67 protein-coding genes, 1 riboswitch and 2 other annotated features (1 of these 70 running past the window's edge) are annotated in these 57671 nt (G+C 40.2%); of the genes, 64 read left to right on the top strand and 3 right to left on the bottom strand.

All coding sequences use genetic code 11. From position 1 onward, the window contains the following. The 28 genes from clpC to tuf all read left to right on the top strand — a co-directional run. On the top strand, positions 1–1645 hold the 3' portion of the coding sequence (clpC, locus tag CWS20_RS12300; protein WP_066192132.1) for an ATP-dependent protease ATP-binding subunit ClpC. The gene continues 803 nt to the left of window position 1, outside the view; the window shows 1645 of its 2448 coding nt (coding positions 804–2448); its start codon lies beyond the left edge, outside the window; its stop codon occupies positions 1643–1645. Positions 1646–1873: 228 nt separating this feature from the next. Beyond that, the gene (radA, locus tag CWS20_RS12295; RefSeq protein WP_066192133.1) at positions 1874–3256 is read left to right on the top strand and encodes a DNA repair protein RadA; all 1383 of its coding nucleotides are present in this window, start codon (positions 1874–1876) and stop codon (positions 3254–3256) included. 3 nt (positions 3257–3259) lie between these two features. Further along, positions 3260–4333: a DNA integrity scanning diadenylate cyclase DisA gene (disA, locus tag CWS20_RS12290; RefSeq protein ID WP_066192134.1), complete on the top strand. Its 1074-nt coding sequence runs from the start codon at positions 3260–3262 to the stop codon at positions 4331–4333. Between the two features lie 215 nt (positions 4334–4548). Further along, on the top strand, positions 4549–5628 hold the full coding sequence (locus CWS20_RS12285; RefSeq protein WP_066192136.1) for a PIN/TRAM domain-containing protein: 1080 nt from the start codon (positions 4549–4551) through the stop codon (positions 5626–5628). A 92-nt stretch (positions 5629–5720) separates the two neighbouring features. Further along, positions 5721–6410: a 2-C-methyl-D-erythritol 4-phosphate cytidylyltransferase gene (gene ispD / locus CWS20_RS12280; RefSeq protein WP_066192137.1), complete on the top strand. Its 690-nt coding sequence runs from the start codon at positions 5721–5723 to the stop codon at positions 6408–6410. 51 nt (positions 6411–6461) lie between these two features. Then, entirely contained in the window at positions 6462–6944 is a 483-nt protein-coding gene (gene ispF, locus CWS20_RS12275) for a 2-C-methyl-D-erythritol 2,4-cyclodiphosphate synthase (protein WP_066192139.1), read from the top strand. A 192-nt stretch (positions 6945–7136) separates the two neighbouring features. Next, positions 7137–8594 (top strand): glutamate--tRNA ligase, encoded by a 1458-nt coding sequence (gene gltX / locus CWS20_RS12270; protein WP_066192141.1) that lies wholly within the window; start codon positions 7137–7139, stop codon positions 8592–8594. Positions 8595–8931: 337 nt separating this feature from the next. Further along, positions 8932–9180, top strand: a binding site (T-box leader). A 330-nt stretch (positions 9181–9510) separates the two neighbouring features. Then, positions 9511–10161, top strand: a complete 651-nt coding sequence (cysE, locus tag CWS20_RS12265; protein WP_066194145.1) for a serine O-acetyltransferase — start codon at positions 9511–9513, stop codon at positions 10159–10161. Next, entirely contained in the window at positions 10161–11564 is a 1404-nt protein-coding gene (cysS, locus tag CWS20_RS12260) for a cysteine--tRNA ligase (protein WP_101226315.1), read from the top strand. The genes cysE and cysS overlap by 1 nt, the downstream gene beginning before the upstream one ends. Positions 11565–11569: 5 nt before the next feature. Beyond that, a complete protein-coding gene (locus tag CWS20_RS12255) occupies positions 11570–11998 on the top strand; it encodes a Mini-ribonuclease 3 (RefSeq protein ID WP_066192145.1) in 429 nt (142 codons plus the stop codon). After that, positions 11991–12734 (top strand): 23S rRNA (guanosine(2251)-2'-O)-methyltransferase RlmB, encoded by a 744-nt coding sequence (rlmB, locus tag CWS20_RS12250; protein WP_066192147.1) that lies wholly within the window; start codon positions 11991–11993, stop codon positions 12732–12734. The genes CWS20_RS12255 and rlmB overlap by 8 nt, the downstream gene beginning before the upstream one ends. 2 nt (positions 12735–12736) lie before the next feature. Beyond that, positions 12737–13243 (top strand): NYN domain-containing protein, encoded by a 507-nt coding sequence (locus tag CWS20_RS12245; protein ID WP_066192148.1) that lies wholly within the window; start codon positions 12737–12739, stop codon positions 13241–13243. A gap of 8 nt (positions 13244–13251) precedes the next feature. Continuing rightward, positions 13252–13974 carry an RNA polymerase sporulation sigma factor SigH gene (sigH, locus tag CWS20_RS12240; RefSeq protein ID WP_172940052.1) on the top strand — a complete coding sequence of 241 codons (723 nt, stop codon included), beginning with the start codon at positions 13252–13254 and terminating at the stop codon, positions 13972–13974. Between the two features lie 152 nt (positions 13975–14126). Then, positions 14127–14270: a 50S ribosomal protein L33 gene (rpmG, locus tag CWS20_RS12235; protein WP_066192152.1), complete on the top strand. Its 144-nt coding sequence runs from the start codon at positions 14127–14129 to the stop codon at positions 14268–14270. A 129-nt stretch (positions 14271–14399) separates the two neighbouring features. Continuing rightward, entirely contained in the window at positions 14400–14582 is a 183-nt protein-coding gene (secE, locus tag CWS20_RS12230) for a preprotein translocase subunit SecE (RefSeq protein ID WP_066192154.1), read from the top strand. A gap of 214 nt (positions 14583–14796) precedes the next feature. Beyond that, positions 14797–15330, top strand: a complete 534-nt coding sequence (nusG, locus tag CWS20_RS12225) for a transcription termination/antitermination protein NusG (protein WP_066192156.1) — start codon at positions 14797–14799, stop codon at positions 15328–15330. A 238-nt stretch (positions 15331–15568) separates the two neighbouring features. After that, positions 15569–15994, top strand: a complete 426-nt coding sequence (gene rplK, locus CWS20_RS12220; RefSeq protein WP_009336545.1) for a 50S ribosomal protein L11 — start codon at positions 15569–15571, stop codon at positions 15992–15994. A gap of 235 nt (positions 15995–16229) precedes the next feature. Next, entirely contained in the window at positions 16230–16973 is a 744-nt protein-coding gene (gene rplA / locus CWS20_RS12215; protein ID WP_276328309.1) for a 50S ribosomal protein L1, read from the top strand. 90 nt (positions 16974–17063) lie between these two features. After that, positions 17064–17203: a sequence feature (ribosomal protein L10 leader region), on the top strand. Between the two features lie 62 nt (positions 17204–17265). Continuing rightward, positions 17266–17766 carry a 50S ribosomal protein L10 gene (gene rplJ, locus CWS20_RS12210; protein WP_066192160.1) on the top strand — a complete coding sequence of 167 codons (501 nt, stop codon included), beginning with the start codon at positions 17266–17268 and terminating at the stop codon, positions 17764–17766. 57 nt (positions 17767–17823) lie between these two features. After that, positions 17824–18189 (top strand): 50S ribosomal protein L7/L12, encoded by a 366-nt coding sequence (rplL, locus tag CWS20_RS12205; RefSeq protein WP_066192162.1) that lies wholly within the window; start codon positions 17824–17826, stop codon positions 18187–18189. A 227-nt stretch (positions 18190–18416) separates the two neighbouring features. Next, complete coding sequence (locus tag CWS20_RS12200) at positions 18417–19019, top strand: class I SAM-dependent methyltransferase (protein ID WP_066192164.1); 603 nt, start codon at positions 18417–18419, stop codon at positions 19017–19019. A 438-nt stretch (positions 19020–19457) separates the two neighbouring features. Continuing rightward, a complete protein-coding gene (gene rpoB / locus CWS20_RS12195; RefSeq protein WP_066192166.1) occupies positions 19458–23021 on the top strand; it encodes a DNA-directed RNA polymerase subunit beta in 3564 nt (1187 codons plus the stop codon). A gap of 133 nt (positions 23022–23154) precedes the next feature. After that, positions 23155–26754, top strand: coding sequence for a DNA-directed RNA polymerase subunit beta' (rpoC, locus tag CWS20_RS12190; protein WP_066192170.1), 3600 nt, complete (start codon positions 23155–23157; stop codon positions 26752–26754). A 152-nt stretch (positions 26755–26906) separates the two neighbouring features. Then, positions 26907–27155, top strand: a complete 249-nt coding sequence (locus CWS20_RS12185) for a 50S ribosomal protein L7ae-like protein (protein ID WP_066192172.1) — start codon at positions 26907–26909, stop codon at positions 27153–27155. 104 nt (positions 27156–27259) lie between these two features. Then, positions 27260–27682 (top strand): 30S ribosomal protein S12, encoded by a 423-nt coding sequence (gene rpsL, locus CWS20_RS12180; protein WP_066192174.1) that lies wholly within the window; start codon positions 27260–27262, stop codon positions 27680–27682. Positions 27683–27726: 44 nt separating this feature from the next. Then, positions 27727–28197 carry a 30S ribosomal protein S7 gene (gene rpsG / locus CWS20_RS12175; RefSeq protein WP_066192176.1) on the top strand — a complete coding sequence of 157 codons (471 nt, stop codon included), beginning with the start codon at positions 27727–27729 and terminating at the stop codon, positions 28195–28197. A gap of 54 nt (positions 28198–28251) precedes the next feature. Then, a complete protein-coding gene (gene fusA / locus CWS20_RS12170) occupies positions 28252–30330 on the top strand; it encodes an elongation factor G (protein ID WP_066192178.1) in 2079 nt (692 codons plus the stop codon). A 120-nt stretch (positions 30331–30450) separates the two neighbouring features. Continuing rightward, on the top strand, positions 30451–31638 hold the full coding sequence (gene tuf / locus CWS20_RS12165; RefSeq protein WP_066192180.1) for an elongation factor Tu: 1188 nt from the start codon (positions 30451–30453) through the stop codon (positions 31636–31638). 109 nt (positions 31639–31747) lie between these two features. Here tuf and CWS20_RS28010 read toward each other — a convergent pair whose 3' ends face one another. The 3 genes from CWS20_RS28010 to CWS20_RS12155 are packed head-to-tail and all read right to left on the bottom strand — an operon-like array spanning position 31748 to position 37235. Next, complete coding sequence (locus CWS20_RS28010; RefSeq protein ID WP_157090492.1) at positions 31748–31924, bottom strand: hypothetical protein; 177 nt, start codon at positions 31922–31924, stop codon at positions 31748–31750. A 57-nt stretch (positions 31925–31981) separates the two neighbouring features. Next, a complete protein-coding gene (metH, locus tag CWS20_RS12160; protein WP_066192181.1) occupies positions 31982–35398 on the bottom strand; it encodes a methionine synthase in 3417 nt (1138 codons plus the stop codon). Continuing rightward, complete coding sequence (locus tag CWS20_RS12155) at positions 35376–37235, bottom strand: bifunctional homocysteine S-methyltransferase/methylenetetrahydrofolate reductase (RefSeq protein WP_066192183.1); 1860 nt, start codon at positions 37233–37235, stop codon at positions 35376–35378. The genes metH and CWS20_RS12155 overlap by 23 nt, the downstream gene beginning before the upstream one ends. A gap of 211 nt (positions 37236–37446) precedes the next feature. Further along, positions 37447–37565, bottom strand: a riboswitch (SAM riboswitch). Between the two features lie 377 nt (positions 37566–37942). On the opposite strand from CWS20_RS12155, the gene rpsJ reads away from it, so the two are divergent. The 36 genes from rpsJ to rpsI all read left to right on the top strand — a co-directional run. Next, positions 37943–38251, top strand: a complete 309-nt coding sequence (gene rpsJ / locus CWS20_RS12150) for a 30S ribosomal protein S10 (RefSeq protein WP_003348621.1) — start codon at positions 37943–37945, stop codon at positions 38249–38251. A gap of 36 nt (positions 38252–38287) precedes the next feature. Then, positions 38288–38917: a 50S ribosomal protein L3 gene (gene rplC, locus CWS20_RS12145; RefSeq protein WP_066192185.1), complete on the top strand. Its 630-nt coding sequence runs from the start codon at positions 38288–38290 to the stop codon at positions 38915–38917. 25 nt (positions 38918–38942) lie between these two features. Further along, on the top strand, positions 38943–39566 hold the full coding sequence (gene rplD / locus CWS20_RS12140) for a 50S ribosomal protein L4 (protein WP_066192188.1): 624 nt from the start codon (positions 38943–38945) through the stop codon (positions 39564–39566). After that, positions 39566–39850, top strand: coding sequence for a 50S ribosomal protein L23 (gene rplW, locus CWS20_RS12135; protein WP_066192190.1), 285 nt, complete (start codon positions 39566–39568; stop codon positions 39848–39850). Before rplD ends, rplW begins: the two co-directional genes overlap by 1 nt. 29 nt (positions 39851–39879) lie before the next feature. Next, the gene (rplB, locus tag CWS20_RS12130; RefSeq protein ID WP_066192192.1) at positions 39880–40710 is read left to right on the top strand and encodes a 50S ribosomal protein L2; all 831 of its coding nucleotides are present in this window, start codon (positions 39880–39882) and stop codon (positions 40708–40710) included. A 60-nt stretch (positions 40711–40770) separates the two neighbouring features. Then, positions 40771–41049, top strand: coding sequence for a 30S ribosomal protein S19 (rpsS, locus tag CWS20_RS12125; RefSeq protein ID WP_049635903.1), 279 nt, complete (start codon positions 40771–40773; stop codon positions 41047–41049). An 18-nt stretch (positions 41050–41067) separates the two neighbouring features. Continuing rightward, on the top strand, positions 41068–41409 hold the full coding sequence (gene rplV, locus CWS20_RS12120) for a 50S ribosomal protein L22 (RefSeq protein ID WP_066192195.1): 342 nt from the start codon (positions 41068–41070) through the stop codon (positions 41407–41409). A 3-nt stretch (positions 41410–41412) separates the two neighbouring features. After that, positions 41413–42069 (top strand): 30S ribosomal protein S3, encoded by a 657-nt coding sequence (gene rpsC / locus CWS20_RS12115; protein ID WP_066192197.1) that lies wholly within the window; start codon positions 41413–41415, stop codon positions 42067–42069. A gap of 1 nt (position 42070) precedes the next feature. After that, positions 42071–42505, top strand: coding sequence for a 50S ribosomal protein L16 (rplP, locus tag CWS20_RS12110; RefSeq protein WP_066192198.1), 435 nt, complete (start codon positions 42071–42073; stop codon positions 42503–42505). Beyond that, positions 42495–42695 carry a 50S ribosomal protein L29 gene (gene rpmC, locus CWS20_RS12105; protein ID WP_009336588.1) on the top strand — a complete coding sequence of 67 codons (201 nt, stop codon included), beginning with the start codon at positions 42495–42497 and terminating at the stop codon, positions 42693–42695. Before rplP ends, rpmC begins: the two co-directional genes overlap by 11 nt. 21 nt (positions 42696–42716) lie before the next feature. Continuing rightward, complete coding sequence (gene rpsQ / locus CWS20_RS12100; RefSeq protein ID WP_066192199.1) at positions 42717–42980, top strand: 30S ribosomal protein S17; 264 nt, start codon at positions 42717–42719, stop codon at positions 42978–42980. A 40-nt stretch (positions 42981–43020) separates the two neighbouring features. Further along, on the top strand, positions 43021–43389 hold the full coding sequence (rplN, locus tag CWS20_RS12095) for a 50S ribosomal protein L14 (RefSeq protein ID WP_066192201.1): 369 nt from the start codon (positions 43021–43023) through the stop codon (positions 43387–43389). A 36-nt stretch (positions 43390–43425) separates the two neighbouring features. After that, a complete protein-coding gene (rplX, locus tag CWS20_RS12090; protein WP_066192203.1) occupies positions 43426–43737 on the top strand; it encodes a 50S ribosomal protein L24 in 312 nt (103 codons plus the stop codon). A 26-nt stretch (positions 43738–43763) separates the two neighbouring features. Then, positions 43764–44303 (top strand): 50S ribosomal protein L5, encoded by a 540-nt coding sequence (rplE, locus tag CWS20_RS12085; RefSeq protein ID WP_066192204.1) that lies wholly within the window; start codon positions 43764–43766, stop codon positions 44301–44303. Between the two features lie 25 nt (positions 44304–44328). Further along, a complete protein-coding gene (gene rpsN / locus CWS20_RS12080) occupies positions 44329–44514 on the top strand; it encodes a 30S ribosomal protein S14 (protein ID WP_009499044.1) in 186 nt (61 codons plus the stop codon). Positions 44515–44544: 30 nt separating this feature from the next. Beyond that, complete coding sequence (gene rpsH, locus CWS20_RS12075) at positions 44545–44943, top strand: 30S ribosomal protein S8 (RefSeq protein ID WP_053478253.1); 399 nt, start codon at positions 44545–44547, stop codon at positions 44941–44943. 31 nt (positions 44944–44974) lie between these two features. Further along, positions 44975–45511, top strand: a complete 537-nt coding sequence (rplF, locus tag CWS20_RS12070; protein WP_066192206.1) for a 50S ribosomal protein L6 — start codon at positions 44975–44977, stop codon at positions 45509–45511. 32 nt (positions 45512–45543) lie between these two features. Next, positions 45544–45906, top strand: coding sequence for a 50S ribosomal protein L18 (gene rplR, locus CWS20_RS12065; protein ID WP_066192208.1), 363 nt, complete (start codon positions 45544–45546; stop codon positions 45904–45906). A 24-nt stretch (positions 45907–45930) separates the two neighbouring features. Further along, positions 45931–46431: a 30S ribosomal protein S5 gene (gene rpsE / locus CWS20_RS12060; protein WP_066192211.1), complete on the top strand. Its 501-nt coding sequence runs from the start codon at positions 45931–45933 to the stop codon at positions 46429–46431. A gap of 13 nt (positions 46432–46444) precedes the next feature. After that, positions 46445–46627 (top strand): 50S ribosomal protein L30, encoded by a 183-nt coding sequence (gene rpmD / locus CWS20_RS12055; protein ID WP_066192212.1) that lies wholly within the window; start codon positions 46445–46447, stop codon positions 46625–46627. 34 nt (positions 46628–46661) lie between these two features. Continuing rightward, positions 46662–47102, top strand: a complete 441-nt coding sequence (rplO, locus tag CWS20_RS12050; protein WP_066192215.1) for a 50S ribosomal protein L15 — start codon at positions 46662–46664, stop codon at positions 47100–47102. Further along, entirely contained in the window at positions 47102–48397 is a 1296-nt protein-coding gene (gene secY / locus CWS20_RS12045) for a preprotein translocase subunit SecY (RefSeq protein WP_066192217.1), read from the top strand. Before rplO ends, secY begins: the two co-directional genes overlap by 1 nt. A gap of 60 nt (positions 48398–48457) precedes the next feature. Continuing rightward, entirely contained in the window at positions 48458–49108 is a 651-nt protein-coding gene (locus CWS20_RS12040) for an adenylate kinase (protein WP_066192218.1), read from the top strand. Then, the gene (gene map / locus CWS20_RS12035; RefSeq protein ID WP_066192220.1) at positions 49108–49854 is read left to right on the top strand and encodes a type I methionyl aminopeptidase; all 747 of its coding nucleotides are present in this window, start codon (positions 49108–49110) and stop codon (positions 49852–49854) included. Before CWS20_RS12040 ends, map begins: the two co-directional genes overlap by 1 nt. A gap of 307 nt (positions 49855–50161) precedes the next feature. Beyond that, positions 50162–50380, top strand: coding sequence for a translation initiation factor IF-1 (infA, locus tag CWS20_RS12030; protein ID WP_066192222.1), 219 nt, complete (start codon positions 50162–50164; stop codon positions 50378–50380). Between the two features lie 35 nt (positions 50381–50415). Then, positions 50416–50529, top strand: coding sequence for a 50S ribosomal protein L36 (gene rpmJ, locus CWS20_RS12025; RefSeq protein ID WP_000868344.1), 114 nt, complete (start codon positions 50416–50418; stop codon positions 50527–50529). A 21-nt stretch (positions 50530–50550) separates the two neighbouring features. After that, positions 50551–50916, top strand: a complete 366-nt coding sequence (gene rpsM / locus CWS20_RS12020; protein WP_066192225.1) for a 30S ribosomal protein S13 — start codon at positions 50551–50553, stop codon at positions 50914–50916. 22 nt (positions 50917–50938) lie between these two features. Next, positions 50939–51328: a 30S ribosomal protein S11 gene (rpsK, locus tag CWS20_RS12015; RefSeq protein WP_066192228.1), complete on the top strand. Its 390-nt coding sequence runs from the start codon at positions 50939–50941 to the stop codon at positions 51326–51328. 172 nt (positions 51329–51500) lie between these two features. After that, positions 51501–52445 carry a DNA-directed RNA polymerase subunit alpha gene (locus tag CWS20_RS12010; RefSeq protein ID WP_066192230.1) on the top strand — a complete coding sequence of 315 codons (945 nt, stop codon included), beginning with the start codon at positions 51501–51503 and terminating at the stop codon, positions 52443–52445. A gap of 54 nt (positions 52446–52499) precedes the next feature. Further along, on the top strand, positions 52500–52862 hold the full coding sequence (rplQ, locus tag CWS20_RS12005; RefSeq protein ID WP_066192232.1) for a 50S ribosomal protein L17: 363 nt from the start codon (positions 52500–52502) through the stop codon (positions 52860–52862). A 524-nt stretch (positions 52863–53386) separates the two neighbouring features. Next, positions 53387–54226: an energy-coupling factor ABC transporter ATP-binding protein gene (locus CWS20_RS12000; protein WP_066192235.1), complete on the top strand. Its 840-nt coding sequence runs from the start codon at positions 53387–53389 to the stop codon at positions 54224–54226. Continuing rightward, positions 54202–55071 carry an energy-coupling factor ABC transporter ATP-binding protein gene (locus CWS20_RS11995; RefSeq protein WP_066192236.1) on the top strand — a complete coding sequence of 290 codons (870 nt, stop codon included), beginning with the start codon at positions 54202–54204 and terminating at the stop codon, positions 55069–55071. The genes CWS20_RS12000 and CWS20_RS11995 overlap by 25 nt, the downstream gene beginning before the upstream one ends. Continuing rightward, entirely contained in the window at positions 55068–55865 is a 798-nt protein-coding gene (locus CWS20_RS11990) for an energy-coupling factor transporter transmembrane component T family protein (protein WP_066192238.1), read from the top strand. Before CWS20_RS11995 ends, CWS20_RS11990 begins: the two co-directional genes overlap by 4 nt. Before the next feature lie 12 nt (positions 55866–55877). Further along, complete coding sequence (gene truA / locus CWS20_RS11985; protein ID WP_066192239.1) at positions 55878–56615, top strand: tRNA pseudouridine(38-40) synthase TruA; 738 nt, start codon at positions 55878–55880, stop codon at positions 56613–56615. Positions 56616–56865: 250 nt separating this feature from the next. Continuing rightward, positions 56866–57303 carry a 50S ribosomal protein L13 gene (gene rplM, locus CWS20_RS11980; protein ID WP_066192242.1) on the top strand — a complete coding sequence of 146 codons (438 nt, stop codon included), beginning with the start codon at positions 56866–56868 and terminating at the stop codon, positions 57301–57303. A gap of 22 nt (positions 57304–57325) precedes the next feature. Next, the coding region (rpsI, locus tag CWS20_RS11975; RefSeq protein ID WP_101226314.1) for a 30S ribosomal protein S9 at positions 57326–57671 on the top strand (346 nt) is incomplete at its 3' end.

Below are 57671 nucleotides of genomic sequence, written 5' to 3'. Positions count from 1 at the left end.
TCGCCAAGCGGGCAATATTATTTTATTTATTGATGAACTTCATACATTAATCGGTGCAGGTGGCGCTGAAGGAGCAATTGATGCTTCGAATATATTAAAGCCATCGCTGGCACGTGGGGAACTTCAATGTATCGGTGCTACAACTTTAGATGAATACCGTAAATATATTGAAAAAGATGCAGCATTGGAAAGACGTTTCCAACCAATTACGGTTGATGAGCCAACATCCGAAGAATCGGTTCAAATTCTTAAAGGGTTAAGAGATCGTTATGAAGCTCACCATCGTGTAACGATTACTGATGCAGCAATTGAAGCAGCTGTAAAATTATCAGACCGCTATATTTCCGATCGTTTTCTTCCTGATAAAGCCATTGACTTGATTGATGAGGCAGGTTCTAAAGTAAGGCTGCGCTCTTACACAACCCCTCCCAACTTGAAGGAGCTTGAAGTAAAGCTTGAGGATGTACGCAAGGAAAAAGATGCGGCCGTTCAAAGCCAAGAATTTGAAAAAGCTGCTTCCTTAAGAGATTCAGAGCAGCGTTTAAGGGAACAGCTGGAGGAAACGAAAAAGTCATGGAAAGAAAAACAAGGGAAGGAAAACAGCGAAGTAACTGTTGATGATATTGCGAATGTTGTATCAAGCTGGACAGGAATTCCAGTGACCAAACTAGCGCAAACAGAAACGGATAAGCTGTTAAATCTTGAAGACATCCTTCACTCTCGTGTAATTGGTCAAGAAGAAGCGGTGAAAGCAATTTCTAAAGCTGTCCGCAGAGCCCGTGCAGGATTGAAAGATCCTAAGCGTCCTATTGGTTCATTTGTATTCCTTGGACCAACAGGTGTCGGTAAAACGGAGCTTGCTCGAGCGTTAGCAGAAGCGATGTTCGGTGACGAGGATGCGATGATTCGAATTGATATGTCAGAATACATGGAGAAGCATTCAACTTCACGTCTTGTTGGATCGCCTCCAGGTTATGTAGGGTATGACGAAGGCGGCCAATTGACTGAAAAGGTACGCAGAAAACCATATTCAGTCGTTTTGCTTGATGAAATTGAAAAAGCGCATCCTGATGTATTCAATATCCTGCTTCAAGTGCTGGAAGATGGCCGTTTAACTGATTCTAAAGGCAGAACAGTGGATTTCCGCAATACGGTGTTAATTATGACATCCAATGTTGGTGCAGAGGCTTTAAAACGTAATAAATACGTTGGCTTTAACATTCAAGATGAGGGACATGATTATAAAGATATGAAAGGGAAAGTAATGGAGGAATTGAAGAAAGCGTTCCGTCCGGAATTCCTTAACCGTATCGACGAAATCATCGTATTCCATGCACTTGAAAGAAAGCATCTGCAAGAGATTGTCACATTGATGTCTGACTCGTTAACAACTCGTTTGAAGGAGCAAGACATTACTCTGGAACTTACGGAATCAGCGAAATTAAAAATATCTGAAGAAGGGTATGATCCAGAGTATGGAGCAAGACCATTGCGCAGAGCCATTCAGAAGCATATTGAGGATCGACTTTCAGAAGAACTGTTAAGAGGAACAGTATTAACAGGGCAAAGCGTAGTGATTGACATTCAAGATGGTGAGTTTGTCGTAAAAACAGCTGAACCAACTGCAGCTTCTGGACAAAAATAAATAGCAAAATTTATTACACCAAAGGTACACGCTTGAAGACAGGCGTGTACTTTTTTTAGCTAAAATGAAATTCGTTTATTGTTCAGTAAAAAATAAGATGACAACGTTTGTTGGAGCGTGCATCATTTGTAACTAATTTTTCCATTAATTAGTTAATCTTTGAATAGTGTACAATCACTTGATATATTAGAATTAAATAGATAACATGCACTGCTAAAGGAGAAAGTAATGGCAAAAAGAAAAACTAAATTTATATGTCAAGAATGTGGTTATGAATCCGCAAAATGGATGGGGAAATGTCCAGGGTGTGGTGTGTGGAATAAAATGACAGAAGAAACGGAAAAGCCTGTGAATACAAGAAGGGGCGCATTTGCTCATTCTCAAGGGGCTGCGCTTGCTTCTAAAGCAACGCCGATTACTAGCATTGAAACAGTAAGCGAACCTAGAATATATACAGAAATGAAAGAGCTGAATCGTGTGCTTGGTGGAGGGGTAGTGAAAGGATCCCTCGTATTAATAGGGGGAGATCCGGGTATCGGTAAATCTACCTTGCTTTTGCAAGTATCTTCACAATTAGCTAATCAAAATCATTCAGTGCTTTATATCTCCGGAGAGGAGTCGGTAAGACAAACGAAGCTACGTGCGGATAGGCTGGGCGTTTCTTCTGATCAGCTGCTCGTATATGCTGAGACTAGCCTTGAAGAGATTAGTCGCACAATCGATAGCACTGACCCGAGCTTTGTTATAGTAGACTCGATTCAAACGATATATCACCCGGATATTACCTCAGCTCCGGGAAGTGTATCTCAAGTGAGAGAGTGTACAGCCGAGCTAATGCGAATTGGGAAAACAAAAGGGATTGCCATTTTTATTGTCGGCCATGTAACAAAGGAAGGTTCTATCGCTGGGCCTCGTTTGCTAGAGCATATGGTTGATACAGTTTTATATTTCGAAGGAGAGCGTCATCATACTTATCGTATTTTAAGGGCGGTAAAGAACCGCTTCGGATCCACAAACGAGATGGGGATATTTGAGATGAAAGAACTCGGTCTCGAAGAGGTAGCTAATCCTTCGGAAATTTTCCTTGAGGAGCGTTCTGGAGGAGCTGCTGGGTCGACTGTAGTCGCATCAATGGAGGGGACAAGACCAGTTCTTGTTGAAATTCAGGCACTCATTTCTCCAACGAGCTTTGGCAATCCTAGAAGAATGGCTACAGGGATCGATCATAACCGCGTCCCATTATTAATGGCAGTATTGGAAAAAAGAGTTGGAATGCTACTGCAAAATCAGGATGCCTATTTAAAAGTGGCTGGAGGGGTCAAGCTGGACGAGCCTGCCATTGATTTAGCAATTGCTGTCAGTATTGCTTCAAGCTTTCGTGATAAGCCAACAAGGGCGACAGATTGCATCATCGGTGAAGTGGGCTTAACAGGAGAAGTGAGACGGGTGTCTAGAATTGAGCAGCGTGTACAGGAAGCGGCGAAATTAGGATTTGAGCGAGTCATTTTGCCGGCGAATAATTTAGGCGGGTGGACAATTCCTGCAGGCATAGAATTAATTGGTGTCCAATCAGTAAGTGAAGCATTGAAGGCGGCATTAGGGGGTCAATAACAAGTGGAATCAAAAAAACAAAGTGATATTACAATTAGTGAAATACTAAAGTTTCTAGCACCGGGAACACCATTGCGTGCAGGGATTGATAATGTGTTGCGTGCGAATACAGGGGGGCTTATTGTTCTTTGTTCAAAAGAGCAAATATCAAGTCTGGTTGATGGAGGCTTTCAGATTAACTGCCCTTTCTCACCAAATTATTTATATGAACTGGCAAAAATGGATGGGGCTATTATCTTGAACCAAGAAGGTAATAAAATTCTCATTGCCAATGCACAACTTGCGCCTGATTCAAGTATTCCTTCTTCAGAAACTGGCATGCGCCATAGGACGGCAGAACGAATAGCTAAACAAACAGGTGCATTAGTGATTGCCGTATCACAAAGGAGAAATGTAATTACGCTCTATAAAGGAGCATCAAGATATTCTTTAAAAGATATTGGCGTGATATTAACAAAAGCGAATGTTGCAGTGCAAACTTTAGAAAAGTATAAAGTCGTACTAGAACAGAATATCTCTAATTTAGGCATTTTAGAGTTTGAAGAGCAAGTGACTTATAATGATGTACTAAATGTAATGCATAGCATTGAAATGATTTTGCGAATAAAAAATGAACTGCTAACGTATTTAAGTGAGCTTGGAACAGAGGGTAGACTGATTCGCCTCCAAATGAATGAGTTGTTGATCGAAATGGAAAGGGAAGCTGAGTTCGTAATCATGGACTATTCCCATTCAAAAGACTTATCTGCAAAAGCAGCTTTAATTAAACTGCAAGAATTATCAAAAGGTGAAACATTGGAGGATTCTGTCATTATGAAGCTCCTTGGCTATCATGGCTATATTCATACGGAAGAAGTCATTCACCCAAGAGGGTTTAGGGTGCTTCATAAAGTTCCAAGATTGCCGCCAATTATTATTGAAAATTTAATTGAACGCTTTCAAGAGCTACGACATATTGCCGCAGCTTCCATTGAGGATTTAGATGAGGTTGAAGGGATTGGCGAAGTAAGAGCAAGAAAAATTAATGAAGGGCTAAGGCTTATCCAGGAACAGTTTTTCGCTGAAAGACATTTATAAAACCCATTGAACTTATGAACATGATGTGCTAAAATGGTTGGTTTATTATTTGACATCCAATAATAAACGGTGCTAGGCTTAAAGTGTAATCAAGCACGTTGAAATTCCTTTTTTTTAGTTTTTTGAAATAATTTTTTATAATAATGATAAAAGTTTCCAATATTAGCGTTTTGAATTTGAGAATTTGTTAATAATGAATAAAAGGAGGTGAGGGAATGTTAAAGAGAATTGTACAGGCTTGTTTTCTTATTATAGGAATCACGCTTGGGATATTTTTAATCCCGGAATTATTGATATTAATTAGACTAGAAGACATTCCTCTAATAAATAATCCTTATGTTTCTGCCATTTTAGGAGCCATTATTTTTTATTTAATAACATTTTGGGCTGTAGACCATGTGGTCAATTTTATTAAATGGACAGAGGAGTCCATTGTAAAGGTTCCGATTACAGATATTATTTTTGGTAGTTTAGGGCTTATATTTGGCCTTGTTGTAGCGTTTTTGATTGGTTATGCGCTTAATACCATTGAGTTCCCGATATTTAATACGGTTGCCCCAATCGTATTAACCTTGTTATTCGGTTATTTAGGCTTTCAAATTGGTTTTAAGAAGCGGGATGAATTATTAACCCTATTTACTAGCAAAAAGAAAAAAGTGAATGAAGATGAAGTTGAGATTGAAGCAAATAAACTGAAAATCTTAGATACGAGCGTTATTATTGATGGCAGGGTTGCGGATATATGTCAGACAGGCTTTTTGGAAGGGACAATTGTCATTCCGAGATTTGTTTTAGAAGAGCTTCAGCATATTGCGGATTCATCTGATGTTTTGAAAAGAAATAGAGGACGAAGAGGCTTAGATATTTTAAATCGCATTCAAAAAGAGCTTTCGATGAAGGTCGAAATTTATGAAGGTAATTTTGAAGAAATCCAAGAGGTTGACAGTAAACTTGTAAAGCTTGCCAAAATTTCAAATGGTGTAGTGGTAACGAATGATTTTAACTTGAATAAGGTTTGTGAACTTCAAAAGGTAGCGGTTCTAAATATTAATGATCTTGCAAACGCTGTAAAGCCTGTAGTATTGCCGGGTGAGGAAATGAAAGTGCAGGTTATTAAGGACGGTAAGGAACAAAACCAGGGCATTGCCTATTTGGATGATGGCACAATGATCGTTGTAGAAGAAGGCCGCAATTATATTGGTAAACATATTGATGTCGTTGTTACAAGCGTACTTCAAACATCAGCCGGCAGGATGATATTTGCTAAGCCCAAATTATTAGAAAAAGCATTATAATAATAAACAAAAAGAGCAGAGGGAAAGAGCTAACTATGGTAAAGCTCTTTCTTTCCGCTTTTTATTCTGATTAAGGGAGAATTTAGAAGCCGATGTCGTATAGAGTAGTGATCCCTGCAGCTGGGCAGGGAAAGAGAATGGGAGCAGGGAAGAATAAGCTTTTTCTTGAACTTCACAATGAACCGGTCCTTATCCATACATTAAAAATTTTTGAGCGTGATACAAATTGTGAGGGCGTTTTTTTAGCCATTAATCCACTTGAAGAACTAGAGTTAAAAGAGACGATCAGCCATTACGGGGTAACAAAAGTTAAAGGCTATATTCCTGGTGGCAAGGAGCGCCAGCACAGTGTGTATAATGTTGTAAAGCAACTAACAGATGATGGAGTCATTCTTGTGCATGACGGCGCGCGTCCATTCTTGCAAACAGAGCTGATTACAAGGCTTGTAGCTGAAGCGGAACATGCAGATGGTGCTATCTTAGCTGTGCCTATGAAGGATACTGTAAAAAGGGCACAGGACGGATTTGTACACGATACGATTGACCGTTCAAATCTGTGGTCGGTCCAAACACCTCAAGCCTTTAAGCTATCTATTCTAAGTGAGGCACACCGCAGGGCAGAGGAAGATAGCTATGTGGGGACAGATGATGCCAGCCTCGTAGAACGGCTGAATGCGAAAATTGCCATCGTTGAAGGCGATTACGATAATATAAAATTAACCACACCGGAAGATTTGTATTTTGCCGAAGCCATTATCAAAAAACGCAAAAATCAGCTATGATAGAAAAATAAAATAAAAATAGCATGATCTATTAATAAAGGAGAAGATTGTATGTTTCGTATTGGACAAGGATTTGATGTACATCAATTAACAGAAGGGCGTCCGCTCATTATCGGAGGCATTCAAATCCCATATGAAAAGGGATTGTTGGGGCATTCCGATGCAGATGTACTTTTACATACAGTTTCTGATGCTTGTTTAGGTGCGATTGGTGAGGGTGATATCGGAAAGCATTTTCCAGACACTGACCCGGAATTTAAGGATGCAGATTCTGCAAAATTGATGGTGCACGTATGGCAGCTTGTAAAAAACAAAGGATATGAACTAGTAAACGCAGATTGCACAATCATTGCGCAAATGCCTAAAATGGCACCGCATATCGAATCGATGCGTGCAAGAATAGCAGAGCTTTTAGAGACAGATGCTGAAAATATCAATGTGAAAGCAACAACAACTGAAAAGCTTGGCTTCACAGGACGCGGGGAAGGAATTGCTTCCCAGGTAACAGTCCTATTAAAGAAGAGAGACATTTAACTAGTAACCCTCTTTGACAACAAAACGCAGGATGATAAAATAAAGATTGCTAGCAATTGAATGTAGATTAACGGGAAGCCTGGCCTGTAATTGTCGGTAAAGTCTGAGCCGGTTTTGAACTGACAAAAGGTGAAACCTTCCTGATTGAAGCTTCACTTTATATAGAGGATTAAGTTTTTAGGAGGCAGGAAAATGTCAAACGATATTCGTGTTCGTTATGCACCTAGCCCAACAGGGCATTTACATATTGGGAACGCACGTACAGCTTTATTTAATTATTTATATGCCCGCAATCAGGGCGGAAAGTTTATTATCCGTATTGAAGATACAGATAAAAAGCGCAATATTGAAGGCGGCGAGCAAAGCCAGCTTAAATATCTGCAATGGCTTGGAATTGATTGGGATGAGAGTGTAGACAAAGATGGAGGCTATGGCCCTTACCGTCAATCAGAGCGAAATGAAATTTATGAAAAACATTACAATGAACTGCTTGAAGCCGGAAAAGCTTATAAATGCTATTGTACTGAAGAAGAGCTTGAGGCGGAGCGCGAGGCGCAAATGGCTAAAGGTGAAACACCTATCTATTCTGGTAAATGCCGTCATTTATCACAAGCGGAGCGTGCGCAGTTTGAAGCAGAAGGCAGAAAACCAAGCATTCGCTTCCTTGTACCGCAAGGGAAGGTTTATACCTTTGATGATATGGTCAAAGGGGAAGTTTCTTTCGAATCTGACGGAATCGGCGACCACGTCATTGTCAAAAAAGATGGAACACCGACATATAATTTTGCTGTGGCAGTGGATGATTACTTAATGAAGATTTCTCATGTGCTAAGAGGGGATGACCATATCTCTAATACACCTAAGCAATTAATGATTTATGAAGCGCTGGGCTGGGAACCGCCTCGTTTTGGCCATATGACTTTAATTGTTAATGAAAGCCGAAAGAAGCTAAGTAAGCGCGATGAGTCGATTATTCAATTTATTGAACAATATGAGGAGCTCGGCTATTTGCCTGAAGCCTTATTTAACTTTATTGCACTACTTGGCTGGTCTCCAAGCGGAGAGGAAGAAATTTTCTCTAAAGATGAATTTATTGAAATCTTTGATGCAAGCCGACTTTCCAAGTCACCTGCACTATTCGATAAACAAAAGCTTGCATATATGAATAACCAATATATGAAAAAGCTTGATGTAGATAAACTTGTGGAGATTACTCTTCCACATCTAATTAAAGCAGGAAAAGTTGAGGAAAACCTATCTGAGGAAAAAATGGCATGGGTGAAAAAGCTTGTTGCACTTTTCCAAGAGAAAATGAGCTTTGGTGCAGAGATAGTTGAATTGACAGATATGTTCTTCACAGAAGAGCTGATGATTGAGGACGAAGCGAAAGAAGTTCTTGCAGAAGAGGAAGTACCTGAAGTTCTATCTGCCTTCTTAAATGAAATTGATCAATTGGAATCTTTCGAAGCTGATGCCATTAAAGCGTCAATGAAGTCTGTGCAGAAGGCTACTGGTCATAAAGGAAAAAAATTATTTATGCCAATCCGTTCCGCCACAACTGGTCAAACACACGGCCCAGACTTGCCGCAAGCGATTGAACTGCTTGGAAAAGACAAAATAAAAGATCGTTTGGCAAGTATTTTAGGTTAACATTCTGGAAAAAATGTAATATAGTAAGTAGTATCATTTTAAGTTGATTTTACAGCGGGGCTGAGCAAGGCCCTTCCGCTTTATATTTAATCCAGCTGCAGGGCCTAGCCCCTCGAGGTCATAAGTCAAATCCGCCAAGAGGTTAAAGAACAACCTCCCGTCTGATTCGTCTTATGCTTGTCGAGGCTGATCGAGCCGCCTCCGCTTTATATTTAATCCAGCTTCGGCGGCTAGCCTCTCGAGGTCATAAGCCAAATCCGCCAAGAGGTTAAAGAACAACCTCCCGTCTGATTCGTCTTATGCTTGTCGAGGCTGAGCAAGGCCCTTCCGCTTTATATTTAAAGTGTTGATGAGGAAGAGTAGGATGTTTGAGGCTTATTAGAGAGAACCATCACCGGCTGAAAGTGGTTTAAGTCTATCATCATCTGAAGTGCCCCTCAGAGCCCTATTTCGAACAGTCCTTCACATGCTGTGTTTGATTAAGTAGAGATTAGGCGGATGCCTTCCGTTAACAGGTTAGAGTTGAGGCTCAGATTTTTCATGAGCTTAAACAGAGTGGAACCGCGCGAATTGAAGCGTCTCTGTCATTATTGACAGGGGCGTTTTTTATTTTTATTTATGGCTGGATTCAAATATTTTTTGAATAAGAAAAAACGATTTTTGATATAATGAACAGCTTGATATGATATAAAATCCTATTGTGTGGAAACGAGCTAAGAGGCTCATGGTCATCTGTAGAAATCAAAGTGTATTCAAGCTGCGGGTTCAATAATTACGGAACCTTATTTAAAAGAAAGTGCCCGATACGTCAGTATGTGAATGGACCTAATTTGTGTAAGGAAGCCTATTTCGATATTTCCCAGAAAATATTATACAAAGAAAATAAGGGATGAGAATAAAGGAGGGGAAGATAGTGATGTTTAAAAGAATGAAAGAAGATATTGATGTTGTTTTTGAACAGGATCCGGCGGCCAGAAGTTCATTTGAAGTTGTTTTAACCTATTCAGGTTTACATGCGATTTGGGCACATCGTATAGCGCATGCATTATATAAAAATAAATTCTTTTTCTTAGCTAGAGCAACTTCGCAGATTAGCCGGTTTTTTACAGGAATTGAGATTCATCCAGGTGCAAAAATCGGACGCCGCTTTTTTATTGATCATGGAATGGGTGTTGTGATTGGGGAAACATGCGAAATAGGCGATAACGTCACTGTTTACCAAGGTGTTACCTTAGGGGGAACAGGTAAGGAAAAAGGAAAGCGCCACCCGACAATAAATGATAATGCGCTTATCGCCACAGGGGCAAAGGTGCTTGGATCGATTACAATTGGGGAAAACTCAAAAGTAGGAGCCGGTTCGGTTGTCCTGCATGATGTTCCGCCTAACTCTACTGTTGTTGGAATTCCAGGCAAGGTGAAAATTCAAGACGGTGTAAAAGTTACAAAAGATTTAAATCATACAGATTTGCCGGATCCAATTGCTGATCGATTTAAAGAGCTTGAAAAAGAGCTGGAAGATATGAAGACAGAGCTAGAACAATTGAGAGCTGAAAGGAGCCGAATTTAATGGCGATTCAATTATTTAATACATTGTCGAGGCAGAAAGAACCGTTTATCCCTCTTGAAGAAGGGAAAGTGAAGATGTATGTATGCGGACCAACCGTTTATAACTATATTCATATAGGGAATGCGCGTCCCGCTATTGTGTTTGATACTGTAAGGCGTTATTTAGAGTACCGTGGCTATGAAGTAAATTTTGTGTCTAATTTCACAGATGTCGATGATAAATTAATTCGTACGGCTAAAGAACTAGGAGAAGAAGTGCCGGAAATAGCGGAAAGATTCATTAATGCATACTTTGAAGATGTATCTGCTTTAGGCTGCAAAAGGGCAAATGTGCACCCGCGTGTAACAGATAATATGGACATCATCATTGATTTTATTCAAACATTAGTTGATAAAGGTTTTGCATATGAGTCTGATGGGGATGTTTATAACCATACACGTAAATTTGAAGAGTATGGTAAACTTTCTCACCAATCCATTGATGATTTGAAGTTGGGCACGCGTATTGCTGTGGGAGAAAAGAAAAGAGATGCACTTGATTTTGTTCTTTGGAAAGCGGCTAAAGAAGGCGAGATAAAGTGGGATAGTCCTTGGGGAGCAGGCAGACCAGGCTGGCATATTGAATGCTCTGCAATGGCGAGAAAGTACTTGGGAGATACCATTGATATTCATGCTGGCGGCCAGGATCTTTCCTTCCCTCATCATGAAAATGAAATCGCACAATCTGAAGCGCTGACTGGCAAAACATTTGCTCGTTATTGGATGCATAACGGCTATATTAATATCGATAATGAAAAAATGTCAAAATCCCTTGGCAATTTTGTCCTTGTTCACGACATTATAAAGCAACATAACCCGCAGGTGTTAAGATTCTTTATGTTATCAGTACATTATCGTAATCCGATTAACTATAATGAGGAGTTGCTTGAGAATACACGAGCTGGATTTGAAAGAATTACATCTTCTTATGAAAACTTAAAGCACCGCAAGGAATCAAGTGCTAATTTAACTGATAACAATCAAGAGTGGCTTGATAAAATTACGGAATTAAAATTGCAGTTTATTAAGGATATGGATGATGATTTTAATACAGCTAATGCGATCTCTGTATTGTTTGAACTATCTAAGGCTGCCAATTATTATTTGATGGAGAAAAACACATCCGTTGAAGTAGTAGATGCTTTTATGAAGCAATTTGAGAGCTTCTTTGAGGTTCTTGGATTATCGCTAGAAGCTGAGTCTGTTGAATTGCTTGATGAAGAGATTGAGGCGCTGCTTGAGCAAAGAATTCAAGCGCGTAAAGATCGCAATTTCCAGCTCGCTGATGATATAAGAGATCAGCTTAAGGAAATGGATATTATTCTGGAAGATACAGCGCAAGGAACCAGATGGAAAAGAGGCTAATCAAGATGCTTCAATATGAAAAAAAGATAGATGCAAAGCAATTAAACAGCCTCGCCCTCGCGTATATGGGCGATGCTGTTTATGAAAAGTATGTACGGCATGAACTGCTGCAAAAAGGAAATGTCAAACCGCATTTGCTTCACAAAGCAGCTACTCAATATGTATCAGCAAAGGCGCAGTCAAAAATCATTCATGCGCTGCTGAGTGATGAGACTTTATCTGATGAAGAGCAAGCGGTAGTCAGACGCGGCAGAAATGCTAAATCTGGAACCGTTCCTAAAAATACAGATGTACAAACTTATCGATATAGCACTGCATTTGAAGCGCTGCTAGGTTATTTATATTTAACGGATAGGATTGAAAGACTGGAAGAGATTATTCTTTTAGCATTTAAATGGACTGAAGAAAGGAAGGGGGAATGCAAAAATGGGTAATGATTTTATTATTGGAAAAAACCCCGTCATTGAAGCGTTAAAATCACAAAGGGATATTAATAAAATAATGATTGCTGAAGGCTCACAAGGAGGGCAAATGCAGCAAGTAATCGGACTTGCAAAAGAGTCTGGTGTTCTTGTTCAGTTTGTTCCGAAAAAGAAGCTTGATCAAATGGAAATAGGCAATCACCAAGGGGTGGCTGCACAGGTCGCTGCATATCAATATGCGGAGGTAGATGATTTATTCGCCATTGCTGAGAAGCGCAATGAAGCGCCTTTCTTTATCCTATTGGACGAGATTGAGGATCCTCATAACCTTGGGTCGATTATGCGTACAGCGGACGCTGCCGGTGCGCATGGTATTATTATTCCTAAGCGGCGTGCGGTCGGCCTCACTGCCACTGTAGCCAAAGCCTCTACAGGTGCGATTGAATACATACCGGTTGCGCGTGTAACAAATTTGGCGAGAACAATCGATGATCTTAAATCGCGAGGAGTCTGGATTGCTGGTACAGATGCAAAGGGAAAACAAGATTTTCGACAGTTGGATGGGGCGATGCCACTTGGTTTAGTTATAGGCAGTGAAGGAAACGGAATGGGAAGGCTGATTAGAGATAAATGCGATTTCCTTGTCAGCTTGCCGATGGTCGGCAAAGTAACCTCTTTAAATGCTTCAGTTGCTGCAGCACTACTCATGTACGAGGTTTACCGTAAACGCTCTCCGCTCGAGGGATAGAAATGAACATCCTTCTTGTTGATGGATACAATATTATTGGTGCTTGGCCGGAGTTGCGGGAGTTGAAAAATAAAGATTTGGCAGCTGCTCGTGACCGGCTTGTGGAAAGAATGGCGGAATACCAAGGGTATTCCGGCTATCGTGTAATTGTGGTCTTTGATGCCCATTATGTGAAGGGTACGGAAAGAAAGTATAAAAATTATAATGTTGAAGTGATTTTTACTCGTACAAATGAGACAGCTGATGAGCGTATAGAAAAGCTAGCCATAGATTTGAATAATATTAAAACACAAATTTATGTGGCCACTTCCGATTTTACAGAACAACGTGTTATTTTTGGACAAGGCGCTCTGAGGAAGTCGGCACGTGAATTATTAAATGAAATGGATCATGTAGAAAAACAAATCGGGAAAAAAGTAAAAAAAACACAGGAAAATAAGCCAGTGTCTAAAATCCCATTAAGTGATGAGATTGCAGAAATTTTTGAAAAATGGAGACGGCAAAAGTAAATGTCTGGTTGACGCTGGAAAAACCCCTACTGTATAATATTTCTATCCATGCTTGTACGGTCGGGGGGATCCAAGTGAGTACTGACTTCAAGACGACGTTAGAAAAACATTCAATGTTCTTTCAGCTAGAAGATGAGGAATTAATAGAATTAGTGCACAAAGGCGAAAGTGAAGCGTTAGACTACTTAATTCAAAAGTATCGAAACTTCGTGCGTGCAAAGGCGAGATCATACTTTTTAATTGGTGCTGACAAGGAAGACATCGTGCAAGAAGGCATGATTGGACTGTATAAGGCCATTCGTGACTATAAAGAGGACAAGCTTTCCTCTTTTAAAGCATTTGCAGAGCTTTGCATTACGAGACAGATTATTACTGCCATCAAGACAGCAACCAGACAGAAACATATTCCGCTGAATTCCTATGTATCTTTGGACAAGCCTATTTATGACGAAGAATCAGACCGGACGTTAATGGATGTTATCTCCGGCGCAAAAGTGATGGATCCTGAGGAATTAATTATTAATCAGGAAGAATTTGACCATATAGAAATAAAGATGTCAGAGCTTCTGAGTGATTTGGAAAGAAAAGTATTGGCATTGTATTTAGATGGGCAATCTTATCAAGAAATTTCAGAAGAGTTAAACCGCCATGTGAAGTCGATTGATAATGCTTTGCAGCGAGTAAAGAGAAAACTAGAAAGATACTTGGAAGTGCGGGAATTTTCTTTGTAAGCATGGTATGCTAAAATAGTCTTAGCGTTTTTTTGGCGAACGTTTCACTTTATCGGGTGGAGTGTTCTTGTTTTTTTGCAGTTATTGACATGGATTATTGTCCATGATAGAGTTTTAATGGCATAAATGACTATCATAGTAGGTGGAGAAAAATGCCAAAAAAAGTAGCTTTAGCATGTGTAGATTGCGGTTCAAGAAATTACTCTACTACAAGCAATAAAGATTCTGAAAGACTGGAATTGAAAAAGTTTTGCAGTACTTGCAGTGCTCATACAATCCATCGTGAAACAAAATAAAATTAATATAGACTTATGTTTTTTAATCTCAGAAAAGTGCTTAGGATTTCATTCGGGGGGATGAGTTCTAGCTTTCATTAGGTGCCTTTCTGTTAGAGGATATATCTCTTTGAAGTTGGGGGTTACGAAATGCGACGCATCGTGAATTTTTTACGTGAAGTTGGACGTGAAATGAAAAAGGTCAGCTGGCCGACAAAGAAGGAATTAACGAAGTATACGATTACTGTTTTAGTTGTCGTCCTCTTCTTTACGCTGTTCTTTACGGTGATTGATCTAGGTATTTCTGAATTGATTCGTTTTATCCTTGAATAACCCCTGAGTTTCCATGGTATAATGGAATATAACACAGGAAACATTTGCGAAGCCCGGTAACGGGTTTTTTCATTTGGTTAAAAGAAAGGCACTGTCCGACTTGAATAGGGGTGCGATGCGCAGTCAAATTCCTAGTATTATCAAACAAGAGATGTAAGTCTTTCAAAATAATATATTTATTACAGGGAGGGAAGGACGAATTAGTCCCCTTTTGATGGAAAAAAATTGGTATGTGGTTCATACGTACTCTGGTTACGAGAACAAAGTTAAAGCAAACCTGGAAAAACGTGTAGAATCTATGGCGATGCAGGATAAGATCTTTCGAGTGATTGTCCCTGAAGAAGAAGAAACTGATATTAAGAATGGCAAGAAGAAAGTAGTTAAGCGTAAAGTATTTCCAGGTTATGTACTAGTTGAAATTGTTATGACAGATGATTCTTGGTATGTTGTCCGTAATACGCCGGGCGTAACAGGATTTGTAGGATCTGCAGGTTCAGGTTCAAAACCAACACCGTTATTGCCTGAAGAAGTGAATGTGATTCTTAAGCGTATGGGCGTTGAAGAGAAGCGAATGGATGTAGATTTTGAAATTGGTGAAACAGTACAAGTGAATGAAGGTCCATTTGCAAACTTCACTGGCTCAATCGAAGAGATTGATAAAGATAAAGCGAAAATCAAAGTGCTGGTTAATATGTTTGGTAGAGATACACCGGTAGAGCTAGATTTTTCACAAATCGAGAAAATATAATTGCTTCAACAGGGAGAAGAGTTTTTTAGAAATGCAGACGTGGAGCGATGCCCTCCTATATTTTTCAAAAAAACTTGAAATCATCTTTGAAAAGTGATAATATTTCAAAGGTCAGTATGTCTCAGAACAGAGACCGGACATTTGTAAATTATTCTTTATCATAATATAAGGAATTATAAGTTGAGTGGGAGGGAGAATTCCCTATTACCACATCACGGACTTTAAGGAGGTGTGTCTCGTGGCTAAAAAAGTAATCAAACTTGTTAAATTGCAAATCCCTGCAGGTAAAGCGAACCCAGCACCACCAGTTGGTCCTGCACTAGGTCAAGCCGGTGTTAATATCATGGGATTCTGTAAGGAATTTAATGCGCGCACAGCTGAACAAGCTGGCTTAATCATTCCTGTTGAAATTACGGTATTTGAAGACCGTTCATTTACATTTATTACGAAAACTCCACCTGCTGCAGTTTTACTTAAAAAAGCAGCTGGTATCGAGTCTGGTTCTGGTGAACCAAACCGTAATAAAGTAGCAACAGTCAAGCGTGACAAGGTACGCGAGATTGCTGAAACAAAAATGCCTGATCTAAACGCAGCAAGCGTTGAAGCTGCTATGCGTATGGTTGAAGGTACTGCACGCAGCATGGGTATTGTTATCGAAGACTAATCCGTGCTAAGTTTTTATGTGTTGTTTCATGGGGGTTGCGATGCTGATTTGGTCACTCGCAACCTTTATGCTGTCTGGCTGGCGTCTAGTTCAGGCGCTCTGCTTTTCGGCATGTCAAGCTTCGGTGCCTAGACCCTCGAAGTCATAAGCCAAGCCTTACAGAAAGGTAAAACACCTTTCGCCAAGACACAACTTATGCTAGTTAGGTCTGTACGAGGCATCTGAGCTTTTCGTCGTGGGAGGTTATTCCGCTAAAACCACATTCAAGGAGGAAATGAAAATGGCTAAAAAAAGTAAGAAGTATATAGAAGCTGCTAAACTTGTAGACAGCACAAAAGCTTACCCAGTCGCTGAAGCGATTGCACTTGCAAAGAAAACAAACTTTGCTAAATTTGATGCAACTGTTGAAGTAGCATTCCGCTTAGGTGTAGATCCTAAGAAAGCGGACCAACAAATCCGTGGCGCTGTTGTACTTCCAAATGGTACTGGTAAAACTCAACGTGTTCTTGTATTTGCTAAAGGCGAAAAAGCTAAAGAAGCAGAAGCTGCTGGTGCTGATTTCGTAGGTGATGCAGAGTACATTAACAAAATCAACCAAGGTTGGTTCGATTTTGATGTAATCGTTGCTACACCTGACATGATGGGTGAAGTTGGTAAACTTGGTCGTGTATTAGGGCCTAAAGGCTTAATGCCAAACCCTAAAACAGGAACAGTTACATTTGATGTTCAAAAAGCTGTTAACGAAATCAAGGCAGGTAAAGTTGAATACCGCGTTGAAAAAGCTGGTAACATCCATGTTCCAATCGGTAAAGTTTCATTTGAAGACGAGAAGCTTGTTGAAAACTTCAACACAATTTTCGATACTATGATGAAGGCAAAACCTGCAGCTGCAAAAGGAACATATGTTAAAAATGTTTCTGTTACAACTACAATGGGACCTGGTGTAAAAATCGACCCATCAACTGTTGCAGCTAAATAATCAGCAATTACCTAATATTGGTTGGTTGATTATTTTTGAATAATATTGACATTCCAACATACATTGCGTAAAATGTATTTTGTTGTGAAAATAATATAATCATTTATACCGTAGACAGCAGGTGCTATTTCTAGCTTAATTTCCTGCCGAGGTAATACGATATATGCTTGTAAAAGCTATTGTATACTTCCTCCATGTCTGCATTGATATGGAGGTTTTTTAATGAGTAAGTGCTTCCTAGCACTTATCTGATTGAACGGTATGAATGCATAAATCTATAGGAGGTGTAAGGATGAGCAGCGTTATCGAACAAAAGAAACAAATCGTAGAAGAGATTGCTGACAAATTCAAAGCTAGTCTATCAACAGTTGTTGTTGATTACCGTGGTCTATCTGTTGCTGAAGTGACTGAACTTCGTAAACAGTTACGCGAAGCTGGTATTGAATTCAAAGTATATAAAAACTCTATGACTCGCCGTGCGGCTGAATCTGTAGAACTTGCAGGTTTAAATGAACATCTTACTGGTCCTAATGCGATTGCATTCAGCACAGAGGATGTTGTAGCTCCAGCTAAAATCCTTAACGATTTTGCTAAAAAACATGAAGCGCTTGAAATTAAAGCAGGTGTCATTGAAGGAAACATCGCAACTGTTGAAGAAGTGAAAGCTCTTGCTGAACTTCCATCTCGCGAAGGTCTTCTTTCTATGCTACTCAGCGTACTTCAAGCACCAATTCGCAATCTTGCTCTTGCAACAAAAGCTGTTGCAGATCAAAAAGAAGAACAAGGCGCGTAAGTTAAACTTGGCGTTAACCTAATAAAACCTAACAAAAATTAAGGAGGAAACATTATCATGACTAAAGAACAAATCATTGAAGCAGTTAAAAATATGACTGTTTTAGAACTTAACGACTTAGTAAAAGCAATCGAAGAAGAATTCGGAGTAACTGCTGCAGCTCCTGTAGCTGTTATGGGCGGAGCTGCTGGTGGAGACGCTGCAGCTGAAAAAACTGAATTTGATGTAATCCTTGCTTCTGCAGGCGATCAAAAAATCAAAGTTATCAAAGCTGTTCGTGAAATCACAGGTCTTGGACTTAAAGAAGCGAAAGAACTAGTTGATAACACTCCAAAAGCTCTTAAAGAAGGCATTTCTAAAGAAGAAGCTGAAGAAATGAAAGCTAAACTTGAAGAAGTTGGAGCTGGCGTAGAAGTTAAGTAATATATGTCTGAAAAAAGCCCGCTTTCATAAGCGGGCTTTTTTAGCTAATAGGAAAGATTAACATGTGCGAATTCCTTATGAAATCTGTTTCTAGTGAGAATATCGCATAAGTATAACGAAGCCATTCGTCGATAAAACTTGGCGAACGTCTAGTTTTTCTAACGACTCAGTATAATCCCCGAATGAATTTTTTCTTTGCAAACCTTACCCAATCGGAGGTGACAATCATGTCAGAACATTACTATTCCCAAAATCAAAAAGTAGAAAGTGAACCAAAAAATTGGAACTATACTTTAAGAAACCGCTCTTACCGATTTAAGACAGACAACGGAGTATTTTCGAAAGGTAAAGTTGATTTTGGTTCCAAACTATTGATTGAAACATTCGAAATTCCAGGTATTCAGGGTGATATTTTAGATGTTGGCTGCGGATACGGACCAATCGGGCTATCGATGGCTTCCATAATGGCCGACCGTACCATTCATATGGTCGATGTAAATTTGCGCGCATTAGGTTTAGCGAAAGAAAACGCTGATTTAAACGGAATAAGAAATGTGCAAATTTACGAAAGTGATAAGCTGGAAGGTATTAAAGGGAACAAGTTTGCAGCAATTTTAACGAATCCTCCAATAAGAGCTGGGAAGAAAACAGTTCATGATATCTTTGAGCAAAGCTATGAACGTTTATTGGAAGGCGGAGAGCTTTGGATAGTCATTCAAAAAAAGCAGGGTGCCCCTTCGGCAATAGAAAAATTAGAGCAACTTTTCTCTAATGTAGAGACAGTTACAAAGAAAAAAGGCTATTTTATTTTAAAAGGAAAAAAAGATTGACTTGACATTTTCGCTATGATAGTATTGTACAATGCCAACATATTATACTACCAATATAAACTAAATTTATTCTATTTGTATAAAATTGGTTTTGTTGGGAAAAATAATTAAAAGAATAGTCGTAATGTGGAAATGTGGTTTTTGACTTAAAAACCCTTTTTCTTTTTGTCTTATTGAGTATGTGGAAATCCTGGGGCTAGAGTTGTTGTTGCCTCTTGGCAAACCCCCATAATAGAGGTGATTTTGCCTCCGTTTTAGGGAAGGGGACCGCTGCTTAAACTTACGATATGTCAAGCTCTTACGTCAATGCTCTCTTGTGAAGAGTTTATCTTTCTTGTGGGCGGGAATCCACAGGGGCGAGATTTATTCTTTATGCAGCTTGAGAAAAAACGTTCTGAGCTTTTCAAATAATAACGCTTGATTTGAGGGGTGAATCAGTTGACAGGTCAACTAGTTCAGTATGGACGACACCGCCAACGTAGAAGTTACGCACGAATCAGTGAAGTTTTAGAATTACCAAATCTAATCGAAATCCAAACCTCTTCTTATCAATGGTTTCTTGATGAGGGTTTAAGAGAGATGTTTCATGACATTTCTCCGATTGAAGACTTTACTGGTAATTTATCGCTTGAATTTATTGATTACAGCCTTGGCGAGCCAAAATATTCGGTTGAGGAATCGAAAGAACGAGATGTTACATATTCCGCACCTTTGCGTGTGAAAGTGCGTCTTGTAAACAAAGAGACAGGCGAAGTCAAAGACCAGGATGTCTTTATGGGTGACTTCCCACTTATGACAGAAACAGGTACCTTCGTAATTAACGGAGCGGAGCGTGTTATTGTTTCGCAGCTAGTGCGTTCTCCGAGCGTATACTTTAGCGGCAAACTTGATAAAAACGGCAAAAAAGGCTTTACCGCTACCGTCATTCCGAACCGCGGCGCTTGGCTTGAGTATGAAACTGATGCCAAAGATGTCGTATACGTTAGAATAGATCGTACTCGGAAACTGCCCGTTACGGTTCTTTTGCGTGCTCTTGGGTTCGGCTCTGATCAAGAAATCATCGATTTGATTGGAGACAACGAGTACATTCGGAATACGCTTGAAAAAGATAATACAGAAAGTAGTGATAAAGCACTACTAGAAATTTATGAGCGTTTACGTCCAGGTGAACCACCTACTGTCGAAAATGCGAAAAGCTTATTAGTTTCAAGATTTTTTGATCCAAAACGCTATGATTTAGCAAATGTGGGTCGCTATAAGATAAACAAAAAGCTTCATATTAAAAATAGATTATTCGGACAAAGATTAGCCGAAAACCTTGTAGATCCGGAAACGGGTGAAATTATTGCGGAAAAAGGAACTGTTCTTGACCGCCGTACTTTAGACCGAATCCTTCCGAGTCTAGAAAAAAATATTGGCTTTAAAACAGTAGATCTTGTAGGCGGAGTCGTTAATGATGAAGTAGAACTTCAATCTATTAAAATCTATGCACCAAATGAAGACGGAGAAAAAGTTATAAATGTTATCGGTAATGCTTATGTAGAGGAAGCTGTGAAAAACATTTCACCTTCTGACATCATTGCTTCTATCAGCTATTTCTTTGACTTGCTTCATGGCGTGGGTGATACGGATGATATCGACCATCTTGGAAATAGACGTCTGCGTTCTGTTGGTGAGCTGCTGCAAAACCAATTCCGTATCGGTCTATCAAGAATGGAGCGTGTGGTACGTGAGAGAATGTCCATCCAGGACACAAACACAATCACTCCACAGCAGTTGATTAATATTCGACCGGTTATTGCCTCAATTAAAGAGTTTTTCGGAAGCTCTCAATTATCACAGTTCATGGATCAAACAAATCCATTAGCTGAATTGACACATAAGCGTCGTCTATCTGCTTTAGGGCCGGGCGGTTTAACTCGTGAACGTGCCGGATTCGAAGTGCGTGACGTTCACTATTCTCACTATGGCCGCATGTGTCCGATTGAAACACCTGAGGGACCGAACATCGGGCTAATCAACTCACTGTCTTCATTTGCGAAAGTAAATCGCTTTGGCTTTATTGAAACACCTTATCGCCGAATTGACCCAGAAACAGGGAAGGTTACTTCACGCATTGACTATTTAACAGCTGATGAAGAAGATAACTATGTGGTTGCACAAGCGAATGTTCTTCTTGATGATGATGGTTCTTTCCTTGAAGAAGAGGTAGTTGCTCGTTTTAAAGGGGAAAATACAGTCGTTAAACGCGATCGTGTTGATTACATGGATGTATCGCCTAAGCAAGTTGTATCTGCTGCGACAGCATGTATTCCTTTCTTGGAAAATGATGACTCCAACCGTGCGCTAATGGGAGCGAACATGCAGCGTCAAGCCGTGCCTCTTATGCAGCCGGAAGCACCAAGAGTAGGAACTGGTATGGAATATGTATCCGGTAAAGACTCTGGGGCAGCTGTTATTTGCAAACATGAAGGTATTGTTGAACATGTAGAAGCAAGAGAAGTATGGGTAAGACGTATTAAAGAAGTAGATGGTCAAGAAGTTAAAGGTGACCTTGATAAATATAGAATGCTTAAATTTATCCGTTCTAACCAAGGAACTTGCTATAACCAGCGACCAATTGTAGCTGTTGGCAACCGCGTGACTAAAGGTGAAATTCTTGCTGATGGTCCTTCTATGGAACTTGGAGAATTAGCACTAGGACGAAATGTTTTAGTTGCCTTTATGACATGGGATGGATACAACTACGAGGATGCGATCATCATGAGTGAGCGCCTTGTAAAAGATGATGTATATACTTCAATTCATATTGAAGAATATGAATCAGAATCACGTGATACTAAACTTGGACCAGAGGAAATCACTCGTGATATTCCTAATGTCGGTGAGGATGCGCTTCGCAATTTAGACGAACGCGGAATTATCCGTACAGGTGCTGAAGTGAAGGACGGAGACTTGCTTGTTGGTAAAGTTACACCTAAGGGCGTAACAGAATTAACGGCAGAAGAAAGACTTCTTCACGCTATCTTTGGAGAAAAAGCGCGTGAAGTTCGTGATACATCTCTTCGTGTTCCTCACGGCGGAGGCGGTATCGTACTTGATGTTAAAGTCTTCAACCGTGAAGACGGCGACGAATTACCACCAGGTGTAAACCAGCTAGTGCGTGTGTACATTGTACAAAAACGTAAAATCTCTGAAGGAGATAAAATGGCCGGCCGTCACGGTAACAAAGGGGTAATTTCACGTATTTTACCGGAGGAAGATATGCCATATTTACCAGATGGCACGCCAGTTGATATCATGTTGAATCCACTAGGGGTACCATCTCGTATGAACATCGGTCAGGTTCTTGAACTTCACCTAGGTATGGCTGCGAGAGCTCTTGGCATTCATGTTGCTTCACCAGTATTTGATGGAGCGAATGAAGAAGATGTATGGGAAACGATAGAAGAAGCGGGCATGGCTCGTGATGCGAAAACAGTTCTTTATGATGGACGTTCAGGTGAGCCATTTGATAACCGTGTGTCTGTTGGTGTCATGTACATGATTAAATTGGCACATATGGTTGACGATAAGCTTCACGCTCGTTCTACAGGACCATACTCACTAGTAACACAGCAGCCATTGGGCGGTAAAGCTCAATTTGGCGGACAGCGTTTCGGTGAGATGGAGGTTTGGGCACTTGAAGCATATGGTGCTGCATACACGCTACAGGAAATCTTAACTGTTAAATCAGATGATGTCGTTGGACGTGTAAAAACATATGAATCCATCGTTAAAGGCGAGAATGTTCCAGAGCCTGGTGTTCCGGAATCATTCAAAGTATTAATTAAAGAGCTTCAGAGCTTAGGTATGGATGTTAAGATTCTGTCTGGTGATGAAGAAGAAATAGAAATGCGCGATATGGAAGATGAAGAAGATATGCAACAAGCTGAATCTTTAACATTAGCTCCTGATGCGCAAGAAGTTGAAGAATCAGAGAAGGTAGCTACTAAGGAATAACTAATATAAATGGAGGGCAATTGTGCCCTCCCTTCCAAATAAACGTTTTTGATAAATGTGACTTGGCCCCAAGCTGCTGCTGAAATTAGAGCAAAAAGGGTAAAACCTGTAGATCAAAAGGGAGGTAGGCCCCTTGCTAGATGTAAACAATTTCGAGTATATGAAAATAGGTCTTGCTTCACCAGATAAGATTCGCTCATGGTCTCACGGTGAAGTGAAAAAACCTGAAACAATTAACTATCGTACATTAAAGCCAGAAAAAGACGGTTTGTTCTGTGAACGTATTTTTGGACCTACAAAGGACTGGGAATGTCATTGTGGGAAATACAAGCGTGTACGTTATAAAGGTGTAGTCTGTGATCGATGTGGTGTGGAAGTAACACGTGCGAAAGTACGTCGTGAAAGAATGGGACATATTGAGCTAGCTGCTCCTGTCTCACATATATGGTACTTCAAAGGCATACCAAGCCGTATGGGTCTTGTACTTGATATGTCTCCACGTGCATTGGAAGAAGTTATTTACTTCGCTTCTTATGTAGTAACAGATTCAGGTGATACTGCACTTGAGAAAAAACAATTATTATCTGAAAAGGAATACCGTGCATATCGTGAGAAATACGGTAATAAATTCCAAGCTTCTATGGGTGCGGAATCCATTAAGAAACTTTTATCAGATATTGATTTAAATAAAGAAGTTGACGTTTTAAAAGAAGAATTAAAAACAGCTCAAGGACAACGCCGGACACGTGCAATTAAACGTCTGGAAGTACTTGAAGCGTTCCGTGGTTCAGGCAACGAGCCAGATTGGATGATTTTAGATGTTCTTCCTGTTATCCCGCCTGAACTTCGTCCAATGGTACAGCTTGATGGCGGTCGATTTGCGACTTCTGACTTAAATGATTTATACCGTCGTGTCATTAACCGCAACAACCGTTTAAAACGTTTATTGGACCTTGGTGCTCCTAGCATCATCGTACAAAACGAAAAACGTATGCTTCAGGAAGCTGTAGATGCCTTAATTGATAATGGCCGTCGTGGTCGCCCAGTTACCGGACCAGGTAACCGTCCATTAAAATCATTGTCACATATGCTTAAAGGTAAGCAAGGTCGTTTCCGTCAAAACTTACTAGGTAAACGTGTTGACTATTCAGGGCGTTCTGTTATCGTTGTTGGACCAAACTTGAAAATGTATCAATGTGGTCTTCCTAAGGAAATGGCACTCGAATTGTTCAAGCCTTTCGTGATGAAGGAACTTGTTGAAAAAGGCTTAGCACATAATATTAAATCCGCTAAACGTAAAATCGAAAGAGTACAGCCGGAAGTATGGGATGTTTTAGAAAGCGTCATTAAAGAGCACCCAGTATTACTTAACCGTGCACCAACTCTGCATAGACTTGGAATTCAGGCCTTTGAACCGACATTAGTAGAAGGCCGCGCTATTCGTCTTCATCCATTAGTATGTACTGCATATAATGCTGACTTCGATGGTGACCAAATGGCGGTACACGTACCGCTTTCAGCAGAAGCACAAGCAGAAGCTCGCCTTCTTATGCTTGCTGCACAAAACATCCTGAACCCTAAAGATGGTAAACCAGTTGTTACACCATCACAGGATATGGTTTTAGGTAACTATTATTTAACACTGGAAAGAGAAAATGCTGTCGGTGAAGGTATGGTCTTCAATGACACAAGTGAAGCATTGCTTGCTTATCAAAATGGCTATGTTCATTTGCATACAAGAGTAGCTGTACATGCAGGTTCACTTAAAAACGAAACATTCACAGAAGAGCAAAACAGCCAATTGCTGATGACGACTGTTGGTAAGCTTGTCTTTAACGAAATCTTGCCTAAAACATTCCCATACATCAATGAGCCTACGAAAACCAATCTTGAGGATGAAACACCGAAGAAGTATTTCGTAGAAAAAGGAACAGACATTCCTGCTGCTATTCGTGAAATGCCTATCGTTGATCCATTTAAGAAAAAAATCCTTGGAAATATCATTGCAGAAGTATTTAAACGTTTCAAAATCACAGAAACATCTAAAATGCTTGACCGCATGAAAAACCTTGGTTTTAAGCACTCTACAAAAGCCGGTATTACGGTTGGTGTAGCTGATATCGTCGTATTAAGCGAGAAGGAAAAAATCATCCATGATGCACAGCAAAAAGTGGATAATGTCCTAAAGCAATTCAGACGCGGTTTAATTACTGAAGATGAGCGTTATGACAGAGTTATCTCCATTTGGAGTGCAGCGAAAGATGATATCCAATCTAAACTTATGAAATCACTTGATAAATCTAACCCAATCTTTATGATGAGTGATTCCGGTGCCCGTGGTAATGCATCCAACTTTACGCAGTTAGCTGGTATGCGTGGTCTAATGGCCAACCCGGCTGGTCGAATTATTGAGTTGCCAATCAAGTCAAGTTTCCGTGAAGGTCTGACAGTACTCGAGTACTTCATCTCCACACATGGTGCGCGTAAAGGTCTTGCCGATACAGCACTGAAAACAGCTGACTCAGGTTACTTAACTCGTCGTCTTGTTGATGTAGCACAAGATGTAATCGTTCGTGATGACGATTGCGGAACAGATCGTGGATTGCTGATTTCGTCTTTAAAAGATGGAACAGAAGTTATCGAGAGTTTAGAAGAACGTTTAATTGGCCGTTATGCAAGAAGAGCGATTAAGCATCCTGAAACAAAAGAAGTCATTGTACCAGAAAACGGCTTAATTACTGAAGACTTATCTGCAGAAGTGATTGCTGCAGGAGTCGAAGAAGTGTGGATTCGTTCCGCCTTCACATGTAATACACGTCATGGTGTATGTAAAAAATGTTATGGTCGCAACTTGGCAACTGGTCAAGAGGTTGAAGTGGGTGAAGCAGTTGGAATCATTGCTGCTCAATCAATCGGTGAACCAGGTACACAGTTAACGATGCGTACATTCCATACAGGTGGGGTTGCTGGAGACGATATTACACAAGGTCTTCCGCGTATCCAGGAGATTTTTGAAGCGCGTAATCCGAAAGGTCAAGCGGTTATTTCTGAAATCAATGGTACGGTTGTTGGAATTAACGAAGGCCGTGATCGCCAACATGAAATCGTTATTCAAGGTGAAGTTGAATCACGCACTTACACAGCTCCTTATACAGCTCGTCTGAAGGTTGCAGTCAATGACGAAGTTGAGCGTGGACAAGAGCTTACTGAAGGTTCAATCGACCCGAAAGAATTGATTAAAGTGAAAGACGTTACGGCTGTTCAAGAATATTTGTTGCGTGAAGTTCAGAAGGTTTACCGTATGCAAGGGGTTGAAATCGGTGATAAGCACGTAGAGGTAATGGTTCGCCAAATGCTTCGTAAAGTACGTGTCATTGATGCAGCTGAAACAGATGTACTTCCAGGTACGCTGCTTGATATCCATCAATTTACTGATGCCAATGAAAAAGCCCTTATGGCTGGTAAAATGCCGGCAACTGGACGTCCGGTCCTACTCGGTATTACAAAAGCATCACTTGAAACAGATTCATTCCTATCAGCAGCATCGTTCCAAGAAACGACAAGAGTTCTTACAGATGCAGCGATCAAAGGAAAACGTGATGAATTACTTGGCTTGAAAGAGAATGTAATTATTGGTAAGCTTGTACCGGCTGGAACTGGTATGCAGCGTTACCGCCGAGCAGAACCATTTACGAAAGAAGAAGCAGTAGAAGAATCAATTACTGTAGAATAATAACTATGAATACGGCACTTGCTTAATGAAAAGGAAGTGCCGTCATTCATGCCTTAATATAAAAAAAGCATTTTGTTTGTTGACATCGAAATGTTTTGGTGTTAATATATCAAAGGTGCTCCTATTAACTGGATACTTTGGAGGATGCAATAATGTCTTATGAAAAAGTATTGCAGGCAAAAGATATTATAGTAGGAACAAAGCAATCAGTGAAAGCTCTAAAACAGGGAAACGTATCAGAGGTAGTCATCGCTAATGATTCTAACATGGCAATCAAAAGAATGATAGAAGATGCTGCTAATGAATACCATGTACCAATTACGTATGTTGATTCGATGAAAAAACTCGGAAAAGCTTGCGGGATTGAAGTTGGTGCTGCAGCTGTTGCAATAATAATTTAAAAACTGTTTTTGTAGATGAAGGTCTGCAAGGACTTTGTTTTTGCTTTAAAATGAACCACCTGGATGTGTGGGCTTACATGAAGAGATGAAGGGAGGAAAATCACATGCCAACTATTAACCAATTAGTGCGCAAGCCTCGTAAAACTAAAGAGGAGAAGTCAAAATCTCCAGCTTTAAACAAAGGCTACAACAGCTTCAAAAAAGTACAAACAAATGTATCATCACCACAAAAACGCGGTGTATGTACTCGTGTTGGTACAATGACTCCAAAGAAACCGAACTCAGCATTACGTAAATATGCACGTGTTCGTTTAACTAACGGAATCGAAGTAAATGCTTATATTCCTGGTATTGGACATAACCTGCAAGAACACAGCGTTGTATTAATCCGTGGCGGACGTGTAAAAGACTTACCAGGGGTACGTTATCACATCGTTCGTGGTGCGCTTGATACAGCTGGTGTTAACAACCGTATGCAAGGTCGTTCTAAATACGGTGCGAAGCGTCCAAAAGCAGCTAAAAAATAATTTGACTTACAATAAAAACCCTTTTCTGAAAGGAGGAAAATTACATGCCACGTAAAGGTCCTGTAGCAAAAAGAGACGTATTACCGGATCCGATTTACAACTCAAAGCTTGTTAGCCGTTTAATCAACAAAATGATGACTGACGGTAAGAGAGGTAAATCTCAAGCAATCCTGTATTCTTCATTCGACATTATTAGAGAGCGTACTGGCAAAGAGCCAATGGAAGTATTCGATCAAGCGCTTAAAAACATCATGCCTGTTCTTGAAGTAAGAGCACGCCGTGTAGGTGGTGCAAACTACCAAGTACCAGTTGAGGTGCGCCCAGATCGCCGTACGACATTAGGTCTTCGTTGGTTAGTTAACTATTCTCGTCTTCGCGGTGAGAAAACAATGGAAGAGCGTTTAGCTAATGAAATTCTAGATGCAGCTAACAACACTGGTGCATCAGTTAAGAAACGTGAAGATACTCACAAAATGGCGGAAGCAAACAAAGCATTTGCTCACTACCGCTGGTAAGATTAACAGTTTACTAATAAAAATCATTCCCATACTAGGAAGGAGAAAGACACAATGGCAAGAGAGTTCTCCTTAGAAAATACTCGTAATATTGGTATCATGGCTCACATTGATGCTGGTAAAACAACGACAACTGAGCGTGTACTTTATTACACAGGCCGTATCCATAAAATTGGAGAAACACATGAAGGTGCTTCTCAAATGGACTGGATGGAACAAGAGCAAGAGCGTGGAATCACAATTACTTCTGCTGCTACAACTGCTCAATGGAAAGGCCACCGTGTTAACATCATTGACACACCAGGACACGTAGACTTCACTGTTGAAGTTGAACGTTCATTGCGTGTACTTGATGGCGCAGTAGCAGTGTTGGATGCACAATCCGGTGTTGAACCACAAACTGAAACTGTTTGGCGTCAAGCAACAACTTACGGCGTACCACGTGTGGTATTCGTAAACAAAATGGATAAGTTAGGTGCAGATTTCTTGTATTCATTGGGAACTCTTCACGATCGTTTACAAGCGAATGCAGCTGCTATCCAACTACCAATTGGTGCTGAAGATGAATTCAAAGGCATCATTGACCTTATCGAAATGAAAGCAACGTTCTACGGTAATGACCTTGGTACAGACATCGAAGAGCGTGAAATTCCTGCTGAATACATGGATCAAGCTGAAGAATACCGTGAAAAGTTAATTGAAGCGGTAGCTGAACTTGATGAAGATTTAATGGAGAAATACCTTGGTGGAGAAGAAATCTCTAACGAAGAGCTAAAAGCTGCAATTCGTAAAGGTACAGTAAACGTTGAGTTCTATCCAGTAATCTGCGGATCAGCTTTCAAAAACAAAGGTGTACAAAAAATGCTAGATGCAGTTATTGCATATCTTCCATCTCCGCTAGATGTACCTGCAATTAAAGGTACAACTCCGGATACAGAAGAAGAGGTTACTCGTCCATCTAGTGACGACGCACCATTCTCTGCACTTGCATTTAAAGTAATGACTGACCCTTATGTTGGTAAGCTTACTTTCTTCCGTGTGTACTCAGGTACTTTAAACTCAGGTTCTTATGTAAAGAACTCAACAAAAGGTAAGCGTGAGCGCGTAGGACGTATCCTGCAAATGCACGCAAACTCTCGTGAAGAGATTTCTGTTGTTCATGCTGGTGACATCGCTGCTGCAGTAGGTCTTAAAGATACTACGACTGGTGATACACTATGCGATGAAAAAGACCTGGTTATCCTTGAGTCTATGGAATTCCCAGAGCCAGTTATTCAATTGTCTATCGAGCCTAAATCTAAAGCTGACCAAGATAAAATGACAACTGCTCTACAAAAACTTCAAGAGGAAGATCCAACATTCCGTGCGCATACTGACCAGGAAACTGGCCAAGTAATCATCGCAGGTATGGGTGAGCTTCACCTTGATATCCTAGTTGACCGTATGCGTCGCGAATTTAAAGTGGAAGCTAACGTAGGTGCACCTCAGGTTGCATACCGTGAAACATTCCGCGCTTCAGCTAACGTTGAAGGTAAATTCGCTCGTCAATCTGGTGGACGTGGACAATTCGGACACGTTTGGATTGAATTCTCTCCAAACGAAGAAGGAAAAGGCTTTGAATTTGAAAATGGTATCGTCGGTGGTGTTGTTCCACGTGAATACATCCCTGCTGTACAAGCTGGACTAGAAGATGCTCTTGAAAGAGGCGTACTAGCAGGCTATCCATTAGTAGATATTAAAGCAAGATTATTCGACGGTTCATACCATGATGTTGACTCATCTGAAATGGCGTTCAAAATTGCCGCTTCAATGGCATTGAAAAACGCTGCTTCAAAATGTAGCCCAGTCATCCTTGAGCCTGTGATGAAAATCGAAGTAATTATCCCTGAAGAATATTTAGGAGATATTATGGGTAATGTTACATCACGTCGTGGTCGTGTTGAAGGTATGGACGCCCGTGGTAATGCACAAGTTGTTCGTGCGATGGTTCCACTTTCTGAAATGTTCGGATATGCAACTTCATTACGTTCTAGCACACAAGGACGCGGAGTGTTCTCTATGCATTTCGATCACTATGAAGAGGTACCAAAATCGATTTCTGAAGAAATCATCAAAAAAAATAAAGGTGAATAATTGATTTTACCTTATTAATAAAGTATAACTACTATTGTAAGTAACAAGGCTTTGGTTGGTAGCCGCCTACCAAAGCCACTAAAATACTTAATTCTTTTAAATTAAAGGAGGATTTTTCAAATGGCTAAAGAAAAATTTGACCGTTCAAAACCCCATGTTAACATCGGAACAATCGGACACGTTGACCATGGTAAAACTACTTTAACTGCAGCAATCACTACTGTTCTTTCAAAAGCAGGCGGCGGTGAAGCTCGCGGATATGATCAAATCGACGCTGCTCCAGAAGAAAGAGAGCGTGGAATCACAATCTCAACTGCACACGTTGAGTACGAAACTGCAAACCGTCACTATGCACACGTTGACTGCCCAGGACATGCTGACTATGTTAAAAACATGATCACTGGTGCTGCTCAAATGGATGGTGGGATCCTAGTTGTTTCTGCAGCTGATGGCCCAATGCCACAAACTCGTGAGCACATCCTTCTTTCTCGTCAAGTAGGTGTACCTTACCTTGTTGTATTCATGAACAAATGTGACATGGTAGATGACGAAGAGCTTCTTGAATTAGTAGAAATGGAAGTTCGCGATCTTCTTTCTGAATATGAGTTCCCTGGCGATGACATTCCAGTTATCAAAGGTTCTGCTCTTAAAGCTCTTGAAGGAGAAGCTGAGTGGGAAGAAAAAATCAACGAGCTTATGGCTGCTGTTGATGAGTATATCCCAACTCCAACTCGTGACACTGAAAAACCATTCATGATGCCAGTTGAGGATGTATTCTCTATCACTGGTCGTGGTACTGTTGCTACAGGTCGTGTAGAGCGTGGACAAGTAAAAGTTGGTGACGTTATCGACATCACTGGTTTCACTGAAGAGCCAAAATCTACAACTGTAACAGGTGTTGAAATGTTCCGTAAGCTTCTTGATTATGCAGAAGCTGGAGATAACATTGGTGCGCTACTTCGTGGTGTTGCTCGTGAAGATATCCAACGTGGTCAAGTACTTGCTAAACCAGGTACAATCAACCCACATACAAAATTTAAAGCTGAAGTTTATGTTCTTTCAAAAGAAGAGGGTGGACGTCATACTCCATTCTTCACAAACTACCGTCCACAGTTCTACTTCCGTACAACTGATGTAACTGGTATTTGTAATCTTCCTGATGGCGTAGAAATGGTTATGCCTGGAGATAACATCGAAATGAACGTTGAGCTTATCGCTCCAATTGCTATCGAAGAAGGTACTAAATTCTCTATCCGTGAGGGTGGACGTACTGTAGGCGCTGGCGTAGTTGCTACAATCGTTGAGTAATTTTATTAGAATATAAAATGAAGGGGACGCCTTTCATAGAAAAAGCAGACGGGACGCCGTCTGCTTTTTCTAATTTTATTGAGGAAATCTAAACGAAAGCCGTTTTAAGTTAATAAGAAAGTATCTGATTCTCATCAAGAATAAAGAAATCCTTATAAAGCTGATAAGAAAGCAACCGATTCTCATCAAGAATAATGAAGTCCGTATAATGCTGATAAGAAAGCACCTGATTCTCATCAAGAAAAACGAAAGCCGTTAAAAGTTGATAAAAAGAACGCCGTTTCACATATATAAGCACCAACTTTGTATTTAGCTAAATTTACTCTTAAATAGAATCTTTTCCTTATAAAACATTAAAATATCTTGCATCTGGATGAGCAAAAACCATTGCTGTTACTGATGCTTCTGGTTCCATCATAAATCCCTCTGTTAATTGTATGCCAATGTCTTCAGGTGTTATTAAATGAAAAAGCTTTGCTTGGTCTTCCAAGTTTGGACAGGCAGGATATCCAAAAGAAAAGCGCTGACCTTGATATTTAGCTGCAAACCTTTCAGCCATTGTCATCGTTGCTGCATCTGGGAACCCCCAACGATCACGCATTTGACGATGAATATACTCGGCTAAACCTTCCGCCGTTTCTAATGCCAAAGCCTGTAAAGCATGACTTTCTAAAAATCTTCCTTTCTCTTTTAAGAGTGAGGCAGCTTTTCTTATTCCTTTCCCTGCTGTAACGGTAAAAAACCCTACATAATCGATTGTATCTTCATTTAAATAATCAGCTAAACAGAGTGACTGCCCATTTTGCTGTCTCGGAAATTGGAATTTCTCTATAATATTATTATAATCTTGAGGATGTAAAATGCTTACGAAGTCACCGTCTGCTTTCGCAGGGAAAAATTGATAGACTGCGGCTGGCGTGATCCAATTATTTATAATGGATTGTTCTATCAAATCATCAATTAAGTGTTCTACCTTTAACCGTTTTTCATCTATACCTTCCTTTTTACCTTTTACCCCGAGATGATGCATCAGCATTGTCTTATTAATATATGGCTGTATATGTGAAAAAGATAAGTTGGTAATAACATGTTTGGTTAGGTCCTTGGGAACAAAGACTTTTGCTTTCTTTATCGTTTTTCCTTGTTGATAAGCTTTAGTTTTTACCACAACAGATCCTTCGTCTTGTCGCTGAATAAGAAGCTGTCTACGTTCGTGCTGTTCGGCTACTAATATGTCGTATCGTTCTGGAGACTTAAGCTCATTGGCTAATGACAAACCGGTCATTGCATCTTTTGCATAAAGAACAAGACCGTCGTAGTTTTGGGCAATTTTTGTATTTGTAAATTTACGAGACAATGCGGCACCACCAACAAGTATGGGAATTGAAATATTTGCATCTTTCATATCTTTTGCAGTTAATGCCATTTGCTGCGCGGATTTAACTAGGAGTCCGGATAGCCCTACAATATCTGGTTTTTCATTTTGTATCGCTTGTATTAAATCTGCTGAGGATACTTTAATTCCTAAATCGACCGTTTGAAATCCATTATTAGAGAGAATGATATCAACAAGGTTTTTTCCAATATCATGAACATCGCCCTTAACGGTCGCTAGAAGCACTTTACCTTTAGTCATCTCAGCTGAGCCTTTTTCCATATATGGTTCAAGATGTGCAACAGCTGCTTTCATTGCCTCTGCACTTTGCAATACCTCGGCAACTATAAGTTGATTGTCATTAAATAGTCTGCCAACTTCGGCCATTCCATCCATTAAAGGACCATTTATTATATCCAATGGCTTATCGTATTTTTTTCGTGCGCATTCTAAGTCAGGTATTAAACCTTCCTTCGTTCCTTCTATTATATAGCTCGATAAACGTTCCTCCAGTGAGAGCGTTGATATTGGAATTTTTACTTCTTTCTTTTTATCGCGATAAAATTCGGTAAAGTTTGCAAGTATTGCATCAGTCGTGTGAAATAATAGCTTTTCTGCGAGATGAACTTCATTAGTTGAAATACTTGGGAAACGTTCAAGTTTTTCCGTGTTAACAATAGCGTAATCTAATCCTGCTTTTGTACAGTGATATAGGTATACTGAATTTAATATTTCCCTGCCAACAGGAGGGAGGCCAAATGAAACATTACTAATACCTAATATCGTTTTTACTAACGGGATTTGTTCCTTTATCAATTGAATTGCTTCGATTGTTTCTTTTGCTGAGCCTATATATTGTTCATCACCAGTGCCAACAGGGAAAACGAGAGGGTCAAAAATAATGTCCTGCGGCTGGATGCCATATTTGTGAACAAGCAGCTGATAGGAGCGCTGAGCAATTTCAAGTTTTCTTTTTGCCGTAACCGCCATTCCTATTTCATCTATTGTACCAACAACTACTGCGCCGCCGTATTCATGTATAAGCTTTGATACATTGGCAAACCTTTCTTCTCCATCCTCTAAATTAATTGAATTAATAATTGCCTTTCCTTGTGAGTAAGTTAAGGCTTTGGCAATGACAACTTCGTCTGTTGAATCAATGACAAGTGGGACTTTAATCTTCTTTGTTACCTCTGACAGGAAGTTCTCCATATCAGTTATTTCATCACGGTCAGGATCTGCAAGGCAAATATCGATGACATTTGCACCGCGTTTTACTTGTGCTCTTGCAATTTCAGCTGCCTCTTCAAATTTTGCCTCACCAATCAGTCGTTTAAACTTCCTGGAGCCAATGACATTTGTTCTTTCACCAACCATGATTGGGCGGATTGACGGATCATAAATCAGCGGCTCAATACCTGACAGCTGGTGGTTTAATTTTGCGGTAACTTTTCTCGGGGAAATGTCTTTCAATGCGTCAGCAATGGCTGCAATATGCTCCGGGGTCGTGCCGCAGCATCCGCCAACAATGTTAATCCAACCTTGCTTTGCAAAGCCTGACAGTTTGATTGAAAGGCTTTCTGGCGTTTCGTGATAGCATCCTTCTTCATCCGGCAATCCTGCATTTGGATAACAGCTAATGGCTGTCGCGGCTAGCTCAGATAAAGATCTTATGTGCTCCTGCATGAATTCAGGTCCAGTGGCGCAATTCAATCCGACAGCGACTGGATTCATATGCTCCACAGAAATATAAAAAGCCTCAATGCCTTGACCGGCTAATGTAGTGCCCATAGGCTCAATGGTTCCTGAGATGATTAGCGGCTTATTCAAACCAGTAAATGCATATGCCTTTTTAATACCAACAAATGCTGCTTTCACATTAAGAAGATCCTGGCTTGTTTCTATTAATAATAAATCAACACCTCCATCAATTAACGCACGTGCCTGAACTTCATAATGATCGCTAAGTTCCTCAAAGGTTGTACCCCCTGTGACACTTAAGGTCTTTGTAGTTGGGCCCATTGAGCCTGCTACAAAACGGGGTTTTTCTATAGTTGTATAATTATCTGCCGCCCGGTTGGCGATGATTGCGGCTGCTTTGTTTATCTCATAGCTCTTATGACCAAGATGATATTCATCCAAAACGATTTGTGTAGCACCGAAAGTATTTGTTTCAATAATATCAGCGCCTGCTTTTAAATATGCTTCATGAATCGATTCAATTGTTTCCGGTATGGTGAGGTTGAGCATTTCATTACAGCCTTCGTATTGTTCTCCTCCAAAATCAGCAGCTGTTAGTTCGGCCTTTTGCAGCATTGTACCCATTGCCCCATCCATTATAAGTATTTTCTGTTGGAGTATTTCATTGAAATTCGGCTTCTGCATATTGGCTCTCCTTTTGTTTGTCTTTTTGACGGATATACTTGGTTAATTCTGCTGTTAGTGAATAGCGTAGAAAAGGGGTGACTAAATAAATCCCATTAAACAAATCCATCGCTGTATCGATTAAGCTTTTCGCAATTGTTAAACCTTCCAATTCAGCTTGTATCGGATCATGTGATACAGCCGCCATTTGCTGCCGAATATGATCAGCAATTTTTATGCCTGGGACTTCACTATGAAGATATTCTGCATTCTTGCTGCTAATTAATGGCATGATACCGATGTAAATAGGCACAGATAGATGTTTAGTTTTTTTATGAATATTAATAAGCTGCTCCTCGGAGAAAACCGGCTGTGAAATAAAATAATCTGCACCAAATTGAATTTTCTTTTCTAACCGGGCAACTGCTTTTTCTAAATATCTCACATGTGGATTAAAGGCTGCGCCAACAGAGAATATCGCTTTTTGTCCAAGTTCTTTTCCAGTTGGAGAAAGACCATCGTTAAATTGTTTAATCATCTCAATTAATTCAAAGGAAGATAAATCGAATACTGAAGAAGCGCCAGGAAAATTGCCGACTCTAGCAGGGTCACCGGTAATAGCAAGGATATCGTGGAGCCCAAGTGTGTGCAGGCCCATTAAGTGCGATTGTAAGCCGATTAAATTACGATCTCGGCAGGATATATGAACGAGCGGTCTTATACCGATTTTTTTGTTTACAAGGTGAGCGAGCGCCTCATTGGCAATTCTCGGTGTGGCAAGAGAATTATCTGCAAGAGTAAGGGCATCAATGCCAGCTCTCTTTAATGCTTTAGCGCCGTTAAAAAACTTTTCCGTTGTTAACTGTTTTGGCGGATCAAGTTCTACGATGATGGCTCGATTATTTTTCACTAAATCCTGAATAGGTTTTTCCGTGCGGCTAATCGTAATTGTTTCCACAGCTTTTTTTACTGATGGCTGTTTAACTGTCTTTGATAACACCGGAGCGGCGTGTCTAATTTCATCAGCAAATGCCTTTATATGGTTAGGTGTCGTACCGCAGCATCCGCCAATTAGTCTAATGCCTTGTTCAAGAAAAGGGCGGGCAGATTTTTTAAAATAATTTTCATCGTCTTCATACTGAATCTTACCGTCAATATACGCAGGTAAACTTGCGTTAGGGTAAGCTGAAAGATATGCATGTTTAGGTAAGGCAACACGAGAAAGAGTCTCAAGCATATGGTGAGGGCCAAGGCGGCAGTTTAACCCAACAATATTTGCGCCTTTTTCCTCCAATCGTAAAAAAGATTCATCAATTGGCGTTTGATCTTGAAGAATGCCAATTTCCTGAAGGGAGATTTGGGTAATGATAGGCAAGTCTGTTTCTTTACGAGCAATCATTAAGACAGTTTCAAGCTCTTCCAAATCGTAAAAGGTTTCTAATAATAATCCGTCAACTTCGGCAAGCAATAAACAATATAGCTGCTCTCTAAAGCTTCGTTTGATTTCCTCTAATGATATAGTCAAAGGCTTTATTCCTCTGATACCGCCAATTGTTCCTAAAACATATGTGCCGCTTTGAACGACGGAGCGGGCGATTTTCACTCCGGCACTATTAATTTCCTTAACAGAGTCCTCAAGTCCATACCTTTTCAGTTTTAAATAGTTTGCTGCATATGTATTCGTTTGAATCAGGTCAGCACCAGCCTGAATATATGCTCGATGTATATTCTCTATTTGTGAGGGAGCAGAAAGGTTTAATTCCTCAAAGCAACTATCAGTTCCGTAAGAATAGAGAAGGGTACCCATCGCACCATCAGCTATTAAGACTTCCGTTTCCATTCGTTTTAAAAAAGACATACATTCACCTCTTTATTAAATTGGGAGAGAATAAGAACCGTTTGTTAAAAGTTGTGGATAAGTGTTTAAAAGAGAGGTAGCTGAATGGAAAGTAAATTTGCTGAGCAGAGTTACCTTAAAAGCGCTGCTCTTATTTACGATGCGGATCACGGTTGAAAGGATGAAAAAATAAAAAGCCTTCAAGAAGAAGACTTTACATTACACCGTCATCTTCTCATCTTTCAAGCATGAGCAATCAGCTTGTAGGAATTAGCACCTTTTCAATGAAAGAATCCATTGATGGTTGCTGAGGTGTCATCGGGCCTATCCCTCAACCTCTCTTGATAAGAGTTTAATATTTAATTGAATAAAACTTACAATAACTAAAATTATTTGTCAATAAATAATTTAGAAAATTCAAAACTAAATAGTTAAATAGCATTAAAATATCAGATGGCTAGCCACTTAATTTAGAAAATGATGTAAAGAATAAGATTCACTTGAAAAGGGGGATATGAGCCGTTATAATGTTAAAAGTGTGCAGAACAGAGTCGATTGTAATATTATGTTGCATTTAATCTTTAGTTTCTGTATAATAGACAATGTTGGTCTTTGACTGCGATGAAGTGAAAGGTTGCTGACACACCCGGCCGCTTTGCCATGGCGAGTGTGTGGGAAATTTTCACGGAGAATGTCTATAGTAAAATAGGCGAAAAGGAGGGAAAATAATGGCAAAACAAAAAATTCGTATTCGTTTAAAAGCTTATGATCACAGAATTCTTGATCAATCTGCTGAAAAAATCGTCGAAACTGCAAAGCGTTCTGGAGCGGCTGTATCAGGTCCGATTCCATTGCCAACAGAAAAGTCAGTTTACACTATTCTTCGTGCGGTGCATAAATATAAAGATTCTCGTGAGCAATTCGAAATGCGTACACACAAACGTTTAATCGACATTATCAATCCAACACCACAAACAGTCGATTCATTAATGCGTTTAGACTTACCATCTGGTGTTGACATTGAAATTAAACTTTAATTAATACATTAAAACAATCTAGGAGGTGTGACTGATATGACCAAAGGAATCTTAGGAAGAAAGATTGGTATGACTCAAGTATTTGCTGAAAACGGTGATCTTATCCCGGTAACAGTTGTTGAAGCAGCTCCAAACGTTGTTCTTCAAAAGAAATCAGTAGAAACTGATGGCTACGAAGCAATCCAAATCGGATTTGAAGACAAACGCGAAAAGCTTTCAAACAAACCGGAAAAAGGCCATGTTGCAAAAGCGGATACTACTCCTAAGCGCTTCGTTCGCGAATTACGCGGAGCTGACTTAGCCGAGTATGAAGTTGGTCAAGAAGTCAAAGTTGATATTTTCGCTGCAGGTGAAACTGTTGATGTAACAGGAATTTCAAAAGGTAAAGGTTTCCAAGGTGCTATTAAACGCCACGGACAATCTCGCGGACCAATGGCACACGGTTCACGTTACCACCGTCGTCCTGGTTCAATGGGTCCTGTTGCTCCAAACCGTGTTTTCAAAGGTAAATTACTACCTGGACGTATGGGTGGAGAGCAAATTACAGTACAAAACCTTGAGATCGTAAAAGTTGACGCTGAGCGTAACCTATTATTGATCAAAGGAAATGTACCTGGTCCTAAAAAAGCGCTTTTAAAAGTAAAAAGTGCGGTAAAAGCGAAGTAATTAAGTCGGAAAGGAGGAAGTAAGAATGCCTAAAGTAGCATTGTTAAACCAAAGTGGTTCTAAAGTTGGTGATATCGAACTTAATGACACAATCTTTGGTATTGAGCCTAACAACCACGTGATGTTTGAAGCTGTTGTTATGCAAAGAGCTTCTTTACGTCAAGGAACTCATAAAACTAAAATTCGTTCTGAAGTAGCTGGCGGAGGACGTAAACCATGGCGCCAAAAAGGCACAGGTCGTGCTCGTCAAGGTTCTATTCGTTCACCACAATGGCGCGGAGGCGGTACTGTATTTGGTCCTGTACCACGCAGCTACAGCTATAAATTACCTAAAAAAGTTCGTCGCTTAGCGATCAAATCTGCGTTATCTTCTAAAGTGTTAGAGGAAAACGTACTTGTATTAGAAAGCTTAGCTTTCGAAACTCCAAAAACTAAAGACTTTAAAGGTGTACTTAAAGGTCTTTCTGTAGATTCTAAAGCGTTAATCGTAACTGCTGACCTAGATGAAAACGTAGCATTATCTGCTCGTAACATCCCTGGTGTAACTGTTGTTACAGCTAACGGAATCAATGTGTTGGATGTTTTAAATCATGATAAATTAATCATGACGAAGCAAGCGGTCGAAAAAGTAGAGGAGGTGCTTGCATAATGGATGCACGCGATATCATTAAGCGCCCCGTTATCACTGAACGTTCTACTGACATCATGCCTGAAAAGAAATATACGTTCGAAGTTGATGTAAGAGCTAATAAAACTCAAGTTAAAGATGCTGTTCAAGAGATCTTTGGTGTGAAGGTTGAAAAAGTAAACATCATGAACTATAAAGGTAAATTCAAGCGCATGGGTAAATTCGGTGGTTATACAAACAAACGCCGTAAAGCAATTGTAAAACTAACTGCTGATAGCCAAGAAATCGAAATTTTTGAAGCTTAATATTTTAACAAGAAGAGGAGGGAAATCAAATGGCGATTAAGAAGTATAAACCTACCTCCAACGGTCGTCGCGGCATGACGGTTTCTGATTTCGCTGAAATCACAACAGATAAACCGGAAAAATCCTTACTTGCTCCTGTAAAGAGAAAAGGTGGCCGTAACAACCAAGGTAAGTTGACAGTTCGTCATCAAGGCGGCGGTCATAAACGTCAATATCGTATCATCGATTTTAAACGTAACAAAGATGGCATTCCAGGACGCGTTGCCACAGTTGAATATGATCCAAACCGCTCAGCAAACATTGCATTAATTAACTATGTAGATGGAGAAAAGCGTTATATCCTAGCTCCTAAGAACATTAAAGTGGGCATGGAAGTAATGTCTGGTCCTGACGCAGATATTAAAGTGGGTAATGCACTACCACTTATCAACATCCCTGTGGGTACAGTTATCCACAACATCGAATTGAAACCTGGTAAGGGTGGACAATTGGTGCGTTCAGCTGGAACAAGTGCTCAAGTACTTGGTAAAGAAGGTAAATACGTACTAGTTCGTTTAAACTCTGGTGAAGTTCGCATGATCCTATCTACTTGCCGCGCTACAGTAGGTCAAGTTGGTAATGAGCAACATGAACTTATCAATATTGGTAAAGCAGGACGTTCACGCTGGTTAGGCAAGCGCCCAACTGTTCGTGGTTCTGTAATGAACCCTAATGATCACCCACACGGTGGTGGTGAAGGACGTTCTCCAATCGGACGTAAGTCTCCAATGACTCCATGGGGTAAACCAACTCTTGGATTCAAAACTCGTAAGAAAAACAACAAATCAGATAAATTTATCGTACGTCGTCGTAAAAAATAACGGGATTGAACTACGGTTCCAAAGATGGGCCGTAGAACAATCACGAAGGGAGGTACAAACATGGGTCGTAGCTTAAAAAAAGGACCTTTTGTTGATGAGCATTTAATGACAAAGATCGAAAAGTTAAATGAAACTGAAGGCAAGCAGGTTGTTAAAACTTGGTCTCGCCGTTCCACGATCTTCCCGCAATTCATCGGACACACAATCGCAGTTTACGATGGTCGTAAACACGTGCCTGTATATGTTACCGAAGACATGGTAGGTCACAAGCTTGGAGAATTCGCTCCAACACGTGCATACAAAGGCCATGGCAATGATGATAAGAAAACAAGACGTTAATGAGAGGAGGGCATTATAATGCAAGCTAAAGCTGTTGCAAGAACAGTTCGTATTGCTCCTCGTAAAGCTCGTTTAGTCGTAGATTTAATTCGAGGTAAGCAAGTAGGTGAAGCGGTAGCGATTTTAAATCTAACTCCAAAGGCTGCTTCTCCAATCGTAGAAAAAGTTTTAAAATCTGCACTAGCAAATGCAGAGCATAACTACGAAATGGACGTTAATAATTTAGTAGTTGCTCAAGCTTTTGTTGACGAAGGACCAACTTTAAAACGTTTCCGTCCTCGTGCACAAGGCCGTGCAAGCCAAATCAACAAACGTACTAGCCACATCACTATCGTGCTATCAGAAAAGAAGGAGGGATAAGCTGTGGGTCAAAAAGTAAATCCAGTCGGTTTGCGTATCGGAGTCATCCGTGATTGGGAGTCTAAATGGTACGCGGGCAAAGACTATGCTGATCTTTTACACGAAGACCTTAAAGTTCGTGAGTATATTACAAAGCGATTAAGCGATGCTTCTGTTTCTAAAGTTGAAATCGAGCGCGCTGCTAACCGCCTAAACATCACTATCCACACTGCTAAACCAGGAATGGTTATTGGTAAAGGTGGTACTGAAGTTGAAGCTTTACGTAAATCACTTAACGCACTTACTGGCAAACGTGTTCACATCAACATTCTTGAAATTAAAAAAGCTGACATCGATGCGAAATTGGTTGCGGAAAACATTGCTCGTCAATTAGAAAACCGCGTATCATTCCGTCGTGCGCAAAAACAAACAATTCAACGTGCGATGCGCGCTGGAGCGAAAGGTATCAAAACAATGGTATCTGGACGTCTTGGCGGTGCTGATATTGCTCGTTCGGAGTCTTATAGCGAAGGAACAGTTCCACTTCATACACTTCGTGCTGATATCGATTATGCTACAGCAGAAGCAGATACTACTTACGGTAAATTAGGCGTAAAAGTATGGATCTATCGTGGAGAGGTGCTTCCTACAAAGAAGAACACTGGGGAAGGAGGCAAATAATATGTTAATGCCAAAACGCGTTAAATATCGTCGTGTACACCGTGGGAAAATGCGCGGTCAAGCAAAAGGCGGCACTGAAGTTGCATTTGGTGAATATGGCCTACAAGCTACTGAAGCTTCTTGGATCACAAACCGTCAAATTGAATCTGCCCGTATTGCAATGACTCGTTACATGAAACGTGGCGGTAAAGTTTGGATTAAAATATTCCCGCATAAGCCTTACACTGCTAAGCCTCTAGAAGTCCGCATGGGTTCCGGTAAAGGTGCTCCTGAAGGATGGGTTGCAGTTGTTAAGCCTGGTAAAGTAATGTTCGAAATCGCAGGTGTCTCTGAAGAGATCGCTCGCGAAGCATTACGTCTTGCATCACACAAACTTCCTGTAAAATGTAAGTTTGTAAAACGTGAAGAAATTGGTGGTGAATCAAATGAAAGCTAATGAAATTCGCGACCTTACCACTGCCGAAATTGAACAAAAAGTTAAATCATTAAAGGAAGAGCTTTTCAACCTTCGCTTTCAATTGGCGACTGGACAACTTGAAAACACAGCTCGTATCCGTGAAGTGCGCAAAGCTATTGCACGCATGAAAACTGTAATCCGTGAAAGAGAAATTGGTTTTAGCAAGTGACATTGAGAGGAGGTTCGCACAATGAGTGAACGCAACCAACGCAAAGTTTACACAGGGCGTGTTGTTTCTGACAAAATGGATAAAACTGTAACTGTTTTAGTCGAAACTTACAAAAAGCATGCGTTATACGGTAAACGCGTTAAGTACTCTAAAAAGTTTAAAGCTCATGATGAGCAAAACGAAGCAAAAATTGGCGATATCGTTCGTGTTATGGAAACTCGCCCACTATCTGCGACTAAACGCTTCCGCTTAGTAGAAGTCGTTGAAAAAGCAGTTATAATCTAATTGTACGGAATATGCTTGATCCCGAAGGGAGGTTACACACATGATTCAACAAGAATCACGTTTAAAAGTTGCTGACAATTCTGGTGCTCGTGAAGTACTTACAATTAAAGTTCTTGGTGGTTCAGGCCGCAAAACTGCTAACATCGGTGATGTTATCGTATGTACAGTGAAACAAGCAACACCAGGTGGCGTTGTTAAAAAAGGTGAAGTCGTTAAAGCGGTTGTTGTTCGTACTAAGAGCGGCGTGCGCCGTAAAGACGGTACTTACATCCGTTTTGATGAAAACGCATGTGTAATAATTCGTGATGATAAAGGTCCACGTGGTACACGTATCTTTGGACCAGTTGCACGTGAACTTCGTGAAAACAACTTCATGAAAATTGTATCATTAGCTCCAGAAGTACTATAAAAACAAAACAATATGCCTTTAAGGAGGTGCACACAGATGCATGTAAAAAAAGGTGATAAAGTAATGGTCATCTCTGGTAAGGATAAAGGCAAAACAGGCGTTATTCTTGCTGCTTTCCCTAAACAAGACCGCGTGCTTGTTGAAGGAGTAAACATCGTTAAGAAGCACGCTAAGCCTTCCAATTTGAATCCGCAAGGCGGAATCATTAGCCAAGAGGCACCTGTTCATGTATCAAACGTTATGCCGGTTGACCCTAAATCAGGTGAACCAACTCGTGTAGGCTATCAAACGGTTGATGGCAAGAAAGTGCGTGTAGCAAAAAAATCCGGTGAATCTCTAGATAAATAGATCAAAGAAGAAGGGAGGTACGATCGATGAACCGCCTAAAAGAAAAACATGTTAAAGAAATTACTCCTGCTCTAGTGAGCAAGTTTAACTATAAATCAGTAATGCAAGTTCCTAAGCTTGAAAAAATCGTTATCAACATGGGCGTTGGTGATGCAGTTCAAAACTCAAAAGCATTGGATAATGCAGTTGAAGAATTAACACAAATTACAGGTCAAAAACCAGTAATTACTCGTGCGAAAAAATCAATTGCAGGCTTCCGTCTTCGTGAAGGTATGCCTATCGGTGCAAAAGTAACACTACGTGGAGAGCGCATGTACGAATTCTTTGATAAATTAGTATCTGTATCTCTTCCACGTGTACGTGACTTCCGCGGAATTTCTAAAAAGTCTTTCGACGGCCGTGGAAATTACACACTTGGTGTGAAAGAGCAATTGATCTTCCCTGAGATCGATTACGATAAAGTAAGCAAAGTTCGTGGTATGGATATCGTTATCGTAACTACTGCCAATACTGATGAAGAAGCTCGTGAACTTTTAACTCAATTTGGAATGCCATTCCAAAAGTAATCGTTAAATAGAGGGAGGCGAAAACGTGGCTAAAAAGTCAATGATTGCGAAACAAAAACGCACGCCTAAATACAAGGTACAAGAATATACACGCTGCGAACGTTGCGGCCGTCCACATTCTGTATACCGTAAATTTAAGCTATGCCGTATTTGTTTCCGTGAATTAGCATATAAAGGACAAATTCCTGGCGTTAAGAAAGCTAGCTGGTAAAACCTAAAGTTAGGGAAGGAGGTAAAAACAATGGTCATGACAGATCCGATTGCAGATTTGCTTACTCGCATCCGTAATGCGAATATGGTTCGTCACGAAAAATTAGAAGTTCCTGCTTCTAATATTAAAAAAGAGGTTGCTGAAATCCTTAAGCGTGAAGGATTCGTGCGTGATGTAGAGTTTATCGAAGACAATAAACAAGGCATCATCCGCATTTTCTTAAAATACGGCTCAAACAACGAACGCGTAATCACAGGCCTTAAACGTATTAGTAAACCTGGTCTTCGTGTTTATGCAAAAGCTGATGAGGTACCGCGTGTACTTAACGGCCTAGGAATCGCACTAGTTTCTACTTCTCAAGGAGTTCTTACTGATAAAGAAGCTCGCGCTAAGCAAGTAGGCGGAGAAGTATTAGCATACGTTTGGTAATACAGTTTTAGAATGAATGGAGGTGCAATAAATGTCTCGTATAGGTAAAAAACCAATCGAAATCCCTGCTGGTGTTACTATCACAAATGATAACAACACTGTAACAGTAAAGGGTCCTAAAGGTGAACTTTCTCGTTCATTTAATAAAGATATCGAAATTAAAATCGAGGATAACGTGATCAACGTTTCTCGTCCAACTGATAACAAAGAGCACCGTGCTTTACACGGAACAACTCGCGCTTTGCTTTCTAACATGGTTGAAGGTGTATCAAAAGGCTTTGAAAGAGGTCTTGAATTAATCGGTGTCGGTTACCGTGCTCAAAAACAAGGCAAAAAGCTTGTATTGAACGTTGGTTACTCTCACCCAGTTGAAATCGAGCCTGAAGAAGGTGTCGAAATCGAAGTGCCATCTAATACTAAAGTAATAGTAAAAGGCACAAACAAAGAACGTGTAGGGGCTTTAGCTGCTAACATTCGTGACGTTCGTCCTCCAGAGCCTTACAAAGGAAAAGGTATTAGGTATGAAGGAGAATTTGTTCGTCGTAAAGAAGGTAAAACAGGTAAGTAATGCCGCATAGCTAAACGAAAGGAGTGACCGAAATGATTACGAAGGCTGACAAAAATGCAGTGCGTAAAAAAAGACATGCTCGTGTAAGATCTAAACTTTCTGGCACTGCGGCTCGTCCTCGTTTAAATGTGTATCGTTCTAACAAGCACATTTATGCTCAACTAATCGATGATGTAAATGGAGTAACACTAGCAAGCGCTTCTACAATGGAAAAAGATGCTGGCCTAGAATCTACTAGCAATGCTGATGCAGCTGTTAAAGTCGGCGAATTAATCGCAAAACGTGCTGTAGAAAAAGGAGTAACATCTATCGTTTTCGACCGTGGAGGATACCTATATCATGGACGCGTAAAAGCATTAGCAGATGCTGCTCGCGAAAACGGTTTAGAATTTTAATAGACAAAGGAGGGACAAAAAAAGATGCGTCGTATTGATCCAAACAAACTTGAACTTGAAGAACGCGTAGTAACGGTAAATCGTGTAGCGAAAGTTGTTAAAGGTGGACGTCGTTTTAGATTCTCTGCTCTTGTAGTAGTAGGAGACAAAAACGGTCACGTTGGCTTTGGAACAGGTAAAGCTCAAGAGGTACCAGAAGCTATTCGTAAAGCAATCGAAGATGCTAAGAAAAACCTAATCGAAGTTCCTATGGTTGGAACGTCAATTCCTCACCAAGTAATTGGTCATTTCGGAGCTGGCCAAATTCTTCTAAAACCTGCTTATGAAGGTACTGGAGTAATCGCTGGTGGACCAGTTCGTGCGGTGCTTGAGTTAGCTGGTGTTGGTGATATCCTTTCTAAATCATTGGGTACAAACACACCAATTAACATGGTTCGTGCTACATTGGAAGGATTACAACAATTAAAACGCGCTGAAGACGTAGCTAAGCTACGTGGTAAATCAGTAGAAGAACTGTTAGGATAAGGAGGGAAATCAAATGGCGAATAAACTAGAAGTTACCCTCACTCGCAGCGTGATTGGTCGCCCTGAAGACCAACGCCAAACAGTTAAAGCTCTTGGATTACGCAAAATGCACCAAACAGTTGAGCATCAGGACAATCCCGCTATTCGCGGAATGATCACTAAAGTTGCTCATCTTGTTACGGTAAATGAAAAATAATTTTCGATCTTCTACAAAATAAGGAGGTGCCAACATGAAACTTCATGAATTAAAACCTGCAGAAGGTTCACGTCAAGAACGTAAACGTAAAGGTCGCGGTATTGGTTCAGGCAATGGTAAAACTGCTGGAAAAGGGCATAAAGGTCAAAATGCTCGTTCAGGCGGTGGAGTTCGCCCAGGATTCGAGGGTGGTCAAACACCTTTATTCCAACGTTTACCAAAACGCGGATTCACAAACATTAACCGTAAAGAATATGCGGTTGTAAATCTTGATGCACTTAATCGTTTTGAAGATGGAGCGGAAATTTCTCCAGAGCTTCTTATTGAAACGGGTGTTGTAAGTAACGAAAAAGCAGGAATTAAAATTCTTGCCAAAGGCAACGTAGAGAAAAAGCTTACAGTTAAAGCTCACAAATTCTCTGCCGCTGCTAAGGAAGCTATTGAAGCTGCCGGCGGTAAAGCCGAGGTGATCTAATGCTCCAGACAATCTCCAATTTTATGCGCGTGGGTGACATAAGAAAAAAGATTATTTTCACCCTATTAATGTTAGTTGTATTTCGTATCGGCACCTTTATTCCAGTACCTGGAGTAAATGCAGAGCTTTTACAAGCACAGGATCAAATGAGTGTATTTGGTGTCCTGAATGTATTTGGTGGCGGTGCCTTATTAAACTTCTCAATTCTTGCGATGGGGATCATGCCGTATATTACAGCATCGATTATCGTCCAGCTATTACAGATGGATGTGGTGCCTAAATTTACGGAATGGTCTAAGCAAGGTGAGGCGGGTCGCCGTAAATTAGCTCAATTTACGCGCTACTTTACTATCGTGCTTGGATTTATCCAGGCTCTTGGTATGTCTTATGGGTTTAATAATCTTGCTGGTGGCATGTTAATTGAAAATCCGGGTATCGGCTCTTATCTATTAATCGCTACAGTTTTAACTGCAGGAACTGCATTCTTATTGTGGTTAGGGGAACAAATCACTGAAAAAGGTGTAGGTAATGGGATTTCTATCATTATCTTCGCTGGAATCGTTGCCGGAATTCCTTCCATTGCAAACCAGATTTATGCGCAGCAAATTGAAGGTGCTGGAGATCAGCTATTCCTACGTATTGTGACTCTAGTTCTAATCGTACTTGCAGTGATTGCAATTATTGTTGGAACAATCTTCATCCAACAGGCGTTGAGAAAAATTCCTGTACAATACGCAAAACGTGTATCTGCAGGTAAAACTCCGGTTGGCGTTCAAAATACACATTTACCTTTAAAAGTAAATGCTGCTGGTGTAATTCCAGTTATCTTTGCCATTTCATTCATCATTACGCCAAGAACCATTGCCGGTTTCTTTGAAACGAATGATGTAACGAGCTGGATTCAAAGAATTTTTGACTATACATCTCCAATAGGTATGGTCATTTACAGTGCATTAATTATTGCGTTTACTTATTTCTATGCATTCATTCAAGTGAATCCAGAGAAGCTCTCTGATAACTTGAAGAATCAAGGCGGTTATGTCCCAGGTATTCGTCCAGGGAAAAACACGCAGGAATATTTGACAAAAGTACTATACCGTTTAACATTTGTGGGTGCTCTCTTTTTAACAGCGATTGCGATTATTCCAATGTTCTTTATCAACATTGCTGGATTGCCTGAAACTGCTCAAATTGGAGGAACAAGTTTGCTAATCGTAGTCGGTGTTGCACTGGATACGTATAAACAGCTTGAATCGCAACTTGTTAAACGTCATTATAAAGGCTTTATAAAATAGAAAGGTTTAAGGGGACTAAATTTGTTCCCTCAAACCATTTGAGATTAGGGGGGAATTCACTTGAACTTAGTATTAATGGGGCTCCCTGGTGCCGGCAAAGGTACGCAAGCAGAAAGAATCGTTGAAAAATACGGCATCCCTCATATCTCTACTGGAGATATGTTCCGTGCAGCCATCAAAGATGAGACGGAACTAGGCCTTCAGGCTAAATCCTTCATGGATAAGGGCGAGCTTGTTCCTGATGAAGTAACAATCGGCATTGTCCGTGAACGTTTAGGAAAACCAGATTGTGAAAAAGGGTTCCTTTTAGATGGTTTCCCAAGAACGGTTGCACAAGCTGAAGCACTTGAGAATATTCTTTCTGATTTATCAAGAAGAATAAACTTTGTTATTAACATCGATGTGGATCAAGAAATATTGATGGAACGTTTAACTGGTCGCAGAATTTGTAAATCCTGCGGTGCAACTTATCATTTAGTATTCAATCCTCCAGCTAAAGAGGGTGAATGTGATCGTTGTGGCGGAGAGCTATATCAACGTGCAGATGATAACGAAGCAACAGTTAAAAATAGACTTGAAGTAAATATTAAGCAAACGAAGCCATTGCTTGATTTTTATGAGCAAAAAGGCTATTTACGTAACATCAACGGTCAACAAGAAATCGGTAAAGTATTTACTGATCTTGATAGCTTGCTTAGAGGCTTGCAATAATGATCATAAGCAAAACTCAGCGTGAAATCGATATAATGCGTGAAGCTGGTAGGATAGTTGCTTTAACACATCAGGAATTGCAAAAATATATTGCTCCTGGAATCACAACAAAGGAATTGGATACAATTGCTGAAAAGTTTATTAGTAAACATGATGCATTTCCTTCTTTTAAAGGGTATAATGGGTTCTCTGGTAGCATATGTGCTTCAGTGAACAATGAACTTGTTCATGGTATACCCGGTGATAGAGTGTTAAATGATGGCGATATTATCAGTATTGATATAGGCGCTAAATATAACGGTTATCATGGTGATTCTGCCTGGACGTATCCGGTTGGCAAGATAGATAAAGAAACACAGCATCTGCTGGATGTAACGGAGGAGTCTTTATATATCGGGCTAAAAGAAGCGATCCCAGGTGAACGCTTATCGAACATCTCTCATGCTATTCAAACATATGCGGAAACAAAGGGCTTTTCCATTGTGCGCGAGTATGTCGGACATGGGGTAGGGCAAGACTTACATGAGGAACCTCAGATTCCGCATTATGGTCCCCCGAATACTGGTCCTCGATTAAAACCGGGAATGGTGCTTGCTATTGAACCGATGGTGAATGCGGGAAGCCGCTATGTAAAAACGTTAACCGACAACTGGACAGTCGTGACAGTTGATGGAAAAATGTGTGCACATTTCGAGCATACAATTGCAATCACTGATATAGGTTATGAAATCCTTACTAAGATTTAATCTACAGTAAAGTTCATTTCTTACTATTCCATATCTTAAGCAATTTCTTTTGATTATAGGAGGACTAACTACTCCTCTTTATGTTATAATTATAAGGTTGTTGAGTGGAGGTTTTAATTTTATAGCTAATGTGAATGATGGTTAATACCCTCAACCTAAGCTGTAATTTCGCTTAACAGTTTGAGATTATGTATATCGGGTGTTGTAAATAGTTAAGCAACCAACCGTTAACAATATCGAAATTGCCATGCTTTTTATAAGCATTTCATTGAATTCGTATATGATTAATAGAAGGGAGTAATGTTTAATGGCGAAAGATGATGTAATCGAAATTGAAGGCACGGTAATAGATACTTTGCCGAATGCAATGTTTAAGGTAGAATTAGAAAATGGTCATACAGTGCTAGCTCACGTTTCCGGTAAGATTCGTATGCACTTCATTCGTATTTTACCAGGAGATAAAGTAACAGTTGAGCTATCTCCATATGATTTAACTCGCGGAAGAATCACTTATCGTTTTAAATAATCATTGCACTCCGTACTATTAAGGAGGTTAGGATAATGAAAGTAAGACCATCAGTTAAACCAATCTGCGAAAAGTGCAAAGTTATCCGCAGACGTGGTAAAGTAATGGTTATCTGTGAAAACCCTAAACATAAACAAAAACAAGGTTAATAACAAGGAGGTGCGCATATAGTGGCACGTATTGCAGGTGTAGATGTTCCACGTGAGAAACGTGTAGTAATCTCATTAACTTATATCTATGGTATTGGTAAAACTACTGCTCATAAAATTCTAGCAGATGCTGGTGTTAACGAAAATACTCGTGTTCGTGATCTTACAGAAGACGAACTAAACAAAATTCGTGAGCAAATTGATTCTTTAAAAGTTGAGGGTGACCTTCGTCGTGAAGTATCTCTTAACATTAAACGTCTAATGGAAATCGGAAGCTATCGCGGTCTTCGTCACCGTCGTGGTTTACCAGTTCGCGGACAAAATACTAAAAACAATGCTCGTACACGTAAAGGTCCTCGTAAGACTGTAGCGAACAAGAAGAAATAATCGGTAAAGGAGGGTTTTTAAAATGGCTCGTAAAACTAACACACGTAAACGTCGTGTCAAAAAGAATATTGAAACAGGTATTGCACATATTCGTTCAACATTCAACAATACAATTGTAACAATCACTGATGCTCATGGTAATGCTCTTTCTTGGTCAAGTGCCGGTGCTTTAGGATTTAGAGGTTCTCGTAAATCTACTCCTTTCGCTGCACAAATGGCTGCTGAAACAGCTGCGAAATCATCAATGGAGCACGGAATGAAAACTTTAGAAGTTACTGTTAAAGGACCTGGTGCAGGTCGTGAAGCTGCTATTCGTGCGCTACAAGCTGCTGGTCTAGAAGTTACTGCTATCAGAGACGTTACTCCAGTACCACATAACGGATGTCGTCCACCAAAACGCCGCCGTGTATAATTTTTCTGTATAGATTTTTGTATCGTTGACTATAATGGGATATGATGCAAATTATGGAATTCATACAGACTGAATTATTCCAGTTGTTGTGCACAAAACGGGAACGTATACATGGGGGAATTTCGGTTATGAATAACCGGGGTTTCGACGTTTTGAAGGAGGGTATATTTTGATGATCGAAATAGAAAAACCAAAAATCGAAACGGTTGAGATCAGCGATGATGCCAAATACGGTAAGTTCGTAGTAGAACCACTTGAGCGTGGATATGGAACAACTTTGGGTAACTCCTTACGTCGTATCCTATTATCCTCACTCCCAGGTGCCGCTGTCACTTCGATCCAAATTGATGGGGTACTTCATGAGTTCTCAACAATTGAAGGCGTAGTAGAAGATGTAACATCTATCATTTTAAACATTAAAAAGCTTGCACTTAAAATCTACTCTGATGAAGAAAAAACATTAGAAATAGATGTACAAGGTGAAGGTGTTGTTAAAGCTGCAGATGTTACCCATGATAGTGATGTTGAGATTCTTAATCCGGATCTTCATATTGCTACTCTTGGCTCTAACGGTCATTTGCATATGCGCCTAACTGCTAAACGTGGTCGCGGTTATACACCAGCTGTTCAAAACAAAAGGGAAGATCAACCGATTGGTGTTATTCCAATTGATTCTATTTACACACCAGTTTCTCGTGTGCAATATCAAGTAGAGAATACTCGTGTAGGTCAATTAAGTAACTTTGATAAGTTAACTTTTGATGTTTGGACTGATGGTAGTACTGGTCCTCAAGATGCAGTTGCACTTGGAGCGAAAATCTTAACTGAGCATTTGAATATCTTCGTTGGTTTAACTGATGAAGCTCAAAATGCTGAGATCATGGTCGAAAAAGAAGAAGATCAAAAAGAAAAAGTACTCGAGATGACTATTGAAGAACTAGATTTATCTGTTCGTTCATACAACTGCTTGAAGCGTGCAGGAATCAATACTGTTCAGGAATTAGCCAATAAGACTGAAGAGGATATGATGAAAGTGCGTAACTTAGGTAGAAAGTCTCTAGAGGAAGTAAAGCATAAATTAGAAGAGCTTGGATTAGGCTTACGTAAAGACGACTGATTCTTTCATATGTCAATCAAGCTGTAGATGATTCAACAAAGGAGGGAAACTTTCATGGGATACAGAAAGTTAGGACGCACTAGCGCTCAACGTAAAGCAATGCTGCGTGACTTAGCAACAGACTTAATCATCAATGAGCGTATTGAAACAACTGAAGCTCGTGCAAAAGAACTTCGTTCAGTAGTTGAAAAAATGATCACTCTTGGTAAACGTGGAGATTTACATGCTCGCCGTCAAGCAGCTGCATACATTCGTCATGAAGTAGCTGATGCTGAAAAAGACCAAGATGCTGTTCAAAAATTATTCAGCGATATCGCTTCTCGTTATGATGAGCGTCAAGGTGGTTACACTCGCATTATGAAACTTGGACCTCGTCGTGGAGACGGTGCGCCAATGGTAATCATTGAATTAGTATAATACAATAGAAATCCTCTTTTCATTAGGTTACCCTAATAAGAGGTATTTCATAAATTGTTAAAACAGACTAGGAGGGCGCTGGATGAGTTTTATGACAACTTGTTCTCTGCCCTCTTTCTGTAATAGGGTTTGCTTCCTTCAATTGCTAAAAGCCAAACCAGAGCCAAAGCTTGAGTGTCACGATGGGCACTGAAATTTGTTACATGAGTGTCTCGTCTAGCTCTTTGCACCTCACCCGTTATGTAAGCGCAAAAACAGGATTGCCTGTTTATTGGAATGAGGTGCAGGCTTTTTTAAATTATGGATAAAAAAGAGCAAGTGGATGAGCATTTGTTTTGGAGGCAGTATGGTTCATGCATAGCAATAAACTGGGATGTTTATAACAGTGTACTATTCACCATAGACTCCAATACTCGAAGCTCGCCATTATACAATGGGCGGCTTTTTTGTTATATAATTTAATGAATAATAAAAAATGAGAATGAGTCGAGAACAGCAGAGATCTAGAGAGGAGAGGATTAAGCATGAAGAAGTCTCTCGTACAGTTAAATGATATCTCCTTTAAATATGATTTGGATGGCGATTATGCACTTAGGAATGTGTCATTTGATATATATGAAGGTGAGTGGCTTGCTATTGTGGGACATAACGGTTCTGGCAAGTCAACGATGGCCAAGCTTTTAAACGGACTGAATTTCCCGCAAGAAGGCAGTATTACAGTTGGTGAATTAAAGTTGTCAGAAGAAACGGTTTGGGATATTAGAGAAAGAATCGGAATGGTCTTCCAAAATCCTGATAATCAATTTGTAGGGACGACTGTTCAGGATGATGTGGCTTTTGGTTTAGAAAATCACGGCATCCCAAGAGAAGAAATGGTAGAACGCGTTTACAAAGCGCTAGAAAGCGTGAAAATGGATCAGTTTCTTGATCAAGAGCCGCACCATCTCTCAGGTGGTCAAAAGCAGAGGGTAGCCATTGCAGGAGTACTTGCATTGAGGCCTGATATTATCGTATTAGATGAAGCCACCTCCATGCTGGATCCCCGGGGAAGAGAAGAAGTTTTGGAAACGGTAAGAGTATTGAAGAAGAATCATGAAATGACTGTTATATCTATCACACATGATTTAGAGGAAGCTGCCAAGGCGGATAGAATTATTGTGATGAATAAAGGTCAAGTGTATAAACAAGGGACACCTGAAGAAATTTTTCAGTTAGATGAGGAATTAGTTGCGCTTGGGCTCGATATTCCTTTCCCAGTCAAGATGAGTAAAATGCTTAAGTCTTTGGATCTCCCAGTTTCAAAGTATCATTTATCAGAAGAAGAGTTGGTGGCAGAGCTATGGACATCTCACTCAAAAATGTAGAATACCGTTATCAAGTAGACACCCCTTTTGAGCGTCTTGCAATTAAAGATGTATCCATAGATATTCCAGCAGGTACATTTTTAGCAATTATTGGACATACTGGTTCTGGGAAATCAACTGTCCTGCAGCATTTAAACGCGTTGTTAAAGCCGACTGGCGGAGAGGTTGTTCTAGGAGACAAGGTCATCACAGCTGATAAGAAACAAAAGAATTTAAAGGAAGTCCGGCAAAGAGTAGGAATCGTCTTTCAGTTTCCGGAGCATCAACTATTTGAAGAAACAGTAGAAAAAGACATTTGCTTCGGTCCGATGAACTTTGGCGTTTCTGAAAAAGAGGCAAAGATTCGTGCAAGAGAAGCGATTGCACATGTCGGACTTAGCGAAGAAATATTAGAGAAATCACCATTCGATTTGTCAGGCGGGCAAATGCGGCGGGTAGCCATTGCCGGTGTGCTGGCGATGAACCCTGATGTCATTGTTTTAGATGAACCAACGGCAGGCTTAGATCCTCGTGGCCGCAAGGAAATAATGGACATGTTTTCCGACCTTCATAAACAGAGGAAGCTGTCCACAATTCTTGTTACACATAGTATGGAGGATGCTTCGCGCTATGCAGATAAAATCGTCATTATGCATAGTGGACAAGTTTATCGGACAGGCACGCCTCTTGAAATCTTCTCTAACCCTGAAGAATTGATCAAAATGGGACTCGATGTACCTGAGGTGGTAAAATTTCAGCAAAAATTAGAGCGTGCGTTCCAAAGGAAGTTTTCGAAAACATGCTTGACGATTGAAGAAATCACCGAAGAAATCTCATCCTTCCTAAAGAGGGGTGATGTGCAATGATGGAAAAAATGATTTTTGGACGATACGTACCGGCAGATTCAGTTATTCATAAAATGGATCCCCGCTCCAAATTAATCATCATATTTTTATTTGTTTGTATTGTCTTTATCGCTAATAACGCCATTACTTATGGCGCCCTGGTTGTGTATACCTTTTTAATGCTGGGGCTATCAAAGGTGCCGATGCGCTTTGTGTTCGGCGGCTTAAAGCTTGTCTTTATCCTTATTCTTTTTACTTTTTTGCTTCATATATTTTTAACAAAAGAAGGGCCGGTCATTTTTGAACTAGGCTGGTTTAAAGTGTACGAAGAAGGCTTAAGGCAGGGTATTTTTATCTCATTGAGATTTTTCTTATTAATTTTAATGACTTCGATCCTTACATTAACAACGACGCCAATAGCGATTACAGATGGGCTGGAAACGCTATTAGGGCCACTTAAAAAGGTGAAATTCCCAGTACATGAGCTTGCATTAATGATGTCGATTGCCCTGCGATTCATACCTACTCTTATGCAGGAAACTGATAAAATTATGAAGGCGCAGACTGCAAGAGGCGTGGATTTCACCTCAGGGCCCGTTAAAGACCGTGTGAAGGCCGTTATCCCGCTTTTAATCCCTCTCTTCGTCAGCTCGTTTAAAAGGGCAGAGGAGCTTGCTACAGCAATGGAGGCACGTGGTTACCGCGGAGGTGAAGGAAGAACAAGATACAGGCAGCTAAGCTGGGGATTAACTGATACGATGATGATCTTGCTGCTTGCAGCACTAACAGTCTTACTAATTGTATTTAGAACATAGTGAGGAATCACAATGAAAATAAAATGTATTGTTTCTTACGACGGGACACTTTTTGCAGGCTACCAAGTACAGCCAAAATTGCGCACAGTCCAGGGAGAGCTTGAAGGGGCCTTAAAGAAGCTTCATAAAGGACATGAGGTAAAAGTGGCCGCTTCAGGAAGAACGGACGCAGGCGTCCATGCAGTCGGTCAGGTGATACACTTTGAAACACCATTAAATATTCCGGCGGATAGGTGGGGAGTTGCACTAAACTCCCTTTTACCCGCTGATATCACAGTAATAGACGTGGCTGCTGCATCAGATGATTTTCATGCGCGATTTGATGCGGTTGGAAAGGAATATCGATATACTGTATTAAGAAGCGCGCAAAGAAATCCATTCGTGCGGAATTATGCCTACTACTATCCGTACTCATTGGATCTTGCACTGATAGAGGCAGCTAAAACACATTTAATGGGTACACATGATTTTACCAGCTTTTGTTCAGCAAAATCAGAAGTGGAAGATAGAGTAAGAGAACTGAGGTCAATAGAAGTGCATGAGGATGGCGATAAACTGATTTTCAGCTTTATTGGAAATGGCTTTCTTTATAATATGGTAAGAATTTTAACTGGTACGCTCCTTTCGGTAGGAGCGGGTGAAATTGCTCCAGATGAAATACCAGAGATATTAAAAAAGAAAAACCGCATTTATGCTGGAAAGACAGCTCCTGCTCATGGATTATACCTTTGGGAAGTGTTTTATAATTAATTTTTTTCAAAAAAATATTGGAAAAAAACCACAAGAATCACTTGGCACCGTTGTATAGGTGTTTCATTCGGGAAGAAAAAGAATTAAAACAACTAAACCAGGTGTAACATCTCCTTGACAATGAGCTGGTAAAGTTATATTATAGCATATGGTATTATTATTAAAACCACGATAAGCCCCGGAATCTTATTGTGTATTATATATGAAACCAAAAATGATTATTTATGGATTTAATTTAGGAGGGAAACTGATGCGTACAACGTTTATGGCGAATGCTAACAATATCGAACGTAAATGGTACGTAGTTGATGCTGAAGGCAAAACTCTAGGTCGTCTTGCTAGTGAAGTAGCATCAATTCTACGTGGTAAACATAAACCAACTTTTACACCACATGTTGACACTGGTGATCATGTAATTATCTTAAACGCTTCTAAAATCGAATTAACTGGTAAGAAGCTAACTGACAAAATCTACTACCGTCACAGCATGCACCCAGGTGGATTAAAAACAAGAACTGCTAATGAAATGCGTACGAACTACCCTGAGAGAATGTTAGAGCTTGCAATCAAAGGCATGCTTCCAAAAAATTCTTTAGGACGTCAAATGTTCAAAAAATTACACGTTTATGCTGGTAGCGAGCATGCTCACCAAGCACAAAAACCTGAAGTTTACGAACTTCGTGGATAATTAAATAGAGGAGGTTATTAACTTGGCACAGGTTCAATATAATGGTACTGGTCGTCGTAAGAGCTCCGTTGCACGTGTTCGTTTAGTTCCAGGCGACGGTAAAATCATCATCAATGGTCGTGAAATCACAGAATACATCCCGTTTGCAGCTTTACGTGAAGTTGTAAAACAACCGCTTGTTGCTACTGAAACAGTAGGCAGCTATGACATTCTTGTAAATGTTAAAGGCGGTGGATACACTGGTCAAGCTGGCGCTATCCGCCACGGTATTGCTCGCGCATTACTACAAGCTGATCCAGAATTCCGTCCAACACTTAAACGTGCAGGACTATTAACTCGTGACGCTCGTATGAAAGAACGTAAAAAAT

This window comes from Cytobacillus horneckiae (assembly GCF_002835735.1).
Classification (GTDB): Bacteria; Bacillota; Bacilli; order Bacillales; family Cytobacillaceae; genus Cytobacillus; species Cytobacillus horneckiae.
The sequence above is the reverse complement of the archived record's forward strand: the minus strand, read 5'-3'. Positions and strand labels throughout refer to the sequence as shown.

What these genes read in the sequence shown, in the direction of transcription:
- rpmG (WP_066192152.1), top strand. Translation starts at nt 14,127, where the DNA reads ATGCCAAAAAAAGTAGCTTTAGCATGTGTAGATTGCGGTTCAAGAAAT.
- CWS20_RS12285 (WP_066192136.1), top strand. Translation starts at nt 4,549, where the DNA reads ATGTTAAAGAGAATTGTACAGGCTTGTTTTCTTATTATAGGAATCACG.
- rplQ (WP_066192232.1), top strand. Translation starts at nt 52,500, where the DNA reads ATGGGATACAGAAAGTTAGGACGCACTAGCGCTCAACGTAAAGCAATG.
- rlmB (WP_066192147.1), top strand. Translation starts at nt 11,991, where the DNA reads ATGGGTAATGATTTTATTATTGGAAAAAACCCCGTCATTGAAGCGTTA.
- rplP (WP_066192198.1), top strand. Translation starts at nt 42,071, where the DNA reads ATGTTAATGCCAAAACGCGTTAAATATCGTCGTGTACACCGTGGGAAA.
- radA (WP_066192133.1), top strand. Translation starts at nt 1,874, where the DNA reads ATGGCAAAAAGAAAAACTAAATTTATATGTCAAGAATGTGGTTATGAA.
- CWS20_RS12255 (WP_066192145.1), top strand. Translation starts at nt 11,570, where the DNA reads ATGCTTCAATATGAAAAAAAGATAGATGCAAAGCAATTAAACAGCCTC.
- rpsE (WP_066192211.1), top strand. Translation starts at nt 45,931, where the DNA reads ATGCGTCGTATTGATCCAAACAAACTTGAACTTGAAGAACGCGTAGTA.
- rplV (WP_066192195.1), top strand. Translation starts at nt 41,068, where the DNA reads ATGCAAGCTAAAGCTGTTGCAAGAACAGTTCGTATTGCTCCTCGTAAA.
- cysS (WP_101226315.1), top strand. Translation starts at nt 10,161, where the DNA reads ATGGCGATTCAATTATTTAATACATTGTCGAGGCAGAAAGAACCGTTT.
- CWS20_RS12155 (WP_066192183.1), bottom strand. Translation starts at nt 37,235, where the DNA reads ATGTCTTTTTTAAAACGAATGGAAACGGAAGTCTTAATAGCTGATGGT.
- CWS20_RS12245 (WP_066192148.1), top strand. Translation starts at nt 12,737, where the DNA reads ATGAACATCCTTCTTGTTGATGGATACAATATTATTGGTGCTTGGCCG.
- rpmD (WP_066192212.1), top strand. Translation starts at nt 46,445, where the DNA reads ATGGCGAATAAACTAGAAGTTACCCTCACTCGCAGCGTGATTGGTCGC.
- cysE (WP_066194145.1), top strand. Translation starts at nt 9,511, where the DNA reads ATGTTTAAAAGAATGAAAGAAGATATTGATGTTGTTTTTGAACAGGAT.
- rplN (WP_066192201.1), top strand. Translation starts at nt 43,021, where the DNA reads ATGATTCAACAAGAATCACGTTTAAAAGTTGCTGACAATTCTGGTGCT.
- fusA (WP_066192178.1), top strand. Translation starts at nt 28,252, where the DNA reads ATGGCAAGAGAGTTCTCCTTAGAAAATACTCGTAATATTGGTATCATG.
- CWS20_RS12200 (WP_066192164.1), top strand. Translation starts at nt 18,417, where the DNA reads ATGTCAGAACATTACTATTCCCAAAATCAAAAAGTAGAAAGTGAACCA.
- map (WP_066192220.1), top strand. Translation starts at nt 49,108, where the DNA reads ATGATCATAAGCAAAACTCAGCGTGAAATCGATATAATGCGTGAAGCT.
- rplL (WP_066192162.1), top strand. Translation starts at nt 17,824, where the DNA reads ATGACTAAAGAACAAATCATTGAAGCAGTTAAAAATATGACTGTTTTA.
- rpsH (WP_053478253.1), top strand. Translation starts at nt 44,545, where the DNA reads ATGGTCATGACAGATCCGATTGCAGATTTGCTTACTCGCATCCGTAAT.
- ispF (WP_066192139.1), top strand. Translation starts at nt 6,462, where the DNA reads ATGTTTCGTATTGGACAAGGATTTGATGTACATCAATTAACAGAAGGG.
- ispD (WP_066192137.1), top strand. Translation starts at nt 5,721, where the DNA reads ATGTCGTATAGAGTAGTGATCCCTGCAGCTGGGCAGGGAAAGAGAATG.
- rpmJ (WP_000868344.1), top strand. Translation starts at nt 50,416, where the DNA reads ATGAAAGTAAGACCATCAGTTAAACCAATCTGCGAAAAGTGCAAAGTT.
- rplO (WP_066192215.1), top strand. Translation starts at nt 46,662, where the DNA reads ATGAAACTTCATGAATTAAAACCTGCAGAAGGTTCACGTCAAGAACGT.
- CWS20_RS12010 (WP_066192230.1), top strand. Translation starts at nt 51,501, where the DNA reads ATGATCGAAATAGAAAAACCAAAAATCGAAACGGTTGAGATCAGCGAT.
- CWS20_RS12000 (WP_066192235.1), top strand. Translation starts at nt 53,387, where the DNA reads ATGAAGAAGTCTCTCGTACAGTTAAATGATATCTCCTTTAAATATGAT.
- CWS20_RS12185 (WP_066192172.1), top strand. Translation starts at nt 26,907, where the DNA reads ATGTCTTATGAAAAAGTATTGCAGGCAAAAGATATTATAGTAGGAACA.
- rpsK (WP_066192228.1), top strand. Translation starts at nt 50,939, where the DNA reads ATGGCTCGTAAAACTAACACACGTAAACGTCGTGTCAAAAAGAATATT.
- rplB (WP_066192192.1), top strand. Translation starts at nt 39,880, where the DNA reads ATGGCGATTAAGAAGTATAAACCTACCTCCAACGGTCGTCGCGGCATG.
- rpsJ (WP_003348621.1), top strand. Translation starts at nt 37,943, where the DNA reads ATGGCAAAACAAAAAATTCGTATTCGTTTAAAAGCTTATGATCACAGA.
- rplE (WP_066192204.1), top strand. Translation starts at nt 43,764, where the DNA reads ATGAACCGCCTAAAAGAAAAACATGTTAAAGAAATTACTCCTGCTCTA.
- metH (WP_066192181.1), bottom strand. Translation starts at nt 35,398, where the DNA reads ATGCAGAAGCCGAATTTCAATGAAATACTCCAACAGAAAATACTTATA.
- secE (WP_066192154.1), top strand. Translation starts at nt 14,400, where the DNA reads ATGCGACGCATCGTGAATTTTTTACGTGAAGTTGGACGTGAAATGAAA.
- secY (WP_066192217.1), top strand. Translation starts at nt 47,102, where the DNA reads ATGCTCCAGACAATCTCCAATTTTATGCGCGTGGGTGACATAAGAAAA.
- rplC (WP_066192185.1), top strand. Translation starts at nt 38,288, where the DNA reads ATGACCAAAGGAATCTTAGGAAGAAAGATTGGTATGACTCAAGTATTT.
- infA (WP_066192222.1), top strand. Translation starts at nt 50,162, where the DNA reads ATGGCGAAAGATGATGTAATCGAAATTGAAGGCACGGTAATAGATACT.
- rplD (WP_066192188.1), top strand. Translation starts at nt 38,943, where the DNA reads ATGCCTAAAGTAGCATTGTTAAACCAAAGTGGTTCTAAAGTTGGTGAT.
- rpsG (WP_066192176.1), top strand. Translation starts at nt 27,727, where the DNA reads ATGCCACGTAAAGGTCCTGTAGCAAAAAGAGACGTATTACCGGATCCG.
- rplJ (WP_066192160.1), top strand. Translation starts at nt 17,266, where the DNA reads ATGAGCAGCGTTATCGAACAAAAGAAACAAATCGTAGAAGAGATTGCT.
- rplM (WP_066192242.1), top strand. Translation starts at nt 56,866, where the DNA reads ATGCGTACAACGTTTATGGCGAATGCTAACAATATCGAACGTAAATGG.
- rplW (WP_066192190.1), top strand. Translation starts at nt 39,566, where the DNA reads ATGGATGCACGCGATATCATTAAGCGCCCCGTTATCACTGAACGTTCT.
- rplF (WP_066192206.1), top strand. Translation starts at nt 44,975, where the DNA reads ATGTCTCGTATAGGTAAAAAACCAATCGAAATCCCTGCTGGTGTTACT.
- rpsS (WP_049635903.1), top strand. Translation starts at nt 40,771, where the DNA reads ATGGGTCGTAGCTTAAAAAAAGGACCTTTTGTTGATGAGCATTTAATG.
- rpsL (WP_066192174.1), top strand. Translation starts at nt 27,260, where the DNA reads ATGCCAACTATTAACCAATTAGTGCGCAAGCCTCGTAAAACTAAAGAG.
- rpsQ (WP_066192199.1), top strand. Translation starts at nt 42,717, where the DNA reads ATGAGTGAACGCAACCAACGCAAAGTTTACACAGGGCGTGTTGTTTCT.
- rpmC (WP_009336588.1), top strand. Translation starts at nt 42,495, where the DNA reads ATGAAAGCTAATGAAATTCGCGACCTTACCACTGCCGAAATTGAACAA.
- truA (WP_066192239.1), top strand. Translation starts at nt 55,878, where the DNA reads ATGAAAATAAAATGTATTGTTTCTTACGACGGGACACTTTTTGCAGGC.
- rplR (WP_066192208.1), top strand. Translation starts at nt 45,544, where the DNA reads ATGATTACGAAGGCTGACAAAAATGCAGTGCGTAAAAAAAGACATGCT.
- gltX (WP_066192141.1), top strand. Translation starts at nt 7,137, where the DNA reads ATGTCAAACGATATTCGTGTTCGTTATGCACCTAGCCCAACAGGGCAT.
- nusG (WP_066192156.1), top strand. Translation starts at nt 14,797, where the DNA reads ATGGAAAAAAATTGGTATGTGGTTCATACGTACTCTGGTTACGAGAAC.
- CWS20_RS11990 (WP_066192238.1), top strand. Translation starts at nt 55,068, where the DNA reads ATGATGGAAAAAATGATTTTTGGACGATACGTACCGGCAGATTCAGTT.
- rplX (WP_066192203.1), top strand. Translation starts at nt 43,426, where the DNA reads ATGCATGTAAAAAAAGGTGATAAAGTAATGGTCATCTCTGGTAAGGAT.
- tuf (WP_066192180.1), top strand. Translation starts at nt 30,451, where the DNA reads ATGGCTAAAGAAAAATTTGACCGTTCAAAACCCCATGTTAACATCGGA.
- CWS20_RS11995 (WP_066192236.1), top strand. Translation starts at nt 54,202, where the DNA reads ATGGACATCTCACTCAAAAATGTAGAATACCGTTATCAAGTAGACACC.